35 protein-coding genes and 1 pseudogene are annotated in these 43,581 nt (G+C 44.4%); 21 read left to right on the forward strand and 15 right to left on the reverse strand.

The features are described 5' to 3' along the window. Positions 1-598 precede the first annotated feature (598 nt). From RH85_RS14105 to RH85_RS14140, 8 genes are all read left to right on the forward strand, one after another. Entirely contained in the window at positions 599-2,341 is a 1,743-nt protein-coding gene (locus RH85_RS14105; protein ID WP_006713376.1) for a dipeptide ABC transporter ATP-binding protein, read from the forward strand. A gap of 64 nt (positions 2,342-2,405) precedes the next feature. Then, positions 2,406-3,959 (forward strand): ABC transporter substrate-binding protein, encoded by a 1,554-nt coding sequence (locus RH85_RS14110; protein ID WP_006713377.1) that lies wholly within the window; start codon positions 2,406-2,408, stop codon positions 3,957-3,959. A gap of 163 nt (positions 3,960-4,122) precedes the next feature. Then, the gene (locus RH85_RS14115) at positions 4,123-5,100 is read left to right on the forward strand and encodes an ABC transporter permease (protein WP_006713378.1); all 978 of its coding nucleotides are present in this window, start codon (positions 4,123-4,125) and stop codon (positions 5,098-5,100) included. A 2-nt stretch (positions 5,101-5,102) separates the two neighbouring features. Beyond that, positions 5,103-6,059, forward strand: a complete 957-nt coding sequence (locus RH85_RS14120) for an ABC transporter permease (protein ID WP_006713379.1) — start codon at positions 5,103-5,105, stop codon at positions 6,057-6,059. A 201-nt stretch (positions 6,060-6,260) separates the two neighbouring features. Beyond that, entirely contained in the window at positions 6,261-6,626 is a 366-nt protein-coding gene (locus RH85_RS14125; RefSeq protein ID WP_006713380.1) for a diacylglycerol kinase, read from the forward strand. Between the two features lie 41 nt (positions 6,627-6,667). Then, entirely contained in the window at positions 6,668-8,293 is a 1,626-nt protein-coding gene (locus RH85_RS14130; RefSeq protein ID WP_050799200.1) for a phosphoethanolamine transferase, read from the forward strand. 253 nt (positions 8,294-8,546) lie between these two features. Then, entirely contained in the window at positions 8,547-9,494 is a 948-nt protein-coding gene (locus RH85_RS14135) for an SPOR domain-containing protein (RefSeq protein WP_006713382.1), read from the forward strand. Positions 9,495-9,827: 333 nt separating this feature from the next. Next, positions 9,828-11,606 carry a hypothetical protein gene (locus RH85_RS14140; RefSeq protein ID WP_006713383.1) on the forward strand — a complete coding sequence of 593 codons (1,779 nt, stop codon included), beginning with the start codon at positions 9,828-9,830 and terminating at the stop codon, positions 11,604-11,606. A gap of 115 nt (positions 11,607-11,721) precedes the next feature. On the opposite strand, the gene RH85_RS14145 is transcribed toward RH85_RS14140, so the two are convergent. From RH85_RS14145 to RH85_RS14160, 4 genes are all read right to left on the reverse strand, one after another. After that, positions 11,722-13,668: a methyl-accepting chemotaxis protein gene (locus RH85_RS14145; protein WP_006713384.1), complete on the reverse strand. Its 1,947-nt coding sequence runs from the start codon at positions 13,666-13,668 to the stop codon at positions 11,722-11,724. 313 nt (positions 13,669-13,981) lie between these two features. Then, on the reverse strand, positions 13,982-14,359 hold the full coding sequence (locus RH85_RS14150) for a RidA family protein (RefSeq protein ID WP_006713385.1): 378 nt from the start codon (positions 14,357-14,359) through the stop codon (positions 13,982-13,984). 46 nt (positions 14,360-14,405) lie between these two features. Continuing rightward, positions 14,406-15,593, reverse strand: a complete 1,188-nt coding sequence (metC, locus tag RH85_RS14155; protein ID WP_006713386.1) for a cystathionine beta-lyase — start codon at positions 15,591-15,593, stop codon at positions 14,406-14,408. Positions 15,594-15,604: 11 nt separating this feature from the next. Further along, complete coding sequence (locus RH85_RS14160; protein WP_006713387.1) at positions 15,605-16,840, reverse strand: dicarboxylate/amino acid:cation symporter; 1,236 nt, start codon at positions 16,838-16,840, stop codon at positions 15,605-15,607. A 206-nt stretch (positions 16,841-17,046) separates the two neighbouring features. Between RH85_RS14160 and RH85_RS14165 the strand changes: the two genes are divergently transcribed. Next, the gene (locus tag RH85_RS14165; RefSeq protein ID WP_006713388.1) at positions 17,047-17,676 is read left to right on the forward strand and encodes a helix-turn-helix transcriptional regulator; all 630 of its coding nucleotides are present in this window, start codon (positions 17,047-17,049) and stop codon (positions 17,674-17,676) included. Positions 17,677-17,808: 132 nt separating this feature from the next. Here RH85_RS14165 and gorA read toward each other — a convergent pair whose 3' ends face one another. Both gorA and RH85_RS14175 read right to left on the reverse strand, forming a co-directional pair. Beyond that, the gene (gene gorA, locus RH85_RS14170) at positions 17,809-19,164 is read right to left on the reverse strand and encodes a glutathione-disulfide reductase (protein WP_006713389.1); all 1,356 of its coding nucleotides are present in this window, start codon (positions 19,162-19,164) and stop codon (positions 17,809-17,811) included. A 266-nt stretch (positions 19,165-19,430) separates the two neighbouring features. Then, complete coding sequence (locus tag RH85_RS14175; protein ID WP_006713391.1) at positions 19,431-20,270, reverse strand: 23S rRNA (adenine(2030)-N(6))-methyltransferase RlmJ; 840 nt, start codon at positions 20,268-20,270, stop codon at positions 19,431-19,433. A gap of 262 nt (positions 20,271-20,532) precedes the next feature. On the opposite strand from RH85_RS14175, the gene prlC reads away from it, so the two are divergent. After that, positions 20,533-22,575, forward strand: a complete 2,043-nt coding sequence (prlC, locus tag RH85_RS14180; RefSeq protein WP_006713392.1) for an oligopeptidase A — start codon at positions 20,533-20,535, stop codon at positions 22,573-22,575. 90 nt (positions 22,576-22,665) lie between these two features. Here the strand turns inward: prlC and RH85_RS14185 are convergent, their stop codons facing one another. The 4 genes from RH85_RS14185 to RH85_RS14200 form a co-directional block, all read right to left on the reverse strand. Beyond that, complete coding sequence (locus RH85_RS14185) at positions 22,666-23,115, reverse strand: DoxX family protein (protein WP_006713393.1); 450 nt, start codon at positions 23,113-23,115, stop codon at positions 22,666-22,668. Then, complete coding sequence (locus RH85_RS14190; RefSeq protein ID WP_006713394.1) at positions 23,102-23,902, reverse strand: HvfC/BufC N-terminal domain-containing protein; 801 nt, start codon at positions 23,900-23,902, stop codon at positions 23,102-23,104. The genes RH85_RS14185 and RH85_RS14190 overlap by 14 nt, the downstream gene beginning before the upstream one ends. After that, positions 23,899-24,789, reverse strand: coding sequence for an MNIO family bufferin maturase (gene bufB, locus RH85_RS14195; RefSeq protein WP_006713395.1), 891 nt, complete (start codon positions 24,787-24,789; stop codon positions 23,899-23,901). The genes RH85_RS14190 and bufB overlap by 4 nt, the downstream gene beginning before the upstream one ends. Before the next feature lie 115 nt (positions 24,790-24,904). Continuing rightward, positions 24,905-25,165 carry a BufA1 family periplasmic bufferin-type metallophore gene (locus tag RH85_RS14200; protein WP_006713396.1) on the reverse strand — a complete coding sequence of 87 codons (261 nt, stop codon included), beginning with the start codon at positions 25,163-25,165 and terminating at the stop codon, positions 24,905-24,907. Between the two features lie 256 nt (positions 25,166-25,421). Between RH85_RS14200 and uvrD the strand changes: the two genes are divergently transcribed. After that, complete coding sequence (gene uvrD, locus RH85_RS14205) at positions 25,422-27,596, forward strand: DNA helicase II (RefSeq protein ID WP_006713397.1); 2,175 nt, start codon at positions 25,422-25,424, stop codon at positions 27,594-27,596. A 963-nt stretch (positions 27,597-28,559) separates the two neighbouring features. Here the strand turns inward: uvrD and RH85_RS14210 are convergent. The 3 genes from RH85_RS14210 to rarD all read right to left on the reverse strand — a co-directional run bounded on the left by RH85_RS14210 (position 28,560) and on the right by rarD (position 31,063). Next, the gene (locus RH85_RS14210; protein WP_006713399.1) at positions 28,560-29,213 is read right to left on the reverse strand and encodes a LysE family translocator; all 654 of its coding nucleotides are present in this window, start codon (positions 29,211-29,213) and stop codon (positions 28,560-28,562) included. A 71-nt stretch (positions 29,214-29,284) separates the two neighbouring features. Next, a complete protein-coding gene (locus RH85_RS14215) occupies positions 29,285-30,082 on the reverse strand; it encodes an AraC family transcriptional regulator (protein WP_006713400.1) in 798 nt (265 codons plus the stop codon). A gap of 66 nt (positions 30,083-30,148) precedes the next feature. Further along, positions 30,149-31,063, reverse strand: a complete 915-nt coding sequence (gene rarD / locus RH85_RS14220) for an EamA family transporter RarD (protein ID WP_006713401.1) — start codon at positions 31,061-31,063, stop codon at positions 30,149-30,151. A gap of 144 nt (positions 31,064-31,207) precedes the next feature. Between rarD and recQ the strand changes: the two genes are divergently transcribed. The 3 genes from recQ to RH85_RS14235 all read left to right on the forward strand — a co-directional run bounded on the left by recQ (position 31,208) and on the right by RH85_RS14235 (position 34,268). Next, positions 31,208-33,046 (forward strand): ATP-dependent DNA helicase RecQ, encoded by a 1,839-nt coding sequence (recQ, locus tag RH85_RS14225; protein WP_006713402.1) that lies wholly within the window; start codon positions 31,208-31,210, stop codon positions 33,044-33,046. Further along, positions 33,039-33,365, forward strand: a complete 327-nt coding sequence (locus tag RH85_RS14230) for a DUF3630 family protein (RefSeq protein ID WP_006713403.1) — start codon at positions 33,039-33,041, stop codon at positions 33,363-33,365. The genes recQ and RH85_RS14230 overlap by 8 nt, the downstream gene beginning before the upstream one ends. 216 nt (positions 33,366-33,581) lie before the next feature. Then, positions 33,582-34,268, forward strand: coding sequence for a 7-cyano-7-deazaguanine/7-aminomethyl-7-deazaguanine transporter (locus tag RH85_RS14235; RefSeq protein ID WP_006713404.1), 687 nt, complete (start codon positions 33,582-33,584; stop codon positions 34,266-34,268). Positions 34,269-34,350: 82 nt separating this feature from the next. On the opposite strand, the gene gppA is transcribed toward RH85_RS14235, so the two are convergent. Together gppA and rhlB are read right to left on the reverse strand one after the other, a co-directional pair. Next, the gene (gene gppA, locus RH85_RS14240) at positions 34,351-35,841 is read right to left on the reverse strand and encodes a guanosine-5'-triphosphate,3'-diphosphate diphosphatase (RefSeq protein WP_006713405.1); all 1,491 of its coding nucleotides are present in this window, start codon (positions 35,839-35,841) and stop codon (positions 34,351-34,353) included. Between the two features lie 6 nt (positions 35,842-35,847). Further along, positions 35,848-37,149 carry an ATP-dependent RNA helicase RhlB gene (gene rhlB / locus RH85_RS14245; protein WP_006713406.1) on the reverse strand — a complete coding sequence of 434 codons (1,302 nt, stop codon included), beginning with the start codon at positions 37,147-37,149 and terminating at the stop codon, positions 35,848-35,850. 111 nt (positions 37,150-37,260) lie between these two features. Between rhlB and trxA the strand changes: the two genes are divergently transcribed. The 7 genes and pseudogenes from trxA (at position 37,261) to fre (ending at position 43,082) form a co-directional block, all read left to right on the forward strand. Further along, complete coding sequence (gene trxA / locus RH85_RS14250; protein WP_006713407.1) at positions 37,261-37,587, forward strand: thioredoxin TrxA; 327 nt, start codon at positions 37,261-37,263, stop codon at positions 37,585-37,587. A 202-nt stretch (positions 37,588-37,789) separates the two neighbouring features. Continuing rightward, entirely contained in the window at positions 37,790-39,049 is a 1,260-nt protein-coding gene (gene rho / locus RH85_RS14255; RefSeq protein ID WP_005594566.1) for a transcription termination factor Rho, read from the forward strand. Between the two features lie 102 nt (positions 39,050-39,151). After that, positions 39,152-40,150 carry a hypothetical protein gene (locus RH85_RS14260; protein ID WP_006713408.1) on the forward strand — a complete coding sequence of 333 codons (999 nt, stop codon included), beginning with the start codon at positions 39,152-39,154 and terminating at the stop codon, positions 40,148-40,150. 90 nt (positions 40,151-40,240) lie between these two features. Further along, positions 40,241-41,627, forward strand: a pseudogene (ubiD, locus tag RH85_RS14265) (4-hydroxy-3-polyprenylbenzoate decarboxylase); the annotation flags it as partial. An 11-nt stretch (positions 41,628-41,638) separates the two neighbouring features. Further along, the gene (locus RH85_RS23745; protein ID WP_420895803.1) at positions 41,639-42,085 is read left to right on the forward strand and encodes a UbiD family decarboxylase; all 447 of its coding nucleotides are present in this window, start codon (positions 41,639-41,641) and stop codon (positions 42,083-42,085) included. Continuing rightward, positions 42,085-42,354: a 2Fe-2S iron-sulfur cluster-binding protein gene (locus tag RH85_RS14270; RefSeq protein ID WP_006713410.1), complete on the forward strand. Its 270-nt coding sequence runs from the start codon at positions 42,085-42,087 to the stop codon at positions 42,352-42,354. The genes RH85_RS23745 and RH85_RS14270 overlap by 1 nt, the downstream gene beginning before the upstream one ends. 14 nt (positions 42,355-42,368) lie before the next feature. Beyond that, positions 42,369-43,082: an NAD(P)H-flavin reductase gene (gene fre, locus RH85_RS14275; protein ID WP_006713411.1), complete on the forward strand. Its 714-nt coding sequence runs from the start codon at positions 42,369-42,371 to the stop codon at positions 43,080-43,082. Positions 43,083-43,581: the final 499 nt, after the last annotated feature.

A 43,581-nucleotide genomic window follows, 5' to 3' on the forward strand; every position in this document is an offset into this window, starting at 1 on the left:
TATATAATGCTCTTTACTGGGTGTTATCACGGTGGTTTATCGACTGATCTCACCCTTAACGCTATTTCACTCGTCGTTATTATTTTCCTTAATGTTGTTAAGCCATGCAGTAAAACTGACGCTTTTCGTCTGAGCTAGTTAGTTTTTACGAATGGAATTAAAGGTTGGATGGCATTGTTTGTGTGAAGTTAATCACTGCTTATTTGCCCTTAATTTGGTTCTAAATTTTACTTATTAACCCGCATTGCAGTGCTATGTGTTTTTTTTGTTAACAAAGCCTAATTCACTAAAATGATTGATTATGCGCAGAGATTTTAAGGTCATTTAGATAATAATCAGTAGATTGCTAGTAATAGCAGTAAATACTGGTAATTCCTTATGGGTTTTTCTTATCAATAATTGTATTTTTATGCATTATTGCCATTATTAGTTGCTTAAAATATGCGCAAAACTAAATTTTTCCACTGTAAATGTTGCTTTCGTGTGAATTATTTGCCAAATTGAACAGCTAATAAATATCAGAACGATATTCTGGTAAATGAATGGATTCAGTTTTTCAGACAGGGCAGAAAGCTGTCAAAGCAGTAGAGGTCTGGTAATGTCACTTTTAGAAGTAAAAAACCTGCGTATTGAGTACCCATCGCGTCACGGTGTTCATGCTGCGGTTAAGTCGCTGTCGTTTAATATTGAACGTGGTGAGATCGTCGGCGTTGTAGGTGAATCGGGTGCTGGTAAATCGACAGTAGGCAATGCCGTTATCGATCTACTTAGTCCTCCTGGAACTATCGCTGATGGTGAGGTGTTTTTAGAGGGCGAAAAAATCTCCGGATTAACTCCGCAGCAAATGCGTCGAGTTCGTGGTTCAAAAATCGGTTTTATCTTTCAAGACCCGATGACCTCGTTAAACCCCTTGTTTACCGTTGAACAGCAAATTAAAGAAACCATTCACGCTAATATGAAGGTTTCCGATGAGGAGGCGTATCAGCGCGCTCTCAATTTAATGAATCAAGTCGGCATACCACAGACGGAAAACCGTCTTAAGCAGTATCCCCACCAATTTTCTGGTGGTATGCGCCAGCGTGTGGTGATTGCGATTGCCCTTGCTGGTGAGCCCGATCTTATCATTGCTGATGAGCCGACGACTGCTTTGGATGTTTCGATCCAAGACCAAATCCTGACGCTGATCCGTGACTTATGCATTAAGAACAATGTTGGCTGTATGTTGGTTACCCACGACATGGGCGTGGTCTCTAACGTAACCGATCGTGTTGCTGTTATGTACCGAGGTGATTTAGTTGAGTTTGGCCCAACGGCTAAAGTGTTGGGTGATCCTGATCATTCTTATACGCGCAGCTTAATCTCTGCTGTACCACGCTCGGACATGAAATTGGATCGCTTCCCGCTAGTGAGTTACATCGAAGAAGCGTCAGAGCTCCAACCCCTGGATATTAAAAATCACTGGTTAGGCCAAAGCCAAGATCAACGAGATTATCGTGGCGCTTTGCTGGAAGTGGAAAACGTCAATCTGCGCTTCATCACCAAAGACTCTTTATTTGAAAGCCGTCGAGAATATGTACAAGCCTCGAATAACGTTAGTTTTGAAGTAAAAGAAGGTGAGACATTTGGCTTAGTGGGTGAATCCGGTTCTGGTAAGTCGACGATTGCTCGTGTTATCGCCGGTCTCTATACGCCCAATTCAGGACGCGTCACGTTTGAGGGTATTGATCTAACATCACTGCGTTCAGAAAAAGAGCGTCGTCCGATCCGTCGTCAAATGCAGATGGTGTTCCAAAATCCATATACCTCGATGAATCCGCGCATGAAAGTGTTCGATATTATCGCCGAGCCGATCCGTTTTCATAAACTCACGCGCAATGAAACAGAAACGCGACAGATCGTTAACGATCTTTTGGATCACGTTGGTTTGGGCGTTATGGCTGGGGTGAAGTACCCACATGAGTTTTCTGGTGGTCAGCGCCAGCGTATTTCTATCGCTCGTGCATTGGCAACGCGTCCACGCTTACTTATTTGTGATGAACCGACCTCGGCATTGGATGTATCGGTACAGGCGCAAATTCTTAACTTACTGAAAGATTTACAAAGTGAGCTCAACCTCACCATGCTGTTTATCAGCCACGACCTACCAGTTATTCGCCAAATGTGCGATCGCGTAGGTGTGATGCAAATGGGGACTCTATTAGAGGTGGCTCCAACTGAGCAGTTATTCACTCAGCCTCAGCATGCTTACAGCAAACAATTGATTTCATTAATGCCAGAATTTACTGGTTTAAGAGAAGAAGTAGAAACGGCACAAGCCGCCGATAGCAAAGTCACCGCTTAGCTATCAAATCAAATAGATGCAAACACAACAACTAGGGATTGGATCCCGCATAAGGAGTTATGCAATGAAAACCATGAAAAGCAAATTAGCAGTGGCGCTAATGGCTGCAGGTCTAAGCTTTAATGCAATGGCGGCAGATATCAAAGTTGGCTACGCAGCTGACCCTGTATCGTTAGACCCGCATGAGCAGCTATCTGGCGGTACGCTGCAAATGTCACACATGGTATTTGATCCACTTGTTCGCTTTACTCAAGAGATGGATTTTGAACCGCGCCTTGCGCAAAGCTGGGAGCGTATTGATGATAAAACCATGCGTTTCAAATTGCGTGAAGGGGTGAAGTTCCATTCAGGTAATGCTTTGACTGCAGATGATGTGGTTTGGACGTTTGACCGCCTACAAAGCTCGCCAGATTTTAAAGCGATCTTCGACCCGTATGAGAAGATTGTGAAAGTGGACGATTACACTTTTGACCTCGTCACCAAAGGTCCATACCCATTGGTACTGCAAACCGCGACTTACATTTTCCCAATGGATAGCAAGTTTTACTCAGGTGACACCGCCGATGGTAAAGACAAGTCTGAAGTGGTGAAGCACGGTAACTCATTTGCGTCGACCAATGTTTCTGGTACTGGTCCGTTCATCGTGACAGAACGCGAGCAAGGCGTAAAAGTTGAATTTGAACGCTTTAATGATTACTGGGATACGGCATCAAAAGGTAACGTCGATAAACTGACTTTGGTACCAATCAAAGAAGACGCGACACGCGTGGCAGCCTTACTTTCTGGTGGGGTGGATATGATTCACCCAGTGGCGCCAAACGACCATAAGCGAGTACAAGAAGCGGAAGGTATTGATCTCGTCACTCTTCCTGGTACGCGCATTATCTCGTTCCAAATGAACCAAAACAGTAATGAAGCGCTAAAAGACGTACGTGTGCGTCAAGCAATCGTGCACGCGATCAACAACGAAGGCATCGTGAAAAAAATCATGAAAGGCTTCGCAACTGCCGCGGGTCAACAAAGCCCTGCGGGTTATGTGGGCCATGATGAATCGTTGGTTCCACGTTACGATCTGAAAAAAGCGAAACAGCTGATGAAGGAAGCGGGTTACGAAGACGGCTTTGCGTTGAGCATGATTGCACCGAATAACCGTTACGTGAACGATGCGAAAGTCGCGCAAGCGGCTGCGGCAATGTTGTCGAAAATTGGTATTAAGGTTGACCTGAAAACCATGCCTAAAGCGCAATACTGGCCTGAGTTTGATCTGTGTGCAGCAGACATGTTGATGATCGGTTGGCACTCAGATACAGAAGATTCGGCGAACCTTAGCGAATTCCTGACTATGACGCGTAATGCGGAAACTGGCAAAGGCCAATACAACTGTGGCTACTACTCAAATCCTGAAATGGATGCGGTTGTAGAAGCGGCAAACGTAGAAACCGATCCGGCGAAGCGTGCAGCGATGCTAAAAGGTGTAGAGGCGACGCTGTATAACGATGCGGCGTTTGTTCCACTGCATTGGCAAAGTGAAGCGTGGGGCTCGAAATCTAACGTGAAAGCGGCAGATATCGTCAACCCAATGGTTATGCCTTACTTTGGCGACTTAGTGGTTGAATAATCACACACTGTAGTCATTAGGAGGGCATGACGCCCTCCTTACTCGACACTCACTCAATTTTGTTTCAGTCGGATTGAGTTGTTTTGCAGACTGAATGTTTACTCTGATTTGTTGGTCGATGAGTACTTCAATTAGAGAACTATGGACAGTTAAGGGGCAAGGAATGTTTTCGTTTCTGGTCAAGCGCCTGTATCAGGCACTGATAGTGATGTTTGTGATCAGTTTGGTGGCGTTTGCCATTCAGGACAATCTGGGTGACCCGCTGCGTGAGCTTGTAGGTCAGTCAGTTTCAGAAGCGGAGCGCCAAGCGCTGCGTGATGAATTAGGCCTAAACGATCCCTTTATCACAAAATACACTCGCTTTGTTAGCAACGCGCTACAAGGGGATTTAGGTACATCTTACTTTTTCAAGCGACCAGCGGTTGATGTTATTTTAGATAAGCTGGTAGCAACGTTGGAATTGGTGTTTGGCGCGACACTGATCATCATTTCGTTATCAATCCCGCTCGGGGTTTACTCTGCCATTCATCCTAAGAGTATTTTTACCAAATTTGTTATGGCGATGAGTAGCGTCGGCATATCGATTCCGGTGTTCTTAACCGCAATCATGCTGATGTATGTCTTCTCTATTGAGCTTGGCTGGCTGCCCTCCTATGGACGGGGAGAAACTGCCAATGTCCTAGGCTGGGAATCAGGCTTTTTCACCATTGATGGTTTGAGACACCTTATTTTGCCGTGTATCGCATTGGCTTCCATTATGTTGCCGTTGTTTATCCGTCTTGTGCGCTCAGAAATGCTGGAAGTGTTGAGTTCGGAATATATTAAATTTGCCAAAGCGAAAGGTCTAAACCTAAACAAAATCTATTACCAACACGCGTTGAAAAATACCATGCTACCGGTTCTTACCGTCGGTGGGGTACAGATTGGCACCATGGTGGCTTATACCATTTTGACAGAAACGGTTTTCCAATGGCCGGGTACCGGTTTTCTTTTCCTCGAAGCGATTAACCGTGTTGATACGCCTCTAATTACCGCTTATGTCATCTTTGTCGGTTTGATCTTTGTGGTCACCAATACCATCGTTGATTTGCTTTACGGCATTATTAACCCAACGGTTAACTTGACCGGAAAAGGAGCATAGTCATGAGCCAAACGAATATTTCCAATGCTCCTGTTGCAGCACCGTCGGTATGGCAACGTTTTAAAAATTCGGATTTCTTGTACTACTTCAAGCGTGACAAAGTTGCGATGGCAAGTTTTACCGTCTTTATGATGTTTTTGGTGTTGGCATTAGCAGCGCCGATTTTAGCGCCAACCGATCCCTATAATTTGACCTCGATTGATATCATGGATTCGGAACTGCCACCGTCATGGATGAAGGATGGTGAAGAGCGTTTTGTTTTAGGTACCGATGAGCAAGGCCGCGATATCTTATCGACTATTTTGTACGGTTCTCGCTTATCACTAACGATTGGTTTTTTAGCCGTCGGCCTACAGCTTTTCTTGGGTATTATTATTGGTTTGTCAGCGAGTTACTTTGGTGGCCGTGTTGATAGCTTCTTGATGCGTTTTGCCGATGTACAGCTCTCGTTTTCAACCATGATGGTGGCGATTATTGTCTCTGCAATTTTCAAAGCCAGTTTTGGTAGTGATTTCTACAACCAATACGCGGTGATCATGCTGGTGGTGATTATTGGTGTGGCCGAATGGCCGCAGTATGCTCGTACCATTCGCGCTTCAGTATTGGCAGAGAAGAAGAAAGAGTATGTCGAAGCGGCGCGCGTGATGGGCTTTAAAGCCCCTCGTATCATGTTCCGTCATATTCTGCCGAACTGTTTGTCACCGATTTTGGTTATTTCGACAGTACAGGTGGCAAACGCCATTATGTCGGAAGCGGCACTTTCCTTCCTAGGGTTGGGCTTACCGGTTGACCAACCATCCTTGGGGGCGTTGATTAGCATTGGTTTTAACTACATCTTCTCTGGTGCTTGGTGGATTACTGCCTTCCCGGGCATTGTTTTGGTTACCTTGGTGTTGGTGATTAACTTGCTGGGTGACTGGCTACGAGATGTGTTTAACCCGAAAATCTATAAAGGCTAAGTCACTTTAACTTAGCTTCGTGTTACTAAGCCGCGCTCTGTCGCGGCTTTTTTTTCGCCTATGCTTAATTTTGAAAACTTTGTTTGTGTTAACTAACTTCGAACTTTAGTTGAAATTAGTGTCTGATATGTCACTTCGTAAAGGTATATCGTTGCCTTTGTATTTGTTGTTGAAGAATAACCACAATAATAAGGAATGAGAGTGAAGCCAGGTAAAACAGGGTTTAGTCGTATTGTGCATGCCACTGGATATTCCATTCAGGGGTTAAAAGCGGCTTGGCGCAATGAGGCGGCATTCCGCCAAGAGTGTGTTTTATTGATTATTGCCGTGCTTATCGCGACTTTTTTACCGGTCAGTACGGTCGAAAAAATATTGTTGGTAGGGAGCGTATCCTTAGTGGTGATTGTTGAGTTACTTAATTCTGCCATTGAAGCGGTGGTGGATAGAGTGGGCTCTGAATGGCATGAGCTGAGTGGTCGAGCAAAAGATATTGGTTCAGCTGCGGTATTGATTGCTTTGCTATTGGCTGCGTTTACTTGGGTATCGATTGTGGGAGGTATACTTTGAAAAGCTTACTCAATCGTTTTGCGAACCTGTTCCGAACTAAGATGAGTTACGCGAGCTTTACCGTGATACTCGCGTTTTATTTCGCGGTTGTGCTCAACCTACCTATCTATAAAGAACTGCATCATATTTTTGCTCAGATGGAGAGTGTAAAGCTGGGCTTTATTGTTACCGTTCCTCTATTTTTCTGGGCGGCATTGACGCTGATTTTTAGTCTGTTTAGCTGGCCTTATATCAGCAAACCTTTCTTTATCATTCTGTTGATTTGCTCGGCGCTGGTGAGCTATGCCAGTTTTAATTATGGGACGATGTTTGATGCCGATATGATCACCAATATCATGCAAACCGACAGCAGTGAGGCGGGCTCTTATTTGAGTTTCTATTCCACGGCGTGGGTGGTTGTGTTAGGTATCATCCCAGCTATTTTTGTCATGAGTGTTTCTTTTCAATCAGATTCTTTATTAACACTTATAGGTAAAAAGTTGTTGTCGATGCTGATGGCAGCAGTCGTTATCATTGCCATCGCCGCTGTGTACTATCAAGACTACGCCTCGGTAGGTCGCAACAATAGCTATTTAAAGAGAGAGATTGTTCCCACCCAGTTTGTCTACAGTACGTTTAAATACTTCAAACATACCTATTTCACCACGCCAATGCCTTATAAAGAGTTGGGTCTTGATGCTCATCAGTCACCGCAAGCGTTGGCGATGGCGAAGACAAAACCAACGTTAGTGGTACTGGTGGTTGGAGAAACCGCGCGTTCGCAAAATTATCAATTGAATGGCTATCCGCGCCAAACCAATCCATTTACGGCTAAATTGGATGTAATTTCTTATCAAGGTGTGCGTTCATGTGGTACGGCTACCGCGGTTTCTTTACCGTGCATGTTCTCAAACCTGACTCATGATAATTACGATCATGACATTGCCAACAATCAAGATAACGTGATTGATATTCTTAAGCGTGCTGGGATTGGTATGGTATGGGAGGACGATGATGGTGGTGATAAAGGGGTTGCGAAACATATTGAAAAGCAAATGATGAACCGAACGCGTGTTGATCAGCAATGTGACGGTAATACTTGCTACGATATGGTACTGCTAGAGGATTTTGCAAAAAATATTGATAAGCAATCGGGTAATCGGTTACTGGCCATGCACTTAATTGGTAGCCATGGTCCCACGTATTATAAGCGCTATCCAAAAGAGATGGCCGTGTTTCAGCCAGACTGCCCGCGAGCCGATATTGAAAACTGTACTAATGAGCAGATCGTTAACAGCTACGATAATAGTATTCGCTACACCGATTATGTACTGAGCCAAATAATTCAACGTTTAACGGGGTTAGAGGACAAGTACAACACCGCGCTGATTTACCTTTCGGATCATGGCGAGTCTTTAGGGGAAGATGGTCTCTATTTACATGGTGCGCCGTATGCACTTGCACCTGATTATCAGACCACGGTGCCCTTAATCGTTTGGATGTCACCGGGCTTTAAGCAATTGAAAACGATTCATTATGATTGTTTGAAACAGCAGGCGGAAAAATCTGGCCACTATTCTCATGATAATCTGTTTCATTCCTTGCTTGGCATTATGGATGTTGAAACTGAGGTATATCAGTCCGACTTGGATTTATTTGCCCAATGTCGTCAACCTAGCGGGCAATGAAAGTCCAAAAGGTGATCTAAGCCTAAGATTTACCTATAACAAACTCTCTACACTAAGAGCCGTATTAAATTACGGCTCTTTTTTTGCATTCACATTTTCTCAACAGTAAATCGTCAATAATGGCAATGTTTGTTAGTTTGGGGAGTGCGATCGGATATCAGCAAATTTTTGGTGTTTTATTTTGCTGTATCGGAACCATGCGTCACGTGTAACCCGCCGTCAAATCAATAACAACTAAGGTCTGTTTACTCTTATGGATATAAAATTGCTGCCTTTATCAGTGAAGCCGCTTTCAATCCTGCTTTGTTCTGCTGCACTAGGGATGACGTTCTTTAGTTCAACCAGTTATAGTCAGCAATTTTTATGCGATGCAACGCAAAGCTCCGCGAAAGAGCTGCCATTGCTCGATCAAGCTTGCCCTATCGGCAATGGATTGTGGGGTAAACAACAACCTAAAGGCAGTGAGTCAACTTTTTGGATTCAGTGTGGTGTGTTGTCCAAACCACTGAGTGTGGATGAAGCGAAGGTGATTTATCAAAAGATCAGCACCGATGTTTGGGGAAAAATCGAAGGCCGTAATGCGCGTTGTTTAATTGGCCCGTACAATGATTTTGCTCAAGCCAGCAAAGAGCTAAAAGCGGTAAAAACACTCAAACCTTATCAACAGGCCTTTATTCGTGAAGTGGTGAAGGGCGCCGCCGCGACCCCGAAAGGTGTAAAGCCTATCGTTACTCAATCCACGGTAATTCAGCCTAATACAGAGAAGAAAGTCGCAGAGAAAAAGCAATCGACCACAGTGATCCCTGCAGCAAAACCTATCGCTAAGCCAAAACCTGCTGCCGCCGTTATTATGCCAAAGCCGACTGAGACCAAAGTCACTATTCGCCGTGAAGCGGTGATCAATGGTACCCAATATAAAGTGCCATATATGATTTTTAGTGATGAGCAGTTTTACATGGAGTATGAAATGCCATGGAACCGTTTGAACTTTGAAGGTGCGGCAAAATTGTGCCAGCAGATCGGAATGCAATTACCTAATGCCGAGCAATGGCAAACCTTGCTAGAGGCGAAATTGATGGTGGGTGAGCAATGGCCAATCCACTTGCCTTACTGGGGCACAGAGCGCACTGGCTTGTTTACCAACGGTAAAACCAACCATATAAAAGGCTCATCACTACTGAACGTGATGTGTGTGAAGTGATTAAATATAGGTAGTCATACCATGCGATAGCTATCTTCGTGTGGTATGACAAGTGTTCCCCCTCCATCTTCATACGATATTTACACACAGTTAATTTCAATTATATCAATAAGTTTGATTAATACGATTCAAAGATTTTTTTATAGAAAAAATCAGCTTATGAGCTCGCTCACATATCTTGCATTTTTTTGGTAAAATTGGTTTATTTTCAATCTATTACGTATTCTTTTTGCTTGTAGGATTTTTCTGACGCAAATAAACTCGCGTGCGAGCGTGTTGGCATTTTGGAACAAGTGTCACACTTTTGTGAGCATATATAGTTAGAAAATAATAATGAAATTGAAAGCAACACTTTTAGCAACGTCAGTTGCATTGGCTCTAGTTGGTTGTGGTAGCGATAGCAGCAGTGATAACAATGGAAATAACGGCGGTAGCACTGAGTTGGCGAAAAAGGCCGTCATTGCAGTGCCGACAGAAGGAAAATTTATCGATGCTAAAGTTGAGGGCTTGTACTTTGTAAAAGGTGCACTAGAGAACGTTGGTGAATTTACTAATACAGACGGTTCCTTTTCGATTGATCAAAATAATCCTAATGTTACTTTTATTTTAGGTAATGGTAATGGTGGCTTAGTTCTAGGTAGTTCTTCTGGCCGCGAAGTTATTACTCCCTATGAAGCGGTAGGTACACAAGACCGCGCAGTTAACTTGGCTCGTTTACTGTTAACGATTAATACTAATTCTGATGATTCTGCGATTATTATCCCTAGTGAAATTCAGATTGATGATGGAACTCTTGGCGTATTACTCGAAAAAATCCAATTAGATGATTTAGATAGCGAAAAAGGTAAAGCTGCAGTCGATGCTTTCTTGGCTGCATTACCTAGCGATAAAACATTGGTGACTGCTGAGGTTGCTCTTACTCACTTTGATAGCGCAGGCTCTCTAGCAACGCTAACTAATCGTGGTTCTGATGTTAATCTGACTCACTGGGCAAGAGGTTCCAACTGGACGTTTGTTGAGCGTTCTGCTGTTCAGCGCATTAGACAAAGCGAAGGCGGAAATTATGAATTGGTCATTCATGCCGATCGCACGCTAGGTGATGACGTATTTAATAAAACAGCTGGGCTTTCTTCTTCAACATTCAAGCTTGAGCAAGATTCTTTTGTCGCTTTGAAAGGCTCAAATGATGGCAGTATCAGTAGTGGTTATGCTGCACAATATTTAAGTTGTGTGAAATCTGGTGGTGAGTTTGGATGGGATGATCCAGAAGCAGATAATAAAAATCCAACGTGTGATGGAAGTACGCATATTGATGTTGATTTATCAGTTGAGCATATGAGTGATAGTCCAGTGTATGAATATTCCTTGACTGACCCAACGGCAGTCTCTCAAGTGGATGAAAAATACAGCTGGGAAGGTGAGGGCGACGATAGTGTAGCTTCGATGGGTGGTGCATACGAATGTATGGCAGAAAAGAGCTGTACCGAACAGCAACTAACAAAGTATGCAGTGATTAACCGTGAAGATGGCGACACTGATCTAAAAGAAATTATCTCTGGCTCTTATGATCCAATCACGGATGTATATGTTCAGGTTCGTAGTAAGCAATACCTTAATAATCATCCTGGACGTGTAGCGGAAGATATTAGCTTTATGTATCCGGTGGAGAAAGCGGGTGATGATCGTTATGTTGACTTCAAAGGCACATGGAAAGTTATTGAAACTCGCCCTGATTGTGACTTAATTGCGAAAGCGACATATGTCTTTACTGATACAAGTTTGAGTATGAGTGGGGAGGAACTTAATGGTTTTGATGGCAGCTGTCGTTTGGAAGCCTTAGAGTCAACGGCATATACTTATCAACAATTGGCTGAAAAAGATTACTGGTGGTTTGCAACTAATGCGGCAGGTGCATCAAAAGCGACATTAGATCAGCTAAACACTACGATTCGTTGGAATGATCGCGATTCAGAGATTGAACCTGATTCATTCAAGATTAACCGCTTTAGTTATATTCCAGCAGGTCAAAACTGGGATCGCGGGGTTCTTACTCGCTATACGCTAAATGATGCTGGAGCGAAAACAGCAACCGTAACGATGCAAAAAATCTAATTTAATATAGAAGTCGTGCTTCTTAATTAAAGAAAAATATAAAAAGCCAGTAGCGTGATGCTACTGGCTTTTTATTTGCTGAAGTGAAAGGATTTTTGGTGATTTTTAGCGAGTGCTAACCGATCCCCTTAAACCTTTCTACATCGGCGGTTAAGCCTTGCATTGAGTCAACAATCATAGTACTCGCTTGGCGGCTTTCATTGAGTAAGGTTTCACGCTGGTGGCCTTGCGCGACAATGTTTTCAATGTTGCTACTAATGTCATTGAGGCTATTGCTACTCTCTCGTGTTTCCTGCGCTATCTTGGCGTTCATATCAAATAGCTTACTCAGATCAGAGCGAAGCTCAGTTAATGATTCGGCTGCTTGCTGTTGCTCCGTCAGACTACTTTCACTGCTTTGTTGAATTGCTTCCATTTGCTGGGTCACATTGGTGGCCGCAGACATTAAGCTGTTGATGATTTCTTGGATCTCATTGGTTGAGTCATGGGTTCGTTGAGACAAGCTACGCACCTCATCAGCGACGACTGCAAAACCACGGCCATGCTCTCCTGCGCGAGCCGCTTCAATTGCGGCATTTAAGGCGAGTAAATTGGTTTGCTCTGAAATGCCACTAATCACTTCCAATACTTTTAGAATTCGATCGGTATGAGTATTGAGGTCGTTGAGGTCTTGCTGACTTCTTTCCATGTCCGTTTGCAGTTGTAGAGTGCTGTTGACGCTACTGTTCATCGTGTCTTCGGTGCGACCAAGCGATGTTTGGCCATTTTGAGAAACGGTTTTTATCTCATCACAGAAATGTGCCAAACCGTCGAGTGCGACGTTAATTTGTTGGGTAGTCGCGGCAATATTATCCAGTGACCCTTGCTGTTCTTCTGAAGCAAGGTTGACTTGATCAGAATTGGATTTCAGGATTTGCGCTGCATTAACAGAGCTTTCGGTGGTTTGCCTAACCTGCTGCATTGCGCATTTTAAGCTGTCTATAAACTGGTTAAATTGTTGGGCTACCTCGCCAATTTCTGCATTGTCATTGACCTTAATATGGCGGGCTAAATCAAGCTGCGAGGCTGTGTTTTTGATTCCATCGGTTAATTGATGCAGTGGTTGAATGAGTGCGCGAACTAGCCAGAACATCACAATCAGCGCGATAGCGGCAACACTGACAGAGATCGCTAGCGTTTTCCATGCCATAGCTATCATGGGTGCCATTAGCTCAGATGTTGGTAGTTCGAGTACCATAAAGCGCTGAATCGTCGGAACCCATTGCGTTGCAATGAAATATTCTTTGCCATTTAATTGGCGAGTCTCTAACTGAAATTCTCGGCTCTTATCAAGTAAGCCGGTAAAAGCCATTTGGCTGTTGTCGTTGTTAATCACGCTGTTCGTTGGAGCAACATTGATGTTGCCAAATTCATCAACCAATAGTGCGTGTCCATGTTGCCCTATGGATTGACTTTCAATGATTTCTACCATGCTGTTGACATTGACACCAAGGCCCGCAACCACCAATGGTTCATTCGAGTTGGGTTTGTTCTGCTGGCTACGATAGTTAATAAATAAAAACTTATTGCCGTTCACCACATCGAGGTTGAGATCGTATTCTTTATTGGTGGCCACGAAGGCATCGTAGAAATTACCGTTAGCATAATCTTTTAATAATTGGCGCTTGAATTGGCCGCCCGCCTCACTGAAGTACTCTTGGCCGTATTCACTTTGAGCACTTAAAAATAGTATATCGGCATCGGAAACGGCTTTGATGTGATTGAAGCTATTGGTGATCACTGAGTCATCAGCGACCAGATAAGGCGAATATAACCATTGGGAGACTTCGAGTGATTCTGTTAGTACGCGAGCGTAGTTAATGGAAGGTAAAAATGAGTTAGTGATTTTGTCTCCCAAGCTATCTAGCTGTTGCGGAATCACTTGCTCGAGCAAGATTTGTTTTTGTTGGTTATAGTCATGATTTGCTAAATAAGTGGCGACACTGGAAACGCTTAAAAGTGTTAAGAGTGAAAAGCTGACGAAGATACGTGTCCGTATTGATAGGTGGCTCCAGTTGCGCATATAGTTTTTCCTCAAAATCCATTACGTCATTGTTTATTAAAGGCATATGTAAACAGATGCATGCAATAGTTTAAGAACGAAATGGTAAAGGGAATATGACAAGTGAAAACTTTAGTAGGGATAATTGAATCATCTCGCACTAAAGTGCTATTGGTGGATCTTGTTTCATATACAGAATGTCGGTTTGGTAAGTATTTGTTTTTATTTAGCAAGGTAGTGTGGCATTCAATTGGTACAAAAAAAGCCACTAGGGGGTAGTGGCTTGATATAGATATGTTCTAATTCTTTAAGATGATTAAGCTGTTACTAATAATTATGACAGTTCAGCAATCAGTTCGATTTCAACCAGAGCATCTAATGGCAGACGAGCGACTTCTACACATGAACGTGCAGGTTTGTGCTCACCAAAGAACTCGGCATAAGCAGCATTAAACTCGGCAAAGTTATTCATGTCAGAAAGGAACACTGTTGTTTTCACAACATGATTTTTTTCACTACCCGCTTCTGCTAGCACAGCACTAATGTTGCGGAAGATCTGTTGAGCTTGGCCTGTTACGTCATCTGCAGCGAACTTCATCGTTGCAGGATCGAGAGGTAGTTGACCTGAAAGGTAAAGCATACCGTTCGATTTGATCGCTTGAGAGAATGGGCCAACTGCCGCTGGGGCTTGGTCTGAAAATACTACTTGCATGGAAACTCCGAAAAAGCACCATCGTGAGATGGTGCCAAAGTGATAATTAGTAAACGCGCTTAAAGCCGTTTTCTAGGTCTTCGATTAGGTCTGATACGTTTTCTAGACCAATGTGAATACGCACTAATGTGCCTTCGAAATCGACAGGGTTAGCTGGGCGAATTGCGTTTAGCTCTTCAGGTTGGTTCGCTAGAATCAAAGACTCGTAACCACCCCATGAGTACGCCATCGAGAAGTGCTCAAAGTTATCTAGATACGCTTCTAGCTCTTCTTGGTTTAATTTTTTATTCAGTACGAAGCTGAATAGGCCGTTACAACCTTTGAAGTCACGAACGTAGAATTCATGGCCTTTACAGCTTGGCAGTGCAGGGTGGTTAACCACGGCAACTTCTGGACGTTCTGCTAGCCATTGCGCGACTTCGATGCTGGCTTTTTCATGTTGTGCTAGGCGAATACCCATGGTGCGTAAGCCGCGTAGTGCCACATAAGCGGTATCAGCATCAACCATTTGACCCATTAGGTATGAACGCTCACGTAGGCGATCCCAGCAACGTTCGTTACTCACAGCGGTGCCCAACATCGCATCGGAGTGACCCACGATGTACTTGGTGCCTGCTTGAATAGAGATGTCGATACCGTACTCAAGTGCAGGGAATAGGATACCCGCAGCCCATGTGTTGTCGATCATGATGATGATATCTTCTGAAATCGCACGAACGGCTTTTACGATACCCGGGATATCTTGTACTTCCATGGTGACAGAGCTTGGTGACTCGAGGAACAATACTTTTGTATTTGGTTTTACTAGCTCAGCGATTTCAGCACCGATAGTTGGATCGTAGTAAGTGGTTTCTACACCCATGCCTTTCAGTACTATGTTACAGAAATCTTGAGTTGGCTCGTAAGCCGCACCAGTCATGATAACGTGGTCGCCAGACTCAACGAATGCCAAAATAGCGTTTGAAACGGCTGCAGCACCACAAGGGTATAGGTAACAGCCAGCACCTCCTTCCAATTCACACATTGCATCTTGTAGAGCAAAGTGAGTCAGAGTGCCACGACGACCGTAGAACAATTCGCCTTTTGCGCGGTTAGCAGTAGCGTGTTTTTTCTGTTGAACACTTTCAAATACTAATGAAGATGCACGTTGGATCACTGGGTTCACAGAGCCTTGTAGGAAACGTGATTTACGGCCAGCGTTAACTAATTTTGTTTCGATATTTTTGCTTGTCATTTTTCTGTGTCCTATGCCAGTTGTTCAACAGGTTGAGATTGTTCTTGTGGTTGTGTTTCTTTACCCATGAAGCGTTCTACGATTTGTGTTGCGTTTAAGTCATGAACGACGTTTAGAACCGTTGCTGGAGCGTCACATACCGTACCGATTACAACCAATACTGGGATGGCTTCAAGTGGCAGACCCAATGTGGTTACGATGAAGATTTCACCTAGGAAAGCGCCACCCGGTACACCGCCGATGATAATGGCAGATAGCACTGCGATAACCATGGTCATAGCAAATACATCAAAAGTGAATGGTAGGCCTAATACTGCGTAGATGAAGACCACTTTGATTGCTGCAGTGATTGCTACGCCAGATTTGTTTAGGTTTACGAACAGTGGGATACAGATATCGTAGATATCTTTGCGGATGCCCATGTTTTCAGCGGTTTTGATCGTTACTGGCAGCGTGCCTAGCGATGAACAAGTACCTAGTGCAGTAATTGAAGGTGCAGCCGCGTATTTCCAGAACTGTTTCACGCCATTTACGCCACCACCGATGTATGAGTAAACGCATGCACCAACGATGTAGTAAACCGCCATATAGCCACAAAGTAGACCAATAACGGTTGCAAGAGGTGCAAGGATTGAGCTGTCTTGTGAAGCCATAGTCGCCGCGAAGAATGCGCCTAGACCCACTGGAGCAAGCTTCATGATTAGGCCAACGATGTTCATTACGATTGCATTTGCAGCATCGATAAGTTCAGCGATTTTCTTACCTTTCTCACCTGCTTGACTGGTTGCGATACCAGCAAGTACTGACATGATGATCAGTGCAAGGATGTTTGATTTAGATAGCAGGCCAACAAAGTCATTGGTCGTGAACATGCTAACGAAATCCATACCGCCGTTACCGCCAGTAAACTCTTGGCTTAGGTCGATAGTGACACCTTGAGAGATATCAAACATCTGTGCGATGCCGACGATACCCAGTGCTGGGAAGAAGGCCATTGCAATAGAGATAACCAATACAAGGCCAAGGATTTTGCCCAGTTTTTTCAGATCAGTCATGCTCGCAATTGAAGACATAACGCTGAGTGAAACCAGAGGAACGATCACCATGAAAAGAAGGTTAAGAAAAATTTGACCGATTGGTTTTACTTTTAGTGCCATTTCAGGTGCGGCGATACCAAAGATCGCGCCTATGATGAGTGCCAATAGCAAGACTATTGATGAGCGGTATGGCTCAAGCTTTTTCCACATAATGTTTCACTCTTATTGGTTGTTAAATTTTGATAAAAAATTATCTTCACATTTATTATGCGGCAGATTATGGCTAATAAATTATACAAAAAAACGTGATTGCGATCGATTAAGTGAATAATTAATAGAATTTATTATATTTTGTGTCGCCTTGGCTTTTGCGTGTGATAAATTATTATAAATAAAAAATACTAAGGAGATGTGGCATGAACTATTTGTCACTGTATGAACCAATCGTTGATATGTTGGCGGATTTTTTAGGACAAGATGTCGAGGTGGTTTTGCATGATTTGCGAGATTTAGAAGCTTCCATTTATAAGATCCGAAATGGCCATATCAGCGGAAGAGTGGTGGGTGATCCGATTACCAACTTGGTGGCAAAGTCGATTGCGACGGATAAGTCAGTAGACTATGAGTGCAACTATGTCGGTCTATCGAAAGACAATAAAAAACTGAAGTGTGCGACTTTTTATATTCGCAATGCGGAGAAAAAAATTGTTGGAGCGCTGTGCATTAACATGATGGTTGAGCAATTTGTTAATGCGAAGCGTTTTATAGATTCTTTGCTTTCGGGTTTCCCTGACATGGCTGAAGAGAACCATGTTGATGAACACTTGGGAGTGAGTATTCCAGAGATGGTTGATATTCGTATCGAGAAAGTACTCGAAGCCTACCCAGTCGCTTTGGAAGATCTGTCGAAAGAGGACAAGATTACCATTGTGACAGATCTTAATAACGAAGGTATTTTCTTACTTAAAGGGACGGTGGGCAAAGTGGCTCATAGCCTCAATATCTCAGAGCCAACCGTTTACAAATATCTGCAGCAGTTAAAGTGATTTGTATAATAACAAGAGCTAAAATCTGCGATATGTGAGACAACTTCGTCGAATATGCAAGAAAGAACAAAAAGGGTCATCAACACGGTTGATGACCCTTTTTGTTTATGCATTGATGTTAATCAAAGCGCATTAGCGCATGGTAACAAACTCTTCGCTGCCTGTTGGGTGGATAGCAACTACAGAGTCGAAATCAGCTTTGGTTGCGCCCATTTTCATTGCCACACCAAAACCTTGGATCATTTCATCGACAGCAAAACCGATACCGTGTAGACCGACGACTTTCTCATCATCACCGGCACACACCAATTTCATTTTGCATGGTTGACGGTGCTGAGTGACGGCGGTGTACATTGCGGTAAAGCCAGAAGTGTAAACCTTGACGTTTTCTTTGCCGTAAAGATCTTCCGCTTCTTGTGTGGTTAGGCCGATGGTGCCGATAGGCGGGTGGCTAAACACAACGGTTGGGACCAGTTTATAGTCCATCTTCGCATTTGTTTTACCGTTAAATAGGCGCTCAGAAAGTTGGCGACCAGCTTTAACTGCCACTGGTGTCAGTTCAATGCCACCTTCCATGATATCGCCGACACAGTAGATGCCTTTGACGTTAGTCTGTTGGTATTCATCTACTTTGATGTAGCCACGGTCGTTGGTTTCAACTCCCGTTGATGCCAGGTTGATTGCGTCAGTGGCTGGGTGGCGACCAATCGCCCAAATTAGGCTATCTACGTTTTGGCTTTCACCATTTTCAAGGTGCAGTGTTAAGCTGCCATCCGTTTCTTTGATGACTTCTTTTGGCACTGAGTGCGTATGAAGCGTAGGGCCTTCGGCGTTCATTACTTCAACCAGAGTATCAATGATCATCGGGTCAAAGGTACGCAGTGGTGACTCTTTGCGGCAGAATAGGTGCGTTTCGGTGCCAAGCGCACTCAAAACACCCGCGATCTCAACGGCAATGTAACCTGCACCCACAACTGCAACGCGTTTTGGTTGCTCGGTCAGTTCAAAGAAACCATTAGAGTCGATACCGAATTCAGCGCCAGGGATATTTGGAATGCTTGGACGACCACCCACCGCAATCAGGATGTGATCAGCGGTGTAAAGCTCACCGTTTACTTCTACTGTTTTTTCGTCAACAAACTTAGCGAAACCTTTAATAACGTTCACTTTGTTGTTGCCTAGTACGCGATCGTAAGATTCATGAATACGACCAATGTACGCTTGGCGGCTTTCAATCAGTTTGCCCCAGTTAAGGCCTTTGTATTCAACATCGAAGCCGTAATCTGGCGCGTAAAGCTTCATTGCTTCAGCGATTTGCGCACCGTGCCACATCACTTTTTTAGGGACACAACCAACGTTGACACAAGTACCACCAAGATCTTGAGCTTCAATCAGTGCTACTTTAGCGCCGTACATAGAAGCACGGTTTGCTGATGCAATACCGCCACTGCCGCCGCCAATACAGATATAGTCAAAATGAGTCGCCATTACTTTCTCCAATCATTGTTAGGGCGAGGTCTAAATCATCAATTTGTTTCTGAATGCTGACTTATTCAGAATGATTTGCCCCGTGCTCCCTGCTTAAATTTGTTACCTATAAACTTATATTGAGGATGGATTGGTTGAACTCAATCCATTCTCAGTTAATTTGTTGTGAGCCGCTTAGCTTTTATTAAACAATCGTCGTGTTGTTCCGTATTTAGTGTTCTGTGTCAGGCTGGCTCAAAACAGAGTGCTTGTTACTCAGGAACGATCTACTCAGGAACGATCCAATCAACTTTCCAGTGGCCTGTCGCCGGTGCGATAGCTTCTTGTAGGAAAGGTAGGATTTGTTTCATCTGGTTTTCTAGCATCCATGGTGGGTTAATCACAATCATGCCAGATGCCGTCATGCCACGCTCGTTGGTATCAGGCGAGACACCCAGTTCAATATTCAGAATTTTACGAATACCAAGACCTTCCAAGCCTTCAAGCATATCTTCAATATCGCAGCGATTAACCACTGGGTACCAAATAGCGTAAATACCGGTTGCCCAGCGCTTATGGCTTTGTGCAATCGCTTGAACGACGTCACGGTACTCTTTCGCTAGCTCATAAGGCGGGTCAATCAGCACTAAACCGCGACGCTCTTTTGGTGGAAGGCTCGCAATAAGACGCTTGAAACCATCTTCTTTATAGATGCTGACTTGGCGATCGCGATGGAATTCTTGCTCTAATAATGGGTAATCGCTTGGGTGTAGCTCAGTGAGAACCATACGATCTTGTGAGCGAATTTGCGCACGAGCAACACGCGGTGAACCCGGGTAGTAACGCAGAGCTTCCCCGTTATTGAGGACGCTAATTGATTCAATATAGCTACGAATCTCTTCAGGTATATTAACCTGATCCCAAATGCGCGCGATACCTTGCTTATATTCGCCGGTTTTCTCAGACCATTCGTGAGTTAAGTCGTAGCGACCTACACCTGAATGTGTATCGTGGTACACAAACGGCTTGTCCTTTTGTTTTAGCGCATCAAGGATAAGGCTTTGAACGATATGTTTGACAACATCAGCATGGTTGCCAGCGTGGAAACTGTGGCGGTAACTCAGCAAGGGATACTCTCGAAATGGTCATCTAGACCATGGTCATTGCAATTAAGATTATGGCTTATTATATACCCAAAACAGGTAGAGATGCTTGTATCAAGCAGTAACAAAGCAACAAGAGATCCGTGACACGTTTGTACTATCTTGTAACCATAATCATTAAGGTGACTATTGAAAATCGCTTAATGTACCTATATCTAGTTAAGACGTAACTATTACATAAAAGACGAGCTCGTCAGTTCGCTTTGTGCAACAAAAGGAATGCTTTATGTCCAATCCGCTGCTAACTTTTACCGATTTACCGCCGTTCTCGCAAATTAAGCCTGAACATATTAAGCCAGCTGTCGAGCAAGCCATTAGTGATTGCCGCGAAAAAATTGAACAAGTGTTGGCCGGTAATACTGAGCCTACATGGGATAATCTCGTTGCACCAATCGAAGAAGTTGACGATCGTCTTAGCCGCATTTGGTCTCCAGTGAGCCATATGAATTCCGTGATGAACAGCGAAGCGTTACGTGAAGCGTACGAAAGCTGTTTGCCGCTACTGTCAGAGTACGGTACTTGGGTTGGTCAGCACAAAGGTCTATTTGAAGCTTACAAAGCGATCAAAGCGAGTGCAGCATTTGCTGAATTAAACCAAGCAGAACAAAAAACCATTACTGATGCCCTGCGTGATTTTGAATTGTCTGGTATTGGCTTACCCGTTGAAGAGCAGCGTCGCTATGGCGAGATAAGCAAGCGCAATTCTGAGCTCGGTTCGCAATTCTCAAACAACGTGTTGGATGCCACCATGGGTTGGACTAAACATGTCACTGACGAGAAAGAATTGGCAGGAATGCCAGAGTCCGCATTAGCTGCGGCACAAGCTGCCGCTCAAGCCAAAGATCTAGAGGGTTACCTACTCACATTAGACATTCCGTCATACTTACCGGTGATGACTTACTGTGACAACCAAGCATTGCGCCAAGAATTGTATGAGGCGTATGTGACTCGCGCGTCTGATCGTGGTCCTAATGCTGGTAAGTGGGACAACAGTGAAATCATCGCTGAGAAATTGAAACTACGTCACGAAGTGGCCCGTATGCTGGGTTTTGCTACTTACAGTGAAAAATCACTTGCGACCAAGATGGCGGAAAATCCACAGCAAGTGCTGGGCTTTTTGAACGATCTTGCGACCAAAGTAAAACCTCAAGGTGAGCGCGAAGTAGAAGAGCTACGTCAATTTGCTAAAAGCGAGTGCGGCGTAGAAGAACTCAATCTTTGGGATATTGCCTACTACAGCGAGAAACAAAAACAGAACCTGTTCCAAATCTCAGATGAAGAATTGCGCCCATACTTCCCTGAGCAAAAAGCGGTTAGCGGCTTATTTGAAGTGCTGCACCGCGTGTTTGGTATGCAAGTGACAGAACGCCAAGGTGTTGATACCTGGCATGAGTCGGTACGTTTCTTCGATATCTTTGATAGTGACGGCACGCTACGCGGTAGTTTCTATCTCGATTTGTACGCTCGTGAACATAAGCGTGGCGGCGCATGGATGGATGATTGTCGTGGTCGTCGTGTGACGCTATCGGGTGATTTGCAAACACCGGTGGCGTACTTAACGTGTAACTTCAACCGCCCTGTTGGTGATAAACCAGCGCTGTTTACTCATGATGAGGTGGTGACGTTATTCCACGAATTTGGTCATGGTATTCACCATATGCTAACGCAAGTAAGTACCGGTGCAGTATCGGGTATCAATGGTGTGCCTTGGGACGCGGTTGAATTGCCAAGCCAATTTTTAGAGAACTGGTGTTGGGAAGAAGAAGCTTTAGCGTTTATTTCTGGTCATTATCAAACCGGTGAACCTCTGCCTAAAGAGATGCTAGATAAAATGTTGGCGGCGAAAAATTTCCAATCGGCGATGTTTATTTTGCGTCAGCTAGAATTTGGCTTGTTCGATTTTACTCTGCACGCTGAATATGAACCGGAAGTCGGCCCTCGCGTATTGGAAACTCTTGCGGAAGTGAAAGCAAAAGTCGCGGTATTACCAAGTTTGGAATGGAACCGTTTCTCGCACAGCTTTAGCCATATTTTTGCTGGCGGTTACAGCGCGGGCTACTACAGCTACCTATGGGCAGAAGTTCTTTCTTCGGATGCCTTTTCTCGCTTTGAGGAAGAAGGCATCTTTAACCCAGAAACCGGTAAGAGCTTTCTAAATAACATCTTAGAGATGGGTGGCAGTGAAGAACCAATGGAGTTATTCAAACGCTTCCGTGGTCGTGAGCCTGAGATTGATGCTTTACTACGTCATGCTGGTATCACAGCTTAACGCCAGCTAATTTGACTTAGAGTCGTATCAAGCGAGATCGATAAAGCCTTCCATTTGGAAGGCTTTTTACTATTTGGCATTGGTGAAAGTCTAGCTTTGCAGTTTGGATTTAAGCCATTTATCGAGAGAGAGAGGGCCTGGTCCCCAAACCACCACAATTAGGATCATTAACCCCCATAGTTGGTGGTCATAGAAGCCTTTCTCCCACAGCAATGGATAGGAAACGACGGCGATAATATTAAACACAAATAGGATGGCTGCCATGGGGCGAGTGAATAAGCCAAAAGCGAGAAATACAGGCAGTATAAGCTCTGCCGCGGTGCCCATATAAGCGGCTAACTCCCATGGGATAAGTGGTACTTGGTATTCCAACTCAAAAAGATAGAGTGTGCTATCCCAAGAATTAAACTTGATTAGGCCCGAATTAAAAAATACCCAAGCGACCCATAAACGACAAAATAGCAACAATAATGGGACAAACACACATTGCAGTTTACCGATAAGGCTATCGTAGCTTTCAATCATATTATTTGTTGTCATGGATCTCTCCTTTATCCAATTCACTCGTCAATTGGGGGGATAGCGAAAACCCCGCAATAATGTTGAGCTCAATGATTTGATTTAGTGCACTCAAATACTCAGGGGCGATATCACCGAGGGTTAGGTTTTGCTTCAAATGAAGTAATAATTGATAACTTTGTTCGCTGAGCGCTTGGCTCCAGATCTCACCATTATCGTTACAGGCACATATGCCTTGTTGTGCTTGCTGAATGTCTAGCTGAGAAAAGTCTTTACTATGGTTGTGAATGATTTTTTGTAGTGCATAAATGGCAAAAGGGCTATCGAACAGCACCACATCAGGATGGAGTTGAAATTGAATATCTGCATGCTGAGATGCGGAAAGTTGGCTTAAATCCGCTAAGGAATATTCTGTGGCGTGAAGGCGTGAAAACCGTTGCTGGCTGCAATCGAGAGCCCACTCAAATTGTGCTACGGCTGCAATATAAGGCGCGGCCTGCATCACGGTATCAAACTGTTTTAGTGTGGCATCAAATTGCTCACCATAGGCACTGACATCCCCTTGAGTTAACGGAGTGCTGAGTACATGTTGTCGAGCGATTTGTAAAAAACACTCTTCTCCCAGTAGCGATGTCACCATAGGGTAGGTCGCCAGCAACACTTCACTGAGACTCACAATGAAGTTGTTGCGATAGATCTGCATGCGTTCATCAGCGCTAAAGGCATCGCTCACAATATCACATTCCTCCCCCAGGGCTTGATAATGCAAGGCCTTTGCAAATTGCTGCTGTAGTGTCGCGAGTTTCATAATGCGCTCCTCGACTCACGTGGTAAGTGTGTATACGAAGAGGAGGTGTTGCTTGAAATGGATGTCAGTATTGAACTGGCTTTGCCTGCCTGTTGCAGCAAAATATCGGGGCTAGGTATGTCTAGATCCCATTCAATTAATGAGTGTCGTGCGCCATGTTGTGTGCTCCATGCCGCGAATAATTGCCATACCTCATCACTCACAGGGCGACTGTGGGTATCGATCCAGATTTCACCTTTATCCAATTTCTTTACGCTAAAACCTGCCAAATGAATTTCATCGACAGCCTGTGAGGGAATACCTTCCAAATAGGTTTGATGAGAGAAACCATGATTAAATGCTGAGACGTGGATGTTATTAAAGTCGAGCAGTAAGCGACATTCGGTGCGACGATGCACTTCGGCGAGAAAGTCCCACTCAGCGATGGTCGAGTGGTTAAATTTGACATAACTGGACGGATTTTCGATCAAAAGGGGTCTTTGCAGTGCCTCTTGCACTTCCAATACATTACGGCAAAAAACATTCAAGGCCTCTTCGGTATACGGCAGTGGCAATAGGTCATTAAAGTGATGACCTCCGTTTTCACTCCAACTTAAATGATCGGAGACCAAAATAGGATCAACTTGGTTAACCAGCGCTTGTAAGTTAGCTAAGTGATGCTGGCTAATTCGTGCCACGCTGCCGAGTGACAAACCAATCCCATGGCAGCTGATTTGATAGCGTTCACGTAAAGTGAGAAGCTGCTTTCTGGCGATAGAATTGGGTTGAAAATAGTTTTCGCTGTGAATTTCTAACCAAGATAAATGCGCAGGCTCGGACAAAAAGAAATCCATGTGTGGCTCGCGTAAACCAACACCAACCAATGGATGTTGAGCTGATAGTGTCACGACAATGTCCCTAAAAGTTTGGTGTAACGATTGTTGTTGAGTTGATGTGTGGAATAAGTAAGGTGCGCTGGTTGAGCGTCAGCGCACCGAATGATAAGTCGCAGTAGCGGGTCGCTTAAGCTGACTCGTTGCTGCCACCGGATAACTTGTCACATAAACCTTTCGGAACAACGACGAAAGCATCTTTTTGGTTATCTTCTTTGGCAGTCCCTGCACAAGAGCTGGTTTTCGTTGCGCAGTCATTCTTACCTGCTTTAGCCACGCCGTAGCATTTTTCCTTATCAGCCGCGACAGCAGGGGCGGCGGTTAACATGGTGCCACCTAACGCAATAAGACCTGTAATTGCAGCTGTAACGGCTAGATTAGACTTTTTCATAGTAATTTCCTCTGACTGAATTCCTTTGTTTAAATACACAAGCTAATCATCAACTTGCTTACATAAAAGGATAGAAAAGGCGTGAGAAAACTTTCATTAAATTTATAAAATGTACAAATATGTTTGCAAATTGCTACCTAATTGGTTGATGCGTAAGCAATAAAAAAGTGGAAAAAATTTCTCCGTTTTGTGCTCATATCGCATAGCTGTTTAGGTTATAATCAACTTTTATGTATAAATAACCAGTAGCTTAGCCATGATAGATCCTTCTTTACTTATCGACGGTCTGAACGATAAACAGCGTGAGGCTGTAGCCGCTCCAATCGAAAACCTACTTGTTCTTGCTGGTGCAGGCAGTGGTAAAACCCGTGTGCTTGTCCATCGCATTGCTTGGTTGATGTCGGTTGAACAGGCGTCACCGTTTTCGATAATGTCCGTGACCTTTACCAATAAAGCCGCGGCAGAGATGCGAGGCCGTATTGAAGAGTTGATGATGGGCAGTTCGTCGGGTATGTGGAATGGTACTTTCCATGGCATTTGTCACCGTATTCTGCGAGCACATTATCTTGACGCTAAGCTACCGGAAGACTTTCAGATCATTGATTCAGATGATCAGCAGCGCTTATTAAAACGTTTGATTAAAGCGCAAAATTTGGATGAAAAGCAGTGGCCTCCACGTCAGGTTTGCTGGTGGATTAATGGCAAAAAAGATGAAGGTTTGCGCCCAAATCACATTGATGCCTACCATGATCCAATTACTAAAACCTACCTGCAATTGTACAGTGCCTATCAAGAAGCGTGTGATCGCGCCGGCTTAGTCGATTTTGCTGAAATCTTGCTAAGAGCACATGAGTTGTTGCGTGATAAAACTGCGATCCGTGAACATTACCAAGCGCGCTTTAAGCACATCTTGGTAGACGAATTTCAAGATACCAACAACATCCAATACGCTTGGCTGCGTATGATGGCTGGCCGAGATACTCACGTGATGATCGTGGGTGATGATGACCAGTCTATCTATGGTTGGCGCGGTGCTCAGATTGAAAATATTGAAAAATTCACTCTGGAATTTCCGAGTGTGAATACCATTCGTCTTGAGCAAAACTATCGTTCAACCAAGACCATTCTTGAAGCATCGAACACCCTAATTGCTAATAACACTGAGCGTATGGGTAAAGAGTTGTGGACTGATGGAAAGGTCGGTGAGCCAATCTCTGTCTACTCTGCTTACAACGAGCTTGATGAAGCGCGCTTTGCTGTGAGCAAAATTAAAGAGTGGCAAGAAAAAGGCGGCGTGTTGAATGACACCGCGATGCTTTATCGTAATAACGCCCAGTCTCGTGTGCTTGAGGAAGCCTTGCTGCAAGCGGGTTTACCTTATCGTATTTATGGCGGTATGCGATTTTTCGAACGTCAGGAAATTCGTGATGCATTAGGCTATTTGCGCCTGATAAACAATCGCGATAACGACGCGGCATTTGAACGTATCGTAAACACGCCAACACGTGGCCTTGGTGATAAAACCCTAGAAACGGTGCGCTTTGCGGCGCGCGATCGTGGCTGCACCTTGTGGGAATCATGTGTTGCGTTGATTGATGAGCAAGTGCTGACTGGCCGTGCAGCGGGCGCATTGAGTCGCTTTATTGAACTGATAAATGCCATGGAAGATGACACGCGTGAAATGTCATTGCACGAGCAAACTGACCATGTGGTGAAATACTCCGGCTTGTTCGCTATGTATGAGCAAGAAAAGGGTGAGAAATCCAAAGCTCGTATTGAGAACTTGGAAGAATTGGTCACGGCAACTCGCCAATTTGAAAAGCCAGAAGAAGCGGATGAAATGAGTGAACTGACTGCTTTCTTAACGCATGCCGCATTGGAAGCAGGTGAAGGCCAAGCGGATGAGTTTGAAGACGCAGTACAGTTGATGACATTACACAGTGCAAAAGGCTTGGAATTCCCGGTGGTATTCATGGTTGGTGTCGAAGAGGGGATGTTCCCAAGCCAGATGTCAGCGGAAGAAGCAGGGCGTTTGGAAGAAGAGCGCCGCCTTTGCTACGTTGGTATGACCCGTGCGATGGAAAAGCTCTATATCACTTACGCAGAAATGCGCCGTCTGTATGGCCAAGACAAGTACCATAAGCCATCCCGCTTTATTCGTGAATTGCCAGAAACGTGCTTAGATGAAGTGCGCATGAAGGCGCAAGTGAGTCGTCCTTCAAGCAGTGGTCGCTTTAGCCAAACGGTAGTGAAAGAGAGCTTCAATGAAACAGGCTTTACGCTTGGTTCTCGTGTTCTCCACCCGAAATTTGGTGAAGGTACCATCATTAACTTTGAAGGTAGCGGCCCACAAAGTCGCGTACAAGTTGCCTTTAATGGTGAAGGTATTAAATGGTTAGTGACTGCTTATGCACGATTAGAAAAGCTCTAATCAGCAAATCAAATTGAATTCAAAGGCGTACTTCGGTACGCCTTTTTAGTATTTGGCCTATGGGTGTCCTAAAGCTCTCTAAGCAGTACAAACTTAATTGGTTTTCAAATTTACTTTGTATTATGGACTCTGTATTTGGTAGCAAGACGGAAAAATGAGAAGAGCTTTTGCACATAGCGAATAAAAAATGGCACTTTAAATAATGAGATGGTTTACCAAACTATTTGCAGTTGATGCTAGGCGGCAATTAAACGAAAGCCCTGAGCATAGTGAGCTATGTGATGGGATGAGTGAAAATGGGCAACAACGCAGCGGCAATAAATAGGCAGAAAAAAGAAAAACCCCGAGGGGCTAGGCCCTTCGGGGTTATGGTCTTACTCGCAGCAATCCGGCTACTAAAAGTGCTCCATGCATCAAATCCATGATAGTGTGCTGTAGTCCTTCAGCGTAATCCTTTCGTCGCCATCCTAGCGGTGTCCTTGACCTTATCCTGGTCTACTAATCTTCCTGATTAGCTCTCATCACTTGATCCCTGAGCGGTGTCCATGACATCTTCCTGATGTTCAGTCCTTGCCTCGTCCAGAGGTGTCCATTTCCCATCCTTAGTAGCAACCATCCTAGTCACTATTGCGTCCGTTCAATGTCCTATTTGCTATCCGTGCCGATTATTCATCCTAAATAACCGTATCTTCTTCCTGAAGATGACCTAATCCTTGGTCTTTTCCTGTTCCGTGTCAGAATCCTTCCGACAGGGTTTATATTACGGCTTTCTCGATTTAGAACAATTGATGTAATCGATTTCTTCATCGTAGTAAACGGAGTAAAAATAGAGCATATTATTTAAAATCAATCACTTGAGTTTTGTTTTGGGCTTTTTATCATGTTCGCTATATGCAATGTCCCAAGCATCTTGTAAGAGATCTCTTACAAGGCTAAAGGGCGATCGATGATCTGGCCATCAATCTACACAATCAATAGTGATGAAATGGTGCCCCATATTATGGTTGCGCCTATCAAACTGAACATGATGCCGCAGACGCCATCAATGTATTTGCTGAGTTGATGTAGCTTTTTTTGCAGACGTTGGCTCGACAATAGCCACGCTAACAAAGAGAACCATAGCAAAGATAAACTCCAAAGGATGAACAGCGCAGCCCCTTTGCCACCAAGCGACATGGTTGCGGGCACAAGGCTCGACATTAAGCTAACGAAAAACACTAATGCTTTAGGGTTGAGGATGTTTGTCATGAAGCCACGTGAAAAGGCCTGACGTTTATTACTGAGTAAATATTGCGACTTATTTTTTACACCTGAGGCGTCACTTGATTGAAATGCGCCACGTAAAGCTCCTACGCCTAGATAAAGTAAGTAACTACCGCCGAGCAACTGCAAGGTGGCAAACAAAGTAGGGTGTTGCTGTACCAAATAACTTACGCCGGTAAGACTTAAAATCGAATGGAGTAAAATTCCGCAAGATAGCCCCAAGGCAATAAATAACCCGGTTTGACGGCCGTAACGTGAAGCATTTTGTACTACTAAAGCAAAATCTGGCCCAGGGCTCATTAGCGCAACCCAATGCACAGCAGCAAGGGTGGCAAGGATAGTTAGTTCATTCATAACAAGATTCTAGATAACAACAATGGTGCTAATTATCACTATTTACGTTGGTGTCGGCTTGTAAATTTTGATCACTCATTGATTTGAGTGGGTGGGACACCAAAATTACTTTTGAATGCTTTACTGAAATGGGCCTGATCATAGAAGCCAACTTGATGAGCCACATAGGTGGCGTTGTGACCTTGTTGCAATAACCTCATGGCATGTTCTAAACGTAATCTACTTAGCCAAGCGTAAGGAGTAATACCCATTTGCATTTTAAAGTGGCGTTGAAATTGCGTTGGGGTTAGATGACATAAGTTGGCCAGCTGTTCGAGGCGAATCGCTTGACCAAGATTGTCTAAAATAAAGGATTTTAAAGTGGCAATGGATTGGTGACCAAGTGGCGTCACTTTTTCTTGTTGGCCATAGCCAAACTGAGCGAATAGCTGGTCAAACCCCTCAAGTGGTAAGCAATCTTTGGCCAGTTGACTTTGTGAGTCATCACCTAACAATAAATGCAGTTGATAAAGCTGATTAAAAATGGCGGTGTTGGAAATAATCGTCTGACGGAAACTCAAAATTTGATCGGGTTGAGTGTATTGAGCCAGTTGCGTTAGCCAGTTAGGGTCGATGGCAAAAACTTTAGTTTGGTAGCCGCGTTCTAATACAGAATTCCCATCGTGCAATTCATCTGGAGCCATGATCACCACCTGACCTTGCCCGATATGATGCTGTTGGCCTTGATGGTGAAAACGCTGTTCGCCTTGGGTAATGAGACCAATATGAAAATCGAGATGGTAGTGACGTTGAAAAGCGAATTGTTGATAGCGCGCATCAATTAAATTAATCGATTCACTGATAGTGTTACTGTATTTAACCCGATCCATACAAAATAAGCTTGGTGAAAGTTTCACCAAGCTTATCGAGTCAATCCCAAATTGTCTTGTATAAAATTAGTGGTTGAGCGCTTTTTTGTTACGACGGTTATTACGCAAACCGTCAAGGCTAAAGACGACCAATGCTCCCCAAATAAAGACAAAAGTAAGTGCTTTGTCGAGGTTAAAGGCTTCCCCGTAAACTAACACGGCCAGCAAGAACATTAAGCTTGGGCCTATATACTGGAAGAATCCGAGTGTAGAGAGCTTTAATCGAGTCGCTGCCCCAGTAAAACATAATAGTGGTAAGGTGGTGATCACCCCTGCAGAGACCAATAAAATATTTAAGCTCATCGGGTTTAATTCAAAATTGGATGTGGCCGAATCTGCTATCCACAACAAATAGACTGCAGCCGCTGGTAATAACACTAAAGTTTCGACAAACAATCCAGTTTGCGCACCAACACTGACTTTTTTACGCAATAAACCATAAAAACCAAATGAGCATGCTAAACCTATCGCGACGATCGGCACGGAGCCAAAGGCGATCAGTTGAACTAAGACGCCACCGGTTGCGAGAGCGACGGCGAGCCACTGCATTTTCCTTAAGCGTTCGCCCAAAAACAGCATCCCGAGCAAAACATTTATCAATGGGTTAATGAAATACCCCAAACTGGCGTCGAGCATATGATTACTGTTGACGGCCCAGATAAAAATTAGCCAGTTCGAACCAATCAAGATTGAAGAGGTGAGTAGATAAAGCATCTTGCGTTTATCAACCATCACATCACGTACGCTGTGCCAGTGGCGCCCAAAATGGAGCAGGGCAGCAAGAAGGAAGAAAGACCAAACCACGCGGTGACTTAAGATCTCTAATGGGGCAACAGCGCTTAACGATTTAAAGTAAATCGGAGCGATACCCCACATGGTGTAAGCACCGAGAGCAAACAGGACACCTTGGCGCGATCGTTGTTGTTGTTCTTCTGGGGTCATACAAGATCACTAACTGTTTTAAAAAGAGGGGAATTGGTCAGTATAAAAGCGGCCTGATAAAACGCCTAACAATTTGCAGTTTTATTCACCAGCGTTCCCCACTACAATGTGCCACTTACCTCGCACTGAGTAACTGAGAAATAGATGACCTCGACACTTTTAGCCCAACCTGACGATGAGATAACTGTCACTGCACAAAGCGTGCTTGAACAGGTGTTTGGTTATCAACAATTCCGTTCAGGACAAGAGCAAGTGATTGAGGCGGCAATTCAAGGCCAAGACAGTCTTGTGATCATGCCAACAGGTGGCGGTAAGTCGCTTTGTTATCAAGTGCCAGCTCTGGTGCGCGAAGGGTTGACCTTGGTGATATCGCCACTGATTTCATTGATGAAAGACCAAGTCGATCAGTTAAAGGCTGATGGGGTGGCGGCTGAATGTGTTAACTCCACTATGTCGCGTGAAGATCTTATCTCTGTCTATAACCGAATGAATTCGGGCGCGCTTAAGCTGGTTTATGTGTCACCAGAAAGGGTGCTAATGCGTGATTTCATCGAGCGTTTGCAAGGTTTATCCCTGAGTATGATCGCAGTCGATGAAGCACACTGTATTTCTCAGTGGGGACATGATTTCCGTCCAGAATACGCTTCCCTCGGTCAGCTGAAGCACTATTTTCCTCATGTGCCGTTTATGGCGCTCACGGCAACCGCTGATGACGCTACGCGCAATGATATAGTCAGTCGCTTACAGTTGGTTGACCCGCTTAATTACCTAGGCAGTTTCGACCGACCTAATATCCGTTACACCTTGTTGGAAAAACATAAGCCGGTTTCACAAATTATTCGTTATCTTGATACCCAAAAAGGGCATTGCGGCATTATTTATTGTGGTAGCCGTAAAAAAGTTGAGATGGTGACAGAGAAACTGTGCAACAACCATATTCGTGCCGCCAGTTATCACGCGGGCATGGATGCGGACGAGCGTGCTTACGTGCAAGAAGCTTTTCAACGTGATGATATTCAAATCGTGGTGGCAACCGTTGCCTTTGGTATGGGGATCAATAAGCCTAACGTACGCTTTGTCGCTCACTTTGATATTCCACGTAATATTGAATCGTACTACCAAGAAACCGGTCGTGCCGGTCGTGATGGTTTGCCGGCAGAAGCGGTGATGTTATATGACCCAGCGGATATTAGCTGGTTACGTCGTATGCTGGATGAAAAAGATGACGGGCCGCAAAAGCAGGTAGAAGCACACAAACTCAATGCGATGAGCGCTTTTGCTGAGGCGCAAACCTGTCGTCGCCAAGTGTTATTGAATTATTTTGGCGAATATCGTGATAAGCCTTGTGGTAACTGCGATATTTGTTTAGATCCGCCTAAACATTTCGATGCCACCCAAGAAGCGCAAAAAGCGTTGTCTTGTGTTTATCGCGTAAATCAAAGTTTCGGTATTGGTTATGTCGTGGAAGTGCTGCGTGGTATGCAAAACATTCGTATCCGCGAGCAAGGCCACGATAAGCTATCAACCTATGGTTTGGGGCGTGATCACAGCCATGATTACTGGGTGAGTATTTTCCGCCAACTGATCCATAAAGGCTTACTGTTCCAAAATATCACTCGCAACTCTACGTTGCAGCTAACCGAAGAAGCGCGCCCACTATTACGTGGTGAAATGACGCTTGAGCTCGCTGTACCTCGCTTAGATACGGCCGCCCGCGCAGCAAAATCAGACAAACTATCGAGTAAAAACTACGATAAGAAGCTGTTTGCTAAGCTACGCAAATTACGTAAATCCATTGCCGATGAGGATGGTTTACCTCCTTACGTGGTTTTTAGTGACGCCACCTTAATTGATATGGCGGAGATCTTACCTACATCTTATGGTGAGATGTTGGCGGTGAATGGAGTAGGCCACCGTAAACTCGAAAAATACGCCGATCCATTCTTAGATTTAATTCAGGAACACATTACTCAGCATGGCTAATAAAATGGAATTTGGCTTGATTGAATATCAAGCCGATCAGGGAAGAGTCGTCATTAAAGCGCCCGATTTTGATTTTGATTCGTTCCCCAAAATGGCCGAACGCTTGCTCGCTGCACTACCAGCGGCGGTGATCGAAAAACAGTGTGATGCGGATATTCATTCATGGTTGATTGATTTTGAAGAGTGCCAAATGTTTCTCAAAGCTGAGCACTACAGCGAAAGTGTTTGGTTTGAAAGCCTCTCTGGAGTTGATTGCCAACCCGAGTTTGCTTACCTTGCGAGCCTGTTCCAACAAGGTTTTACATTGTCTGATGAATAGGCAGTCTGTGAGGTGAAAATCCATCTTGCAGACAAAACTGGTTAATGTATAATCGCCCGCCTCTCGCTGTTCGGTATCAAATACCAGGCAGTCAGAACAAATAAACTTTTATTTTTAAACATTGTTGGTAAGTATTCGCTTCGTTTTCTATTTTAGATAACGCGGTGGGCACGATTTGGGTTCCCTCACCCCCAAACCAAACTAAAAAGGTATCGCATGAGTAACTTCACGTCTGCGCAACAGCGCAACGCCCTTCTATATTTAGCTTTGTTCCACCTGATCATTATTGCATCGAGCAATTATCTGGTTCAGTTGCCGTTTACCATTTTTGGATTCCACACCACGTGGGGCGCTTTCACTTTTCCATTTATCTTCTTAGCAACGGATTTAACGGTACGTATTTTTGGTGCACAAATGGCGCGTAAAATCATCTTCTTGGTGATGTTGCCGGCATTGGTTGTCTCTTATTTACTTTCGGTCGTTTTCTTTGAAGGTCAATATCAAGGCTTCAGTCATCTAGGCGAATTCAATGTATTTGTTGCGCGTATTGCCGCGGCAAGTTTTATGGCTTATTTGCTTGGCCAAGTATTGGATGTACAAGTATTTAACCGCTTACGCCAAATGAAACAGTGGTGGATCGCACCAACCTGTTCAACCCTATTTGGTAACGCAATCGACACGATGGCATTTTTCGCTGTGGCATTTTATCAAAGCCCAGATCCATTTATGGCTGAGCATTGGATGGAAATCGCAGCCGTCGACTATGGTTTCAAATTGATCATCAGCTTAGGTCTGTTTGTTCCTATGTATGGTGTCCTATTGAACTATCTGGTGAAAAAACTAACGTCAGTTAATCCAGAATTTCGACTGATGGGAATGAGTACCGCTGATAAAGTTTCTTAGGTAATGCGATACCAATGAAAATAGAAAAGCCCGCATTGATTTGCGGGCTTTTTGCATTTGTCGACCGACTTGGTGAAAGAGATTAGCGACTGATAATATTCAGTGGCCAGCCAATATCACTTTGTCGATTTGCTTCAATCTCTAGTTCACTGGCGGTGAGTGGATTATTTACTAACCATTGCGCATCAATAAACAAAGAGAGCTTATCTCCTTCTGATTGAAGCTCTACTTGCGGCTCCAATGCTTGATGACGGCGATGGGTCAGCAGCACCGATAAACGTAATAAACGCAGAATACGTTTAGCGCTGGCACTTGAGATTGCATGTTGCTCTGGAAGTGAAGTGAGCTGTTCACGATAGCGGCGAACGACTTCTGCTAGCAGGTGTTTTTGTGCGCGAGTGTAGCCAGGTAAATCTAAGTTTTTTAGTAAGTATGCCGCATGCTCGCCACCTTTCTTAAAATCGATCGCTAAACCGATTTCATGCAGTTTTGCTGCGGTGTCTAACATGGCACTGGCTTGTGGCTCTGTTAACCAATTCTCTTGGCACTGGTTAAGTAGGCATTGAGCTAAATCGGCAACTTGTTGGCCGTATTCTTGATCAATCTGGTAGCGATTTTGAACACTAGCGATGGTGCGAACTCGAATGTCATTTTGTTTTAACTCATCGACCATTTCATAGACGAGGCCTTCACGTAGAGCGCCGCCGGCAAGCGTCATGGAATCGATGTCGAGTAGCTCAAAAATAGCGATGAGAATAGAAAGGCCGCTTGGGAAAACTAAAGCTCGCTCAAGGGTTAACCCTTCAATATCCAACTCTTCTAGATGATCAGCCAGCATGGCTTGTTTTTGCAGGCGCATGAGTTTGGCGTGGGTGATTACCTCATCCATTCCTTGCGCCAGCATGATCTCTTGTAACGCTTGCACAGTGCCTGATGCACCAACACAAACGTCCCAACCTAGCTCGGTATATTGTTGTAAAATAGGGTCTAATGTCGCCTTCGCCGCATCAATCGCTTGATTGAAGTTACGAATATTAAGTTGGCGATCTTTGAAGTGGCGTTCTAACCAAGTCACACACCCCATTTTCAGGCTGGTTAATGCTTTGGCTTCAAATCCCTCTCCAATAATCAGTTCAGTACTGGCTCCGCCAATATCCACGACTAAGCGGCGACCACTGCCACCAGAGGTGTGTGCAACACCCTTGTAAATGGTAGCAGCTTCTTCTTCGCCACAAATGACGTCTATTTTATAACCGAGAATTTGGTTTGCTCTCGTCAAGAAAACATCCACATTGGTCGCGGTACGTAATGTCGCTGTGCCAACAATACGAATGTTTTCTTTTGGGATATCTTGCAGTCGCTCTGCAAATAAACTCAAGCAGTCCCAACCTCTTTGCATGGCTTCTTGGCTCAACGCATTCTTTTCGTTAAGTCCTGCAGCAAGGCGAACCTTACGTTTAATTTTGGCCATGGTCTGAACGCTGCCATCAATATGACGCACAACGAGCATATGAAAACTGTTCGACCCGAGGTCGATAGCGGCGTACAGCGGCGATGGAACAACTTGGCTCATAGCGACTTAAGAATCCTTTTGTTGACGCGGTGGGCGTGAGCGATTTGGTTTGCGATTGCCAGAACGAGAGCCACCAGTGTTAGTGCGGCGTTGTTGCTGGTTACGCGTGCGCAGACGGATCGGCGCCGGTAGATCTTGGATCAAAGCAGACGAATCGTATTCCGATACAGAAATCGTGTGCTCGATGTACTCTTCGATTGCTGGCAAGTTGATCGCGTATTGTTCACAAGCAAATGTGATTGAGTGGCCACTTGCGCCAGCACGACCAGTACGACCAATGCGGTGTACGTAATCTTCACAATCGTCAGGTAGATCGTAGTTAAATACGTGAGTCACTTGTGGAATGTGTAGACCACGAGCGGCAACATCCGTTGCGACTAGAATATCGACTTCACCACGAGTAAATTGCTCAAGGATACGCTCACGTTTTTTCTGTGGAACATCGCCCGTTAGTAGGCCAACACGGTGTTTGTCTGCCGCAAGGTGACCCCAAACTGAATCACACATATGTTTGGTATTGGCAAACACGATTGCGCGATCTGGCCATTCTTCTTCAATAATTGTTTGAAGTAGCGCCATTTTATCTTCATTAGAAGGGTAGAAAAGCTCTTCTTGAATTCGGTGACCTGTTTTTTGTTCAGGTTCTACAACCACTGGCACCGGCTCATTCATATGTTCAAAAGCAAGCTCTTGTACACGGTATGAAAGCGTTGCTGAGAACATCATGTTCAAACGTTCTTTTGGTTCCGGCATACGACGGAATAAGAAACGGATGTCCTTGATAAAGCCAAGGTCAAACATGCGGTCGGCTTCGTCTAACACGACAACTTGGATGTGATCTAGATTGAACACACGTTGTTTGTAGAAGTCGATGATACGACCGGTAGTACCAATTAAGATATCTACGCCTTGCTCAAGTTTGGTTACCTGCTTTTCATAGCTTTCGCCGCCGTAAGCTAATGCGGCTTTGATTCCAGTGCTTGCAATTAACGGTTCAGCATCATTAAAGATCTGAATCGCCAACTCACGCGTTGGAGCCATGATGATGGCACGTGGCTGATTTGGCTTGCGGCCTTCATGCTCAGGTGTCGTCAGTAGGTGGTTAAAAGTAGCAGTAAGGAACGCTAACGTCTTACCAGTACCCGTTTGGGCCTGGCCTGCAATATCACGGCCGGAGAGCAGGACCGGCAACGCCTGTGCTTGGATAGGGGTACAAAATTCGAACCCTTTTTGCTCCAAACCCTTTGTAACTTGGGGGTTGAGCCCCAAATCGGCGAACTTTTGCTCTGTGATGTGCGTCTTTTTCATCGCTATAGAATATCAGCTTAAGCTTGCAATACGAAAGTAAATACATTCCAATAGGGCATCTCAATACTGGTTATCATCCAACCAGTTCCGAAAAATACAGTGGAGTGGACGATGAGTGATAATATTTTGCAGCTGACTGATGATGGTTTTGAAAACGACGTAATCAATGCTGCAGGCCCAGTTCTTGTTGATTTTTGGGCAGAGTGGTGTGGTCCTTGTAAGATGATTGCGCCTATTCTTGACGAAATTTCAGAAGAATACGCAGGCAAGCTCACTATCGGTAAACTGAATATCGATCAAAATGCTGGTACACCACCTAAATTTGGTATTCGCGGTATTCCAACGCTACTACTATTTAAAGACGGTAGCGTAGCAGCAACGAAAGTTGGCGCATTGTCTAAAACTCAATTAAAAGAGTTCTTGGACGCTAACCTGTAATACTCGCTGTTAAATAGAACCGTACATTTTACTAATGTGCGGTTTTGTTTTTGAACGGCAACAAAAGATAGACTAGGCTAGTATTTAGTGCTAATTTATCGCACGTAAATTAAACAAGTATTCTCTTCTTGGTCGATCCAGAGACCGAATCCATCTTAACTACAAAACAGATCCTATTTTGACTAAACAAGCATCTACCACCATGAATCTAACAGAACTGAAGAACAGACCTGTTTCTGATCTTGTCAAACTTGGCGAAAGCTTAGGCCTTGAAAACCTGGCTCGTCTAAGAAAACAAGACATCATCTTTGCCATCCTAAAAGCGCATGCGAAAAGCGGTGAAGATATTTTTGGCGATGGGGTTCTGGAAATTTTACAAGACGGTTTTGGTTTCCTACGTAGCGCAGACAGCTCTTACCTTGCTGGTCCTGACGATATTTACGTTTCGCCAAGTCAAATTCGTCGTTTCAACCTGCGTACAGGTGATTCGATTGCCGGAAAAATTCGCCCACCAAAAGATGGCGAACGTTACTTTGCATTATTGAAAGTAAACACGGTAAACCACGACAAACCAGACAACGCTCGTAATAAAATCCTATTTGAAAACCTGACACCTCTACATGCTAATGAACGCATGGTTATGGAGCGTGGTAATGGTGCAACGGAAGATATTACGGCTCGTATCTTGGATTTGGCTTCACCAATTGGTAAAGGTCAACGTGGTCTGATTGTTGCTCCGCCAAAAGCGGGTAAAACAATGCTGCTGCAAAATATTGCACAAAGCATTGCTTACAATCACCCTGAATGTGAATTAATGGTACTTCTTATCGACGAACGTCCGGAAGAAGTAACTGAGATGCAACGTCTTGTGAAAGGCGAAGTAATTGCATCGACATTTGATGAGCCAGCATCTCGTCACGTACAAGTGGCAGAAATGGTTATCGAAAAAGCAAAACGTCTTGTTGAACACAAAAAAGACGTAGTGATCCTGCTTGACTCGATTACTCGTCTAGCGCGTGCATACAACACCGTAGTACCTTCATCAGGTAAAGTACTGACTGGTGGTGTGGATGCAAACGCACTACATCGTCCAAAACGTTTCTTCGGTGCTGCACGTAACGTAGAAGAGGGTGGTAGCTTAACTATCATCGCTACTGCGCTAGTGGACACGGGTTCTAAGATGGACGAAGTAATCTACGAAGAATTTAAAGGTACAGGTAACATGGAACTGCACCTAAACCGTAAGATTGCGGAAAAGCGTGTTTTCCCTGCGATTGACTTCAACCGTTCAGGTACTCGTCGTGAAGAGTTGCTGACGAAAACCGACGAACTGCAGAAAATGTGGATTCTACGTAAAATCGTTCACCCAATGGGCGAAACCGATGCGATGGAATTCCTAATTGATAAGCTTGCAATGACGAAGACCAACGATGAGTTCTTCGACGCAATGCGCCGTCAATAATTTCATTATTTAAAAAACGCCACCGTGATTACGGTGGCGTTTTTGTTTGCATTCTCGTCAGACGAAGAGCACAATGAATGCAAATGTTACAAGGAGGTTAACATGCAACAAGGAATGTTGTCGTCGCTTCTCCTGTCCATATTTTTGGCATTGGTTACACCTAATGCTGTCGCGACAGAAATGCCACCCGAGCGCGTCGAACTGTGGCTGCAAAGCGATCATATGCACAATAAAGTGTCAGAGCTTTTACAGCATGTGGTTGAAGACGATCTCGATAGTCTAAATTTTTCCCTTCAAAGATTGGCCTTTCCACAACAAGAGGTGGCTCGCTACTTATTGCTACAAAAGCTTGAGCAGCAAGAGATGATTCTCACGCCGAAAATGGCCATTTTTGTTGAACAACAAAAATCGATGGTGCCGACCTACCAAATATTGGAACAAGGTGACGGCTATGAATTTAGTATTCCTGCGTTTAATTTTCCTGCTATCGCGAGCCGTTTACTCAAACGTTGGCAGCAAGATCAATCAATACTCGATTTTGTGATGCAGGCAGAGCGACAAGAGCTCGACTTACATCATTGGCTATCTGAAGGCTCTGACTATCAGCGACAAACCCGTGAAAAATTATTAATCCGTGAGTTAGACAGCCTTTCTTTAGAGGCGGTCAATGCGCTTACTCGTCAATTAACTGATGAAGTGGTAGTGAGTTGGTTACCCTCTTCGGAAGTAATGGTGCGGCTCGCTCAAGTCAGTGAAGACCCAAAAACCTACAAATTGGTTTGGCTAATGAAAGCCGATCACCACAGCCAAAACGAGCTGAGTCGATTGGCCCAGGTTGGCGATGCTTTTTCTCAGCAGCAAATCATGCAAGCGTCTAATAACCCCAATTTACGTCAGTTAGCGTTGCAAGAATTAACGCGCATTAAACCGATGAGCGAAGAAGTTAAAACGTTTTTAGTCGCGCGAATGAGAGACAGTGACGAGGCATCATTTGTTGCTGATCAATTGGCTCAGCAAGGATATTCAGCCTGGTTGTCGGAGCTCATTTTGAGTGATAAAAAAGTTAAGCGTAATGCGATTATTAGTGCACTTAGCCAGTAGAGTCGCGTAATACCCACATACAAAAGAGGGATCGGAGATCCTGCTTTGTTTGATATACTGCATGCAGTTTAACCAGCCATTAGAAGAACTATGAGTTTTAAGGACTTGCGCGAATTTGTTGATCAGCTTGAGCAGCTAGGGAAACTAAAACGCATTACTCACCCTATCGATCCCCACTATGAGATGACTGAAATCAGCGATCGCGTGTTGCGTGCTGGCGGTCCGGCTTTATTGTTTGAAAATCCGATAGGTTACGATTACCCGGTACTCACCAACTTATTTGGCACACCAGAACGCGTTGCGATTGGGATGGGACGGTCTGAGGTGAAAGAGCTACGTGAAGTTGGCAAACTACTGGCGTACTTGAAAGAGCCAGAGTCACCGCGTGGTTTTAAAGATGCGCTTGATAAACTTCCGGTCTTTAAACAAGTTCTCAATATGCCCGCTAAGCGCTTACGCAAAGCCCCTTGTCAGGAAATTGTGTGGCAAGGTGACGAGGTCGATCTCGACAAGATTCCAGTCATGAGTTGCTGGCAAGATGACGTGGCGCCTTTGCTTACATGGGGATTAACCATCACCAAAGGTCCAAATAAAAAACGTCAGAACCTTGGGATCTATCGTCAGCAAAAAATAAGCAAAAATAAAATCATTATGCGCTGGCTTGCTCACCGAGGTGGTGCGTTAGATTTACGAGATTGGATGACTACTCATCCGGGTGAGCGATTCCCTGTTTCAGTTGCATTCGGCGCTGATCCTGCCACCATTTTAGGCGCAGTAACCCCAGTTCCTGATAGCTTATCAGAGTATGCTTTCGCTGGATTGTTGCGAGGCAGTCGCACCGAGGTCGTTAAATCTCTCAGTAACGATCTTGATGTTCCAGCCAGTGCTGAAATCGTACTAGAGGGTTATATTGATCCGCAAGAGTTTGCTGATGAAGGACCCTATGGCGATCATACGGGTTACTACAACGAAAAAGAAAAGCATCACGTTTTCACTATCACCCACATTACGATGCGGAACAAGCCAATTTATCACAGCACATACACTGGGCGTCCGCCAGATGAACCAGCTGTGCTTGGCGTGGCATTAAACGAAGTTTTTGTGCCTATCTTGCAAAAACAATTTCCTGAGATCGAGGATTTCTATCTGCCGCCAGAGGGCTGCTCATATCGAATGGCGATTGTCACGCTGAAGAAACAATACCCAGGTCATGCTAAGCGCGTGATGATGGGGGTTTGGTCTTTCTTGCGTCAGTTCATGTATACCAAGTTTGTCATTGTGTGTGATGAGTCGCTTGACGCACGTAATTGGGATGAAGTGGTGCAAGCGATGACGCAAAATATGGACCCAGTGCGTGATACCTTGCTGATTGAACATACGCCAATAGATTCATTGGATTTTGCTTCGCCAGTGGTAGGGCTTGGATCAAAAATTGGTTGGGATGCGACGATTAAGTGGCAAGCCGAATTGGCTACGAGTTCCGCAGAGGTGAAAGGCGAGTTATTAGAGCCGGATGCGATTCTTGAACAGATAAAATTGGCGAACCCGATCATTTGTGACATCTATCTGCCTAAAGGTGCACTATGTGGACAGATGGTCTTAGTTTCGATTGATAAGCAAAATCCGGGTGAAGGACAACAAGTGATAGCTGCGATATGGTCGCATTTATCTCCGCTAGTCGATCCTAAGTTTATTGTAGTATGCGATGATGATGTGAACATTCGCGATTGGAATGATGTCATATGGGCCGTGACGACTCGTATGGACCCCGCACGTGATAGTTTGCTTGAGCGTAGTGCTGATGTTGGGCGCATTGCTTTGGATGCAACCAATAAGCTCGGCGATGAAGCCTCTCGGGAGTGGGGGGTACCTATTAAGAAAGATCCACAGTTGGTCGACAAAATTGATGCAATATGGCATCAATTAGGTCTGTAATGGCAAATTCCGTTACGCTATTACCGAGTCAGGTAACATTTGAAGTCCCATCAGGACAGACGGTGTTGGAAGCAGCGCTCAACAATAATATAAGCTTTCCACATCGTTGTCAGGTGGGGGCATGTGCTATGTGCATGTGTAAAAAAGTATCGGGTGAAGTCCGCTATGAACTGGAACCGATGCTCACAGAACAAGAACAACAGCAAGGGTGGATATTCTCATGCCTTGCCTATACAGAAAGTAATTTAGTACTTACCTTTGAAGAGTAAGTAAGAGGAACCCCATGAGTATTCAATGCAAAGTTAAGTCGATAGAGTCACTCGCAGCTAATACCTATCGTATTCTGCTTCATCCTGAACAGCCTGTTGCTTTTAAAGCGGGCCAATATCTAATGGTTGTTATGGGTGAAAAAGACAAGCGCCCATTTTCTATCGCCAGTAGCCCTTGCCGTCATGAAGGTGAGCTTGAGTTACATATTGGTGCGGCAGAGCAAAATGCTTATGCGCATGAAGTTGTTGAAGCGATGAAAACGGCTCTAAGTGATGGCACATCTATCACTATTGATGCTCCGCATGGGGATGCATGGGTAAAAGAAGAAAGTGAACGACCATTGCTTCTGATTGCGGGCGGTACAGGCTTTAGTTATGTACGTTCAATCTTGGACCATTGCGTTGCACAAAAGAAAGAGAATTCAATTTATCTATACTGGGGCGCTCGCGACAACTGCCAGCTATATGCAAAAGATGAACTCGTTACTTTGGCCGAGCAGTATGAAAATGTGCACTTTATTCCGGTTGTAGAACAAGCACCAAGTGAATGGCAAGGTAAAGTGGGTAACGTATTAGAGGCGGTGAGTGAAGACTTTGATTCTCTAGAAGCGTTTGATATCTATATAGCAGGCCGTTTCGAAATGGCAGGCGCTGCTCGTGAGCAATTTACTCAAAACAAGCAGGCACGAAGCGATCGAATGTTCGCAGATGCCTATGCTTTTATCTAACTGCTAATCAAATTGTTCATCAACAAAGAGGGCTAAATGCCCTCTTTTTCACCATCTTGCTGATAATTTCACCGAATAGTCACTTTTCATGAATTAATTTGCAAAAAGGCTTGCCAATAAAAACCAGTTCCCTATAATGCGCATCCACTGACAGGGCAGACGCCGCAAGGCTTCAGCGTTAGTCAGAGAGGTAAAGGCAACTGAGAAAAGAAATTGAAAAAGTGTTTGACTCTTTCAGTTATCTCGTTAGAATTCACCTCCACTTCGAGAGAAACTCTCGCAGCAAAGCTCTTTAACAATATAAACCTATCAATCTGTGTGGGCACTCGTTGATGATAATCCAATAAGTCCTTGCTTAGGCAAAGACTGTTTCTTCGGAAGCAACATTGGGTTCAATGAACTGAGTGACCAATACAAATAGCTACTTGTAGTTATTTGGCACAGTCAATTCATTATCGTTCTGTTGGAACGATAATAGCTTTAAGATTACTTTTTGTAG

This window comes from Vibrio ichthyoenteri ATCC 700023, assembly GCF_000222605.1.
In the GTDB taxonomy this organism is placed as follows: domain Bacteria; phylum Pseudomonadota; class Gammaproteobacteria; order Enterobacterales; family Vibrionaceae; genus Vibrio; species Vibrio ichthyoenteri.

What these genes read in the sequence shown, in the direction of transcription:
- RH85_RS14105 (WP_006713376.1), top strand. Translation starts at nt 599, where the DNA reads ATGTCACTTTTAGAAGTAAAAAACCTGCGTATTGAGTACCCATCGCGT.
- RH85_RS14110 (WP_006713377.1), top strand. Translation starts at nt 2,406, where the DNA reads ATGAAAACCATGAAAAGCAAATTAGCAGTGGCGCTAATGGCTGCAGGT.
- RH85_RS14115 (WP_006713378.1), top strand. Translation starts at nt 4,123, where the DNA reads ATGTTTTCGTTTCTGGTCAAGCGCCTGTATCAGGCACTGATAGTGATG.
- RH85_RS14120 (WP_006713379.1), top strand. Translation starts at nt 5,103, where the DNA reads ATGAGCCAAACGAATATTTCCAATGCTCCTGTTGCAGCACCGTCGGTA.
- RH85_RS14130 (WP_050799200.1), top strand. Translation starts at nt 6,668, where the DNA reads ATGAGTTACGCGAGCTTTACCGTGATACTCGCGTTTTATTTCGCGGTT.
- RH85_RS14135 (WP_006713382.1), top strand. Translation starts at nt 8,547, where the DNA reads ATGGATATAAAATTGCTGCCTTTATCAGTGAAGCCGCTTTCAATCCTG.
- RH85_RS14140 (WP_006713383.1), top strand. Translation starts at nt 9,828, where the DNA reads ATGAAATTGAAAGCAACACTTTTAGCAACGTCAGTTGCATTGGCTCTA.
- RH85_RS14145 (WP_006713384.1), bottom strand. Translation starts at nt 13,668, where the DNA reads ATGCGCAACTGGAGCCACCTATCAATACGGACACGTATCTTCGTCAGC.
- RH85_RS14150 (WP_006713385.1), bottom strand. Translation starts at nt 14,359, where the DNA reads ATGCAAGTAGTATTTTCAGACCAAGCCCCAGCGGCAGTTGGCCCATTC.
- metC (WP_006713386.1), bottom strand. Translation starts at nt 15,593, where the DNA reads ATGACAAGCAAAAATATCGAAACAAAATTAGTTAACGCTGGCCGTAAA.
- RH85_RS14160 (WP_006713387.1), bottom strand. Translation starts at nt 16,840, where the DNA reads ATGTGGAAAAAGCTTGAGCCATACCGCTCATCAATAGTCTTGCTATTG.
- RH85_RS14165 (WP_006713388.1), top strand. Translation starts at nt 17,047, where the DNA reads ATGAACTATTTGTCACTGTATGAACCAATCGTTGATATGTTGGCGGAT.
- gorA (WP_006713389.1), bottom strand. Translation starts at nt 19,164, where the DNA reads ATGGCGACTCATTTTGACTATATCTGTATTGGCGGCGGCAGTGGCGGT.
- prlC (WP_006713392.1), top strand. Translation starts at nt 20,533, where the DNA reads ATGTCCAATCCGCTGCTAACTTTTACCGATTTACCGCCGTTCTCGCAA.
- RH85_RS14185 (WP_006713393.1), bottom strand. Translation starts at nt 23,115, where the DNA reads ATGACAACAAATAATATGATTGAAAGCTACGATAGCCTTATCGGTAAA.
- RH85_RS14190 (WP_006713394.1), bottom strand. Translation starts at nt 23,902, where the DNA reads ATGAAACTCGCGACACTACAGCAGCAATTTGCAAAGGCCTTGCATTAT.
- RH85_RS14200 (WP_006713396.1), bottom strand. Translation starts at nt 25,165, where the DNA reads ATGAAAAAGTCTAATCTAGCCGTTACAGCTGCAATTACAGGTCTTATT.
- uvrD (WP_006713397.1), top strand. Translation starts at nt 25,422, where the DNA reads ATGATAGATCCTTCTTTACTTATCGACGGTCTGAACGATAAACAGCGT.
- RH85_RS14210 (WP_006713399.1), bottom strand. Translation starts at nt 29,213, where the DNA reads ATGAATGAACTAACTATCCTTGCCACCCTTGCTGCTGTGCATTGGGTT.
- RH85_RS14215 (WP_006713400.1), bottom strand. Translation starts at nt 30,082, where the DNA reads ATGGATCGGGTTAAATACAGTAACACTATCAGTGAATCGATTAATTTA.
- rarD (WP_006713401.1), bottom strand. Translation starts at nt 31,063, where the DNA reads ATGACCCCAGAAGAACAACAACAACGATCGCGCCAAGGTGTCCTGTTT.
- recQ (WP_006713402.1), top strand. Translation starts at nt 31,208, where the DNA reads ATGACCTCGACACTTTTAGCCCAACCTGACGATGAGATAACTGTCACT.
- RH85_RS14230 (WP_006713403.1), top strand. Translation starts at nt 33,039, where the DNA reads ATGGCTAATAAAATGGAATTTGGCTTGATTGAATATCAAGCCGATCAG.
- RH85_RS14235 (WP_006713404.1), top strand. Translation starts at nt 33,582, where the DNA reads ATGAGTAACTTCACGTCTGCGCAACAGCGCAACGCCCTTCTATATTTA.
- gppA (WP_006713405.1), bottom strand. Translation starts at nt 35,841, where the DNA reads ATGAGCCAAGTTGTTCCATCGCCGCTGTACGCCGCTATCGACCTCGGG.
- rhlB (WP_006713406.1), bottom strand. Translation starts at nt 37,149, where the DNA reads ATGAAAAAGACGCACATCACAGAGCAAAAGTTCGCCGATTTGGGGCTC.
- trxA (WP_006713407.1), top strand. Translation starts at nt 37,261, where the DNA reads ATGAGTGATAATATTTTGCAGCTGACTGATGATGGTTTTGAAAACGAC.
- rho (WP_005594566.1), top strand. Translation starts at nt 37,790, where the DNA reads ATGAATCTAACAGAACTGAAGAACAGACCTGTTTCTGATCTTGTCAAA.
- RH85_RS14260 (WP_006713408.1), top strand. Translation starts at nt 39,152, where the DNA reads ATGCAACAAGGAATGTTGTCGTCGCTTCTCCTGTCCATATTTTTGGCA.
- RH85_RS14270 (WP_006713410.1), top strand. Translation starts at nt 42,085, where the DNA reads ATGGCAAATTCCGTTACGCTATTACCGAGTCAGGTAACATTTGAAGTC.
- fre (WP_006713411.1), top strand. Translation starts at nt 42,369, where the DNA reads ATGAGTATTCAATGCAAAGTTAAGTCGATAGAGTCACTCGCAGCTAAT.